General features: G+C 52.0%; 61 protein-coding genes, 1 tRNA gene and 1 pseudogene (2 of these 63 cut by a window edge). 29 read left to right on the forward strand and 34 right to left on the reverse strand.

What is annotated here, in order from left to right; translation table 11 throughout:
* The 26 genes from ACK8NJ_RS08000 to ACK8NJ_RS08125 form a co-directional block, all read right to left on the reverse strand.
* A protein-coding gene (locus tag ACK8NJ_RS08000; protein WP_410778449.1) for a DUF935 domain-containing protein crosses the window boundary here: on the reverse strand, positions 1-322 show its start. It extends 1,250 nt beyond the left edge of the window; 322 of the gene's 1,572 nt are visible here — the first part of the coding sequence; the start codon lies at positions 320-322; its stop codon lies beyond the left edge, outside the window.
* A complete protein-coding gene (locus tag ACK8NJ_RS08005) occupies positions 319-1,854 on the reverse strand; it encodes a terminase large subunit domain-containing protein (RefSeq protein WP_411962328.1) in 1,536 nt (511 codons plus the stop codon). Before ACK8NJ_RS08005 ends, ACK8NJ_RS08000 begins: the two co-directional genes overlap by 4 nt.
* Entirely contained in the window at positions 1,851-2,432 is a 582-nt protein-coding gene (locus ACK8NJ_RS08010) for a DUF3486 family protein (protein ID WP_411962329.1), read from the reverse strand. The genes ACK8NJ_RS08005 and ACK8NJ_RS08010 overlap by 4 nt, the downstream gene beginning before the upstream one ends.
* A complete protein-coding gene (locus ACK8NJ_RS08015; RefSeq protein WP_172819860.1) occupies positions 2,422-2,580 on the reverse strand; it encodes a hypothetical protein in 159 nt (52 codons plus the stop codon). The genes ACK8NJ_RS08010 and ACK8NJ_RS08015 overlap by 11 nt, the downstream gene beginning before the upstream one ends.
* Positions 2,570-2,869 (reverse strand): hypothetical protein, encoded by a 300-nt coding sequence (locus ACK8NJ_RS08020; protein WP_000101558.1) that lies wholly within the window; start codon positions 2,867-2,869, stop codon positions 2,570-2,572. Before ACK8NJ_RS08020 ends, ACK8NJ_RS08015 begins: the two co-directional genes overlap by 11 nt.
* A gap of 2 nt (positions 2,870-2,871) precedes the next feature.
* A complete protein-coding gene (locus ACK8NJ_RS08025) occupies positions 2,872-3,159 on the reverse strand; it encodes a hypothetical protein (protein WP_024168521.1) in 288 nt (95 codons plus the stop codon).
* Between the two features lie 5 nt (positions 3,160-3,164).
* Positions 3,165-3,470: a DUF2730 family protein gene (locus ACK8NJ_RS08030; RefSeq protein ID WP_001372558.1), complete on the reverse strand. Its 306-nt coding sequence runs from the start codon at positions 3,468-3,470 to the stop codon at positions 3,165-3,167.
* Positions 3,455-3,682, reverse strand: coding sequence for a TraR/DksA family transcriptional regulator (locus ACK8NJ_RS08035; RefSeq protein WP_000128966.1), 228 nt, complete (start codon positions 3,680-3,682; stop codon positions 3,455-3,457). Before ACK8NJ_RS08035 ends, ACK8NJ_RS08030 begins: the two co-directional genes overlap by 16 nt.
* Positions 3,679-4,287, reverse strand: coding sequence for a hypothetical protein (locus ACK8NJ_RS08040; protein ID WP_105491529.1), 609 nt, complete (start codon positions 4,285-4,287; stop codon positions 3,679-3,681). Before ACK8NJ_RS08040 ends, ACK8NJ_RS08035 begins: the two co-directional genes overlap by 4 nt.
* The gene (locus tag ACK8NJ_RS08045; protein WP_411962330.1) at positions 4,275-4,685 is read right to left on the reverse strand and encodes a hypothetical protein; all 411 of its coding nucleotides are present in this window, start codon (positions 4,683-4,685) and stop codon (positions 4,275-4,277) included. Before ACK8NJ_RS08045 ends, ACK8NJ_RS08040 begins: the two co-directional genes overlap by 13 nt.
* Complete coding sequence (locus ACK8NJ_RS08050) at positions 4,660-4,911, reverse strand: hypothetical protein (RefSeq protein ID WP_001557440.1); 252 nt, start codon at positions 4,909-4,911, stop codon at positions 4,660-4,662. The genes ACK8NJ_RS08045 and ACK8NJ_RS08050 overlap by 26 nt, the downstream gene beginning before the upstream one ends.
* A 1-nt stretch (position 4,912) precedes the next feature.
* Positions 4,913-5,509 carry a glycoside hydrolase family 108 protein gene (locus ACK8NJ_RS08055; protein ID WP_327621530.1) on the reverse strand — a complete coding sequence of 199 codons (597 nt, stop codon included), beginning with the start codon at positions 5,507-5,509 and terminating at the stop codon, positions 4,913-4,915.
* Positions 5,510-5,609: 100 nt separating this feature from the next.
* A complete protein-coding gene (locus ACK8NJ_RS08060; RefSeq protein WP_000873377.1) occupies positions 5,610-6,089 on the reverse strand; it encodes a hypothetical protein in 480 nt (159 codons plus the stop codon).
* Positions 6,086-6,496, reverse strand: coding sequence for a Mor transcription activator family protein (locus ACK8NJ_RS08065; protein ID WP_000812144.1), 411 nt, complete (start codon positions 6,494-6,496; stop codon positions 6,086-6,088). The genes ACK8NJ_RS08060 and ACK8NJ_RS08065 overlap by 4 nt, the downstream gene beginning before the upstream one ends.
* Positions 6,493-7,044 carry a gp16 family protein gene (locus tag ACK8NJ_RS08070; protein WP_001082365.1) on the reverse strand — a complete coding sequence of 184 codons (552 nt, stop codon included), beginning with the start codon at positions 7,042-7,044 and terminating at the stop codon, positions 6,493-6,495. The genes ACK8NJ_RS08065 and ACK8NJ_RS08070 overlap by 4 nt, the downstream gene beginning before the upstream one ends.
* Positions 7,022-7,357: a hypothetical protein gene (locus ACK8NJ_RS08075; RefSeq protein WP_000701639.1), complete on the reverse strand. Its 336-nt coding sequence runs from the start codon at positions 7,355-7,357 to the stop codon at positions 7,022-7,024. Before ACK8NJ_RS08075 ends, ACK8NJ_RS08070 begins: the two co-directional genes overlap by 23 nt.
* Positions 7,335-7,697, reverse strand: a complete 363-nt coding sequence (locus ACK8NJ_RS08080) for a hypothetical protein (protein ID WP_000033737.1) — start codon at positions 7,695-7,697, stop codon at positions 7,335-7,337. Before ACK8NJ_RS08080 ends, ACK8NJ_RS08075 begins: the two co-directional genes overlap by 23 nt.
* Complete coding sequence (locus ACK8NJ_RS08085) at positions 7,690-7,872, reverse strand: hypothetical protein (RefSeq protein ID WP_000597368.1); 183 nt, start codon at positions 7,870-7,872, stop codon at positions 7,690-7,692. Before ACK8NJ_RS08085 ends, ACK8NJ_RS08080 begins: the two co-directional genes overlap by 8 nt.
* Positions 7,865-8,407 (reverse strand): hypothetical protein, encoded by a 543-nt coding sequence (locus ACK8NJ_RS08090; protein WP_000227266.1) that lies wholly within the window; start codon positions 8,405-8,407, stop codon positions 7,865-7,867. The genes ACK8NJ_RS08085 and ACK8NJ_RS08090 overlap by 8 nt, the downstream gene beginning before the upstream one ends.
* Before the next feature lie 98 nt (positions 8,408-8,505).
* Entirely contained in the window at positions 8,506-9,030 is a 525-nt protein-coding gene (locus tag ACK8NJ_RS08095; protein WP_001107934.1) for a host-nuclease inhibitor Gam family protein, read from the reverse strand.
* 20 nt (positions 9,031-9,050) lie between these two features.
* Positions 9,051-9,338 (reverse strand): hypothetical protein, encoded by a 288-nt coding sequence (locus ACK8NJ_RS08100; RefSeq protein ID WP_000586546.1) that lies wholly within the window; start codon positions 9,336-9,338, stop codon positions 9,051-9,053.
* Positions 9,339-9,357: 19 nt separating this feature from the next.
* A complete protein-coding gene (locus ACK8NJ_RS08105) occupies positions 9,358-9,627 on the reverse strand; it encodes a hypothetical protein (protein ID WP_001151278.1) in 270 nt (89 codons plus the stop codon).
* Between the two features lie 32 nt (positions 9,628-9,659).
* Positions 9,660-9,887, reverse strand: a complete 228-nt coding sequence (locus tag ACK8NJ_RS08110) for a hypothetical protein (RefSeq protein WP_000987801.1) — start codon at positions 9,885-9,887, stop codon at positions 9,660-9,662.
* Positions 9,888-9,900: 13 nt separating this feature from the next.
* A complete protein-coding gene (locus tag ACK8NJ_RS08115) occupies positions 9,901-10,839 on the reverse strand; it encodes an AAA family ATPase (protein WP_001026713.1) in 939 nt (312 codons plus the stop codon).
* Between the two features lie 38 nt (positions 10,840-10,877).
* On the reverse strand, positions 10,878-12,866 hold the full coding sequence (locus ACK8NJ_RS08120) for a transposase domain-containing protein (protein ID WP_001209536.1): 1,989 nt from the start codon (positions 12,864-12,866) through the stop codon (positions 10,878-10,880).
* Complete coding sequence (locus ACK8NJ_RS08125) at positions 12,841-13,077, reverse strand: helix-turn-helix domain-containing protein (protein WP_063119056.1); 237 nt, start codon at positions 13,075-13,077, stop codon at positions 12,841-12,843. The genes ACK8NJ_RS08120 and ACK8NJ_RS08125 overlap by 26 nt, the downstream gene beginning before the upstream one ends.
* A 180-nt stretch (positions 13,078-13,257) precedes the next feature.
* Here ACK8NJ_RS08125 and ACK8NJ_RS08130 point away from each other — a divergent pair, with 180 nt between their 5' ends.
* The 6 genes and pseudogenes from ACK8NJ_RS08130 to ACK8NJ_RS08155 all read left to right on the forward strand — a co-directional run bounded on the left by ACK8NJ_RS08130 (position 13,258) and on the right by ACK8NJ_RS08155 (position 23,302).
* Positions 13,258-13,767 carry a DNA-binding protein gene (locus ACK8NJ_RS08130; RefSeq protein ID WP_000842767.1) on the forward strand — a complete coding sequence of 170 codons (510 nt, stop codon included), beginning with the start codon at positions 13,258-13,260 and terminating at the stop codon, positions 13,765-13,767.
* A 341-nt stretch (positions 13,768-14,108) separates the two neighbouring features.
* A pseudogene (locus ACK8NJ_RS08135) lies at positions 14,109-15,713 on the forward strand (DUF2138 domain-containing protein); the annotation flags it as partial.
* The gene (locus tag ACK8NJ_RS08140; RefSeq protein ID WP_001390092.1) at positions 15,710-16,333 is read left to right on the forward strand and encodes a DUF1175 domain-containing protein; all 624 of its coding nucleotides are present in this window, start codon (positions 15,710-15,712) and stop codon (positions 16,331-16,333) included. The pseudogene ACK8NJ_RS08135 and the gene ACK8NJ_RS08140, both read left to right, overlap by 4 nt.
* Before the next feature lie 23 nt (positions 16,334-16,356).
* Complete coding sequence (locus tag ACK8NJ_RS08145; protein WP_024195896.1) at positions 16,357-20,871, forward strand: alpha-2-macroglobulin family protein; 4,515 nt, start codon at positions 16,357-16,359, stop codon at positions 20,869-20,871.
* Entirely contained in the window at positions 20,872-22,521 is a 1,650-nt protein-coding gene (locus tag ACK8NJ_RS08150; protein ID WP_411962331.1) for a YfaQ family protein, read from the forward strand.
* 4 nt (positions 22,522-22,525) lie between these two features.
* A complete protein-coding gene (locus ACK8NJ_RS08155) occupies positions 22,526-23,302 on the forward strand; it encodes a YfaP family protein (protein ID WP_001559478.1) in 777 nt (258 codons plus the stop codon).
* A gap of 9 nt (positions 23,303-23,311) precedes the next feature.
* Here ACK8NJ_RS08155 and ACK8NJ_RS08160 read toward each other — a convergent pair whose 3' ends face one another.
* Positions 23,312-23,437, reverse strand: a complete 126-nt coding sequence (locus tag ACK8NJ_RS08160; RefSeq protein WP_001559477.1) for a hypothetical protein — start codon at positions 23,435-23,437, stop codon at positions 23,312-23,314.
* 139 nt (positions 23,438-23,576) lie between these two features.
* Between ACK8NJ_RS08160 and rcsC the strand changes: the two genes are divergently transcribed.
* The gene (gene rcsC / locus ACK8NJ_RS08165; protein WP_411962332.1) at positions 23,577-26,426 is read left to right on the forward strand and encodes a two-component system sensor histidine kinase RcsC; all 2,850 of its coding nucleotides are present in this window, start codon (positions 23,577-23,579) and stop codon (positions 26,424-26,426) included.
* 199 nt (positions 26,427-26,625) lie between these two features.
* Here rcsC and rcsB read toward each other — a convergent pair whose 3' ends face one another.
* Positions 26,626-27,276: a response regulator transcription factor RcsB gene (gene rcsB, locus ACK8NJ_RS08170; protein ID WP_001061917.1), complete on the reverse strand. Its 651-nt coding sequence runs from the start codon at positions 27,274-27,276 to the stop codon at positions 26,626-26,628.
* A gap of 16 nt (positions 27,277-27,292) precedes the next feature.
* Entirely contained in the window at positions 27,293-29,965 is a 2,673-nt protein-coding gene (gene rcsD / locus ACK8NJ_RS08175; protein ID WP_001249123.1) for a phosphotransferase RcsD, read from the reverse strand.
* A 738-nt stretch (positions 29,966-30,703) separates the two neighbouring features.
* On the opposite strand from rcsD, the gene ompC reads away from it, so the two are divergent.
* From ompC to mqo, 6 genes are all read left to right on the forward strand, one after another.
* Positions 30,704-31,810, forward strand: coding sequence for a porin OmpC (gene ompC, locus ACK8NJ_RS08180; RefSeq protein WP_000865594.1), 1,107 nt, complete (start codon positions 30,704-30,706; stop codon positions 31,808-31,810).
* A 111-nt stretch (positions 31,811-31,921) separates the two neighbouring features.
* Positions 31,922-32,977, forward strand: coding sequence for an FAD:protein FMN transferase ApbE (gene apbE, locus ACK8NJ_RS08185; RefSeq protein WP_411962333.1), 1,056 nt, complete (start codon positions 31,922-31,924; stop codon positions 32,975-32,977).
* A gap of 73 nt (positions 32,978-33,050) precedes the next feature.
* Entirely contained in the window at positions 33,051-34,115 is a 1,065-nt protein-coding gene (ada, locus tag ACK8NJ_RS08190) for a bifunctional DNA-binding transcriptional regulator/O6-methylguanine-DNA methyltransferase Ada (protein ID WP_411962334.1), read from the forward strand.
* Positions 34,115-34,765 carry a DNA oxidative demethylase AlkB gene (gene alkB / locus ACK8NJ_RS08195; protein ID WP_000884972.1) on the forward strand — a complete coding sequence of 217 codons (651 nt, stop codon included), beginning with the start codon at positions 34,115-34,117 and terminating at the stop codon, positions 34,763-34,765. The genes ada and alkB overlap by 1 nt, the downstream gene beginning before the upstream one ends.
* A gap of 75 nt (positions 34,766-34,840) precedes the next feature.
* Positions 34,841-36,484, forward strand: coding sequence for a microcin J25 efflux ABC transporter YojI (gene yojI / locus ACK8NJ_RS08200; RefSeq protein WP_411962335.1), 1,644 nt, complete (start codon positions 34,841-34,843; stop codon positions 36,482-36,484).
* 217 nt (positions 36,485-36,701) lie between these two features.
* Positions 36,702-38,348, forward strand: a complete 1,647-nt coding sequence (gene mqo / locus ACK8NJ_RS08205) for a malate dehydrogenase (quinone) (protein ID WP_411962336.1) — start codon at positions 36,702-36,704, stop codon at positions 38,346-38,348.
* 149 nt (positions 38,349-38,497) lie between these two features.
* Here mqo and eco read toward each other — a convergent pair whose 3' ends face one another.
* Both eco and yojO read right to left on the reverse strand, forming a co-directional pair.
* The gene (eco, locus tag ACK8NJ_RS08210) at positions 38,498-38,986 is read right to left on the reverse strand and encodes a serine protease inhibitor ecotin (protein WP_000849212.1); all 489 of its coding nucleotides are present in this window, start codon (positions 38,984-38,986) and stop codon (positions 38,498-38,500) included.
* Between the two features lie 132 nt (positions 38,987-39,118).
* Positions 39,119-39,283, reverse strand: coding sequence for a protein YojO (gene yojO / locus ACK8NJ_RS08215; RefSeq protein ID WP_001296837.1), 165 nt, complete (start codon positions 39,281-39,283; stop codon positions 39,119-39,121).
* A 108-nt stretch (positions 39,284-39,391) separates the two neighbouring features.
* Here yojO and napF point away from each other — a divergent pair, with 108 nt between their 5' ends.
* The 15 genes from napF to ccmH are packed head-to-tail and all read left to right on the forward strand — an operon-like array spanning position 39,392 to position 51,531.
* A complete protein-coding gene (napF, locus tag ACK8NJ_RS08220) occupies positions 39,392-39,886 on the forward strand; it encodes a ferredoxin-type protein NapF (RefSeq protein WP_000686723.1) in 495 nt (164 codons plus the stop codon).
* Positions 39,876-40,139, forward strand: a complete 264-nt coding sequence (gene napD / locus ACK8NJ_RS08225) for a chaperone NapD (protein WP_000557378.1) — start codon at positions 39,876-39,878, stop codon at positions 40,137-40,139. The genes napF and napD overlap by 11 nt, the downstream gene beginning before the upstream one ends.
* Positions 40,136-42,622, forward strand: a complete 2,487-nt coding sequence (gene napA / locus ACK8NJ_RS08230; protein WP_000778067.1) for a periplasmic nitrate reductase subunit alpha — start codon at positions 40,136-40,138, stop codon at positions 42,620-42,622. Before napD ends, napA begins: the two co-directional genes overlap by 4 nt.
* 6 nt (positions 42,623-42,628) lie before the next feature.
* Positions 42,629-43,324, forward strand: a complete 696-nt coding sequence (gene napG, locus ACK8NJ_RS08235; RefSeq protein ID WP_000091291.1) for a ferredoxin-type protein NapG — start codon at positions 42,629-42,631, stop codon at positions 43,322-43,324.
* Positions 43,311-44,174 carry a quinol dehydrogenase ferredoxin subunit NapH gene (gene napH, locus ACK8NJ_RS08240; protein ID WP_000013506.1) on the forward strand — a complete coding sequence of 288 codons (864 nt, stop codon included), beginning with the start codon at positions 43,311-43,313 and terminating at the stop codon, positions 44,172-44,174. The genes napG and napH overlap by 14 nt, the downstream gene beginning before the upstream one ends.
* Entirely contained in the window at positions 44,171-44,620 is a 450-nt protein-coding gene (gene napB, locus ACK8NJ_RS08245; protein WP_000835177.1) for a nitrate reductase cytochrome c-type subunit, read from the forward strand. Before napH ends, napB begins: the two co-directional genes overlap by 4 nt.
* Positions 44,621-44,629: 9 nt before the next feature.
* Complete coding sequence (napC, locus tag ACK8NJ_RS08250) at positions 44,630-45,232, forward strand: cytochrome c-type protein NapC (RefSeq protein WP_000528376.1); 603 nt, start codon at positions 44,630-44,632, stop codon at positions 45,230-45,232.
* Positions 45,233-45,244: 12 nt separating this feature from the next.
* Positions 45,245-45,868 (forward strand): cytochrome c biogenesis heme-transporting ATPase CcmA, encoded by a 624-nt coding sequence (ccmA, locus tag ACK8NJ_RS08255; RefSeq protein WP_000525568.1) that lies wholly within the window; start codon positions 45,245-45,247, stop codon positions 45,866-45,868.
* A complete protein-coding gene (gene ccmB / locus ACK8NJ_RS08260; RefSeq protein ID WP_000971741.1) occupies positions 45,865-46,527 on the forward strand; it encodes a heme exporter protein CcmB in 663 nt (220 codons plus the stop codon). Before ccmA ends, ccmB begins: the two co-directional genes overlap by 4 nt.
* A 41-nt stretch (positions 46,528-46,568) precedes the next feature.
* Positions 46,569-47,306 (forward strand): heme exporter protein CcmC, encoded by a 738-nt coding sequence (gene ccmC, locus ACK8NJ_RS08265; RefSeq protein WP_001295447.1) that lies wholly within the window; start codon positions 46,569-46,571, stop codon positions 47,304-47,306.
* Positions 47,303-47,512, forward strand: a complete 210-nt coding sequence (gene ccmD, locus ACK8NJ_RS08270; RefSeq protein WP_105962259.1) for a heme exporter protein CcmD — start codon at positions 47,303-47,305, stop codon at positions 47,510-47,512. The genes ccmC and ccmD overlap by 4 nt, the downstream gene beginning before the upstream one ends.
* A complete protein-coding gene (gene ccmE, locus ACK8NJ_RS08275) occupies positions 47,509-47,988 on the forward strand; it encodes a cytochrome c maturation protein CcmE (RefSeq protein ID WP_001026418.1) in 480 nt (159 codons plus the stop codon). Before ccmD ends, ccmE begins: the two co-directional genes overlap by 4 nt.
* Positions 47,985-49,928, forward strand: coding sequence for a cytochrome c-type biogenesis heme lyase CcmF (gene ccmF / locus ACK8NJ_RS08280; protein ID WP_000982444.1), 1,944 nt, complete (start codon positions 47,985-47,987; stop codon positions 49,926-49,928). Before ccmE ends, ccmF begins: the two co-directional genes overlap by 4 nt.
* Complete coding sequence (dsbE, locus tag ACK8NJ_RS08285; RefSeq protein WP_000824439.1) at positions 49,925-50,482, forward strand: thiol:disulfide interchange protein DsbE; 558 nt, start codon at positions 49,925-49,927, stop codon at positions 50,480-50,482. Before ccmF ends, dsbE begins: the two co-directional genes overlap by 4 nt.
* Positions 50,479-51,531: a cytochrome c-type biogenesis thiol:disulfide oxidoreductase CcmH gene (gene ccmH / locus ACK8NJ_RS08290; RefSeq protein WP_001211564.1), complete on the forward strand. Its 1,053-nt coding sequence runs from the start codon at positions 50,479-50,481 to the stop codon at positions 51,529-51,531. The genes dsbE and ccmH overlap by 4 nt, the downstream gene beginning before the upstream one ends.
* A 34-nt stretch (positions 51,532-51,565) precedes the next feature.
* Here ccmH and narP read toward each other — a convergent pair whose 3' ends face one another.
* Positions 51,566-52,213 carry a nitrate/nitrite response regulator protein NarP gene (narP, locus tag ACK8NJ_RS08295; protein WP_328180730.1) on the reverse strand — a complete coding sequence of 216 codons (648 nt, stop codon included), beginning with the start codon at positions 52,211-52,213 and terminating at the stop codon, positions 51,566-51,568.
* Between the two features lie 319 nt (positions 52,214-52,532).
* On the opposite strand from narP, the gene yejO reads away from it, so the two are divergent.
* The gene (gene yejO, locus ACK8NJ_RS08300; protein ID WP_411962337.1) at positions 52,533-55,124 is read left to right on the forward strand and encodes an autotransporter YejO; all 2,592 of its coding nucleotides are present in this window, start codon (positions 52,533-52,535) and stop codon (positions 55,122-55,124) included.
* A 101-nt stretch (positions 55,125-55,225) separates the two neighbouring features.
* Here the strand turns inward: yejO and ACK8NJ_RS08305 are convergent.
* Together ACK8NJ_RS08305 and yejM are read right to left on the reverse strand one after the other, a co-directional pair.
* Positions 55,226-55,302 (reverse strand) — tRNA-Pro (locus ACK8NJ_RS08305).
* Between the two features lie 74 nt (positions 55,303-55,376).
* Positions 55,377-55,839, reverse strand: the 3' end of a protein-coding gene (yejM, locus tag ACK8NJ_RS08310) for an LPS biosynthesis-modulating metalloenzyme YejM (RefSeq protein ID WP_000256203.1). The gene runs 1,298 nt beyond the window's last position; 463 of the gene's 1,761 nt are visible here — the last part of the coding sequence; the start codon falls outside the window, past its right edge; its stop codon occupies positions 55,377-55,379.

The raw sequence follows: 55,839 nt of genomic DNA on the forward strand, positions 1-55,839 counted from the left end.
CCACCACCACCGGTTCGATACCCGCCACCGTCAGCTTGCGGGTGCGCAGCACCGAGGCGTAATGCAAATCGCGCTCTTCCATCTCTTCAGCAAGGATAAAAAAATCACGCGTGATGCCGTCGGCGGCATTGCGCAGAATGCCTGCCAGCCTGCCGGGGTTCAGCCCGGAGGCGACGCTGATACCCGGCGAGGCCGAACGCACACCGGCATGACGCGGACGGGCCTGTGCTTCGTTGAGCGCCTCTTTTTTCAGCGTGTCTTCCTCACCGGTTGCCGGGTTCAGCAGACGGCGAACGGCCCCGGCCAGTTGTTTCAGGTTCACAGTAAACCTCCCTCATTTTTCAGGCCGCGCGTCAGCTTCATCTGGCGGCGCGCGTTGCGTTCTTCCGGTTTCACCGGGCGGTTCAGGCGGTGCAGCTCGTAACGGTGGCAGTCATCCTTGCTGGCAAGGAAGCCCAGGAAAATGGCCACAGCGGCGTCGCCGTGACGTTTGTGACCGTCGCTGCCTTTGGTTCGTGAATCATCAATGCCGGGAACGCCACGCAGTAACTGAATGGCCCCGAGGTCATTGATCACGTCTTCATGCTTCGGAAGGATCAGCTCATCATCTTCAAACGCCGCACGGAAACGGGGCATGTTTTCGCGGTAAAACGCCACGGACAGCATCACCTGTTCCACTTCATCGCCGTACCGCTCTGCCGCCTGTTCTGCCAGATACTGACCATTCCCCCGCGCATCCATTTTGATGCCGTCACGGCGGGGCAGACGATCGCAAAGCCAGAACAGCACCTGCTCCTGCTGTTTAAACGGCACATTGCCAAGCTCAACCAGGAACGGCACCTCGCGGGTGGTGTCATCGTTCACCGTCACCGGGGCCAGTACGGTCAGGTCACCCGAACGCGCAAAGTCTTCCCCCAGACAGTGGCGCAGGTTCTTCGGGAGTTTTTCCAGTTCAGGGCGCACCACTGTTTCCAGCCATTCCCGGATATCTGCCCGGCGCTGGCTTTCCGTCAGTGCGTTAAATTCCGGTGTGCCGGTAAAGCGCAACACTTTTCCGGTGCCACGGGCCGCACGTTCACGCAGTGAGCGGGGGATATACGTGCCGCCGCCGTTTTTCGGGACACAGTAATATTCCTCCAGTGCGTCTTCGCGGGTGGCGGTATTTCGCAGCAGACCTTCTTTCCATTCCGCCTCGGCTTCCGGTGACCACACCATGCCGCGCACCTGACAGATACGCCGGTACAGCCCGTCATTGCAGGCGTCGTCCAGCGTGATGGTATGAATGCTGTAATCTTTTTTGCCCGCGCGGCTTTCCTGAATCAGCTGGTTAAACAGGTTGTCCACGCCGTCATGGGTGGAAATAAGGCGAATTTTGCCGCCCCATGTTTTCAGCGGCAGCACCGCCTTCAGCAGCTCGTCCAGTTTTTCATGGAACGCGGCCTCGTCGATGGTGACATTCCCCTGCATCCCGCGAATGTTGCTCGGGTTGCTGGACAGTGCCTTGACCTTAAAACCGCTGGCGAAGTACACGACGAACGTCAGAATGTCCTTGTCTTCGTCGGTGATCACTTCCTCGCAGATTTCTTCCGCTGCCGCATTAAACGCCTTCGCCCACATCGCCACGGCGTCGATAAATTCGCGGGCCATCTCCTTGTTCGAACCGATATAAAAGTGATCGCGCCCGCCGTCTTCCTTCTTCAGTGATGCCGTCAGTGCTGCATCTGCCGCTTCTGCCCAGGTTAAACCGGTACGGCGGGATTTCTCGGCAATTTTCAGGTCGGCATCATCCGCCACCCAGCGTTTCTGATACGGCAGCAGAACATCAGATTCACTGAACGTGTCCATCTGTGTCATGCGCTAATCCCCAGAATTTCACGTTTGATGGTGTCAGCCGCACCACCTGACAGACCGCCCGTTCTGACCAGTTCTTCGGTTTTCTCTGCCATCTCCTGCGCAAACGCATCACGGATCGCTTTCTCGCGTTTATGGCTGGTCATGGCTGCCGCTTCCAGACGCTGGGCAACCAGCGCCAGTTGCCCCAGCGCCTTCGGTGCAACAGGCTTGTCGTCTTCTGCCATCGACATGGACGTTTCAAAAGCCAGCGTTTTTACAAACTCCATCAGCAGTTTGCCGACGTCTGACGTCGGCGCGGAACCCAGCTTTGCCGCCCAGACTTCGGCCATTTCGCGGGAGGCACGGATTTTTGCCCCGACTTTTTCCATGCGGATGGCATAGCGGTTTAAGCCCGTCCGGCTTAACTGCATCTCTTCCGGCAGGTTGTGTTCGTCAATCAGGGCGTTGATGGCTTCGCGGATTTCCTCCTGCGTGTGCCGCTTTTCCCGCAGCATCTGATGCAACTGCTCCCGGATGCTGCCCGGGAGTAAATCCACTTTGGAAAGACGGCCACGGGTGGGGCGTTGTTCATTTTCCATGTGTGCGCTCCTGTTGCTCACTACGCTGTAAACTTTCGTATGCAGATTTCAGTGCGCCGTTCTGGATTTCCCGCCATGTCAGGTTGTGCGCCAGACGGCGGAGTTCATCACGGGACGCTTTACTTATCGGATTCTTTTTACGGTTCACGACGGCCCCCGTCTTCAGTTCCCGGTGTTTTCAGACCGGCGTATATTTCTTCGCGAACGGAGCGGATATCCTTACCTAACAGCTTCCACAGCCGCGCACATGCCGGTGATGAACGCAGGGCACGTTTCATGGGGGTATCCGGTGCATCCGGGTTCCAGGGCTTTCCGGTCTGTTGTTCGTATGCACGGACAATGGCGTTTTGCTCAATATCTGCCAGCACAAGGCAGTACGCCAGTTGCCGCACGACGGCCCGTTCTCCGCGACTTAACGGCTTCAGTTTTCGGGCCATGCTCAGTCCCTCGCACGGGGTTTTTTAACGCCCGGAACGCTGGACAGGCCGTTTGCCACATCCTCGCCGCTGCCGGTGATTTCAGCCACGTAACAGCCGCCCACATCAGACAGACGAACCAGCCCCTGCTCGCGCAGCCATGCAAGCTGGGTGCGCACCACATCACGGGATACCTTATGACCGTAGGCCTGAAGGCAGGTCTGCAACACGGATTCATTCGCACTGTCGCCACAATCCAGCAGGGAACGCAGCAACACCAGACGACGGTCTTCAGTGAGGATCTCTTTCATCGCCATTAATTTTTTTCCTTTAACTCGTTCTCTAATAACAAATCGCTGATGCGGGATACCTGGCGGATGGATGGCCCCAGCTCTTTGATTTCTCCCCGCAGGTTGCTGATATCCAGTTGCAGGCGGTGGAACTCATCACGATCAGGTAGCTGATGTACCTGGCTTTCCATCACCGACACGCGGGAACGCAGCAAATCAAACTCTTCGCGCTTGACGTAGGTCTTTGCCAGAATCAACTGAAGCAGGTTTATTCCTGTCATCAGCAATGCCCACAGAATGGGCCAGTTGGCTCTGATCATTTCCCAGGACACGTTTTCCTCCTACGTTCCCGCATCTGCTGACAGTCAATACAGGTCACCACATCCGGCAGCGCCGCAAGGCGCTGTGCCGGAATAACGTTCCCGCAGTCATTGCAGAAGCCCCGGCTGTGGGGCGTTTCTTTTGTCCGTGTCTGCCAGGCTTTAACGACGCTCTGACGTTCGTTCAGAACCACTTCACTGATGCGGTCGATTTCGTCGGTCATTTCAGCCCCGCAGAAATTTTGTCCTTGCTTGACTTGCTGTAACGGGCAAAGCCGTCAAGAGTTCGCACGCCGAGATAGCCCAGCGCCGGGGTAAGTAACATCAGCGTGATATCCCAGTCCGGTGACGGCATATGCAGCGTGATACCTCTGGCACCGGCAATGGCTCCGGCAATCTGGCCGCAGGAAAGCAACAGCACATAGGCCAGACTGCTGTAACAGGAAAGGCGGGCCAGCAGCGGGCGCGTCTGGCGCACATAGCTGTCCGTGGCGTTGTCACCATTGCGGATGGTTTCCTGCTGTTCGTGGTGTGCGGCCTGCTGGTCAGCCAGCACCAGCTTCTGCCGTTCCACCTCCAGCTGTTGCAGCTGAATTTTCAGGGTTTCCAGTTGCACCAGTTGCTCCGGTGACAGCATCACCAGTTTTTGTTCCAGAATGCGTTGCTGTTCAGCAACGGGAAGGCTTTCCCGGACGCTTTCCACCATACCGGCCACCGAGTCAGCGGCGGCAGATGTACTGCCACCAAACCAGCGCCCGACGGAACGAATCAGCCCCGGCCCGGCTTTCAGCAGAACAGAGGCGATGCCTGAAAGGGTTAACGGATCCACGGGAAACCTCCATGCAGATAACGCTGAAGACAGAGCAGACCGCCGCAACTGCCACCACACAGCCAGAACACCGGATGCACCGGTGACATCATCATCAGCGTGCTGAAGACGCAGCAGAAATATCCCAGCGCCCAGACCACCCATGACCACACGATGATGTGGCGACCAAAAGCCCGGTAACGGACCTCAGGCAGCAGGCGAAATGGCACATTCCCGAGGCTTGCGCTGTATGAAAACAACACCACCCCGGCAAAGGACAACAACATCAACACGAACGATCGCCAGCCACATAACATGCTGATGATGAACATGCAGAGTGTCAGTCCGGCCAGCGGCCATGGGGTTCTCATCAGTCGGGAACAAAGCAGCCAGTCACACAGTTTTAAAATTTTGTTCATTACCTTTTTCCACATTGAATTTTTCCCTGTACTTCTGGCACTGCCAGAAAATGTCCCGTGTATCCACGGAGTTCCAGCCACGCATGTAGTAGCTGGCGTGTGTGCCGTCATGGCCGGTATAGTCCAGCGGTTTCGGGGGCGGACCTCCGGCCATGCGGTGCAGAACCTCCTGACGCAGGCGGTCACGCCGCCCGGCTTTCAGTGAGGCATCCCAGCCTTTGCCCATATCACCCCCGCGTGGCGGACATGATGCCCAGAGGGGTATCGATGATTTCCAGACAGGCGTCGGTCAGCTTTTCCATGCGGTTAAACCAGCCGTTCAGGTATTTGCCCTGGGCGGGTTTTGATTTGATGATGTCGGCATAAAAGCGGGAACGACGGACAATACAGCGGGCCAGCAACCAGTCAGGGGTGGACTGGCTCACGGCCTTGCGGGTACGCGGCCCGATGATGCCGTCAGCATCCACATCAGCGGCCTCCTGCAAAAGTTTGATAGCCTTTTTAACGCCATGCTGAACCGCCGCATCAAACACAAAAAGCGCCACGCCATCAGGCCACTGCTCACATCCGGCAGGCAGCCAGTAATCGCGCCAGTAAATCTGCGCAACCTGTTCGCGGGTCAAATCCTTAATGCGGGTATCCGGTTTGCCGTCGCCGTTGACGTCGGTTTTGCCGTCAATCACACCGTCGCGGCGGTCAGAAATGCCGTATTTGGTTTCGCCGCCACGGTCAGTGGGGTCATTGACATAGACGCCTTCGATATCGGGACGCAGAATGAAATTCAGCGCATGTTCAAAGGCCGGGGAGAATTTTTGATTTTCCATAAAAACACCTGTGAAGCAGAGTTAAACGTGGTCTGCTTCATGGTGCCGGAGGCATAAAAAAAGCCGGATTTACCGGCTTCATTGAATTAAGGGAAGATAACTACTCATCTCCTTTGATGGAGCAATCTATTACCATATCGTTACCCATCTTGAGAAATTTGGTTTGCATGAGAAAACCCTGTATCACGTCAGTTAACCCATACCCTTCAACTTTTGTAGCTGAAACTACCATGTCAATAATTCGTTTCTGCTGCTTCTCTGTTAGTTCACCAATTGCTGACTCTGCAACCCGCGAGCATGCTACAAAGGAAGACAACACACCTGAAGGATTGTTTTCAAAATCCTTTACCGTCGTCCTTGAGCTGACGACTTTATTATTGATCGTAAATACCCCGAATTTGCTGTGAGCAGTTTCAGTTCCACCGTTCTTAATAGAATCGCCTCCCTTAAGAGGCTTCCAGCTATTTAGTGCAATGAGATCTTTTTCTGTCAGACGTTTTTTGATGACATCTTCAGCTGGCAACTTTGCCGCATTAGCGCAAAATACGCTCAGTAAAAGTATAAGAGGAAAGTATTTCATGACTCATCCTTAAACAGTTGCATTTGATATTTTCCACGCTCCAGCCTTCGCATTCTTTTGATAGCTTGATATACCGTTTTGTATGTCACTTTGTAACGCTGCACCAGTTCCGCTACGTTTTTCCCATCAAAATCACGCCAGATGCGCATGTCTCTGATAAGATTTTCCAGTATTTTCCCTTTAGGAACATATACCTGAATCCCACCGATATGATTACAAATCGCCACTACCAACTCAAGGGAATGGACCGGGTTAACCCCAAGCCTTATCAGTTCCTGTCGCAACAGAGCATTCAGTTCTGAAAGTAGCGCCGGGTAAACATATTTTTCCTGATAATCGTGAAGATATTCCAGAACGCTGTCGTCCCGGAAGTCTTCGAATAAATCCTGCTCTTTCATCTGTTTCATACAGCAATTCTCCCGCTGTTTCGTGCGCGGGCATACGCACTGGTCAGTGCATCATAGCCGCGCAGCTCCCGCCCGGTTTCGCTCACAGGTAAAGGCACACCATGTCGGGCAAAGGCTTCACGGATGCAGCGCATATGCCACTGTTTGAGCGTTTCAAGCACAACCTGCAACGATTCCCCGTGACACCATGCCAGCGTGGAAACACCCTGTCCGCCATTACGTCTGGCTGTCAGGCGCTCAACGTATTTGTCCAGCGCAGCGTCGCTGATATCGGAGACGAAACCGTCAAGAAACATCTGCTGCCAGATTTTGTAAATCTTCTCGCGTGGTGTGACATGCCCCTTAAAACGACGGCGGGGATATTTTTTCTGTTTCTTAAAACCGCGCTCTTTCATGGCATCGAGCACTTGTTCCAGTTGTGCAACGGACAGCTCGCGACAACTGGTTTTGCCCGTGCACTGCACCAGAAAAGCGCGGTAAGTGTCATCGTCAAGTTGCAACTCCCGACGTGCAACATGAATTAATTTAATCAGGGATGTGCGATTCATTATGTCCCCCGGATTTTAAAATTAATTCAGTGTTGAATAGCTCTTTACTCATTCGCTGTAGCACATCAAGGGCGGCAACTGCCGCCACTTTATCCTGACTGGCAATGATTCCCCGCAACTCTTCGATAATCCATGCAGGGCTTAATGATTCAGCAATCATCGTGCGCTTTTCTGAAATTAAATTTTCTCTGGCCTGCTCATAGTGCTGGTATACGACATTATCCAGGAAATCATTTACCTTTTGTTCTGACATGCCACTGGAAATTAAGGTTGCAGCCATTAAATCAGCATCAGTAATCATCTGTATTTTCATCTCTTAATACCTTTTCAGGATTCAGGAAAACTGCGCCGGTAACCTCCAGCAGATTCACCAGAGCATGGGTCGCAATTGCTGCGGCCAAGCAATCACCGTTGTAGCAGGCATTGTCGATAACGCTTTTTATTATTCTTATCAGCGATGGCAGTGTGGTGTTTTCCAGAATTTCCAGCCTGAACTGCTTCAGCCAGTATTCATATTCAGCTTCATCAAATGGAAGCTCACCCATCAGTTCTGTCAGAGTTGTATCGGCCTGCTCCGGTGTATATCCACTGACAACCAGTTGCGCCCGCATTTCAGCCCGATATTTAGGGTCGTAATAAATATGCTTACTCATTTCGTAATACCTCTTCGCAATAAAAGATTCCACTGGGATAACGTTTTTGTATGCGCTCCATCACCTGCATACATGCCTGCTCTGTGGGCCAGATTTTTTCTGTTGCCGGGATAGCATCACAGGCATCACTCCCGCAGGTGCCAACCAGCAGGACAAAGCCAATTGACTTAATCATGTTCACTGACTTCCTGTGTTGCTGCCGGAGCTGGTGAATAATCAAGAATGAGATAGCGCATGACGTGGTCGGTGATATTCCAGCCACTGGAACCACAAATAAAGCGCCCCAGCCGGATATCGATATACGCCATCACAAAACGGGGCATCCCCTGTTTGCACATCTCGTCATCCACTTCAGCAACGATGTAAACCGACTCGCAGGTCAGTACGCCTGTCGCAAATTCTTTTGCCAATGCCGGAATGGCATTGCCTTCCAGCCAGGGCAAAGAGCGGCGGAACGCGCACCATTGAGCATTATCAACAGCGGGGTGTTCCGTTGTTGCGTTTCGTCTTACTGGCGGCGTTGGACGAGGGCGCGGAACGTCATAAAATCCGTTACATTCAGTGAGAACTCCGGCATCAACCGCATCACGCAGGAAATACACCATTGACGAGGGCAGCATATTCATTTTTTCAGCCAGAACCCCGCAGGTCAGACGCCCGTAAGCCCGTAATAATGTGCTGACACCATTCAGAACTTTTGCATCAACCATTTTTTATTCCTCAGTAATCTGTTTCAGGCGCGAGCAATCCCCTGACGCATCGCGCCATAATTAAAAGAAAGTGAACTAATTAAATATTAATGGTGGTATTAAATACCGGCTTCCTGTTCAAACGGAATAATAGAAAAATCTTCAATGCCTGATTTAACTGTAATTCCGGCGACACCTGCGACTGCTTTCGGTTCCAGTAAAATCGCTTCCTTGTTGATTTCCTGTTTCGTGCGAATAAAGCGTTGCAGGCCAAGACGCTCCAGCGTTTCCATCACCGCATCCACACCGCGAATACTTACCGATGGTGGGCGCTGACGCCATGACACATCGCCGGTTACCAGGTTCGCCGTCTTCACCTTGCCGCCGTTCGTCAGTTCGTCGCGGTTCGCTTCACACCATCCCTGAACGCCTTTTGAAAGGGTTTCAATACTGGTTTTAAGGGGCGCAATCTGTGAGGCGTATTTCTCAGTAATTTCAGCGATAGCGTCATTCATTTCCGTTTCAAGTCGTGCCGCTTCGCGTTGCAGGTCACCAATCCGGCGAATATCACACACCACGGCATCGCGGGATTGCGGAACATAAGCTGCTGCGGCACTCTTGATTCGTTTTGCTGGTTTAGCCATATAAATAAAGCTCCTGTTAATTAATATTCGCTGTATACAATGCTGGATACAGCACGATTGCTTAATTCCATCTTTTGGGCAATGACATGAATAGCCAGCCCTTCTTTATAAAGTTCACGACACAAATATTTGTCGTGCTCACTGACCCGGTATGCACACAACGATATTCCGTGCCTTCTGGCATGTGCCTGTAGGGCGGTTGGGGCAACGTTCAGTTTTTTCGCCATTTCCTCGACGGTCATTTTCCCGACACTGGCTTCGATAAATTCCCGGTCTTCGCGTGACCATCTTTTGCGAGGGATTATCATCATGCCTCCTTCCCTGAAATTAATGTTTGGCTGCATCCGGGTTATACCGGAATAACTCGCCTTCGGCTTCCAGCCCAAGTTCTCTGGCTGACTTCAACAACTCCTGGGTTGCTTTTTCAATAATTTCAGGAGCCATGCTCTTGATAATGCCTGCCATCACGTCATGCGGTCCGGTTTGCTCCTTAGGAGACTGTTCTTCCAGTTGCACACTCATTCCTACAAAGAAACCTCCTTTTTTCTGAAACTCAACATCTTCCATGCGGTTAAATTCAAAGATTACTTTTGCCATTTTGTTATTCCTCACAAATAAATAAGCCGTTATTAACGCCAGATAATCTGGCAACCATTAAGGCGGGCCGTCCATACGGAACGGGCAACCCCTGATTTATGCTCCATAATCCTGACAGCGTTTCTGACCAGCTCCGGTGGCGGGCAGGTAATTTCAAGCACCGGGCGGGCCACGCCCAGCCAGGATTCGTTGACGTGGCTGCCGCGCTCCTGTAACCAGCTCTTTACTTCCGTTGCCATTTTGATATTCCGTGACATCATGATTTCGCTCTCCTTACGTGCGCAGCAGGGTTGAAATATCAACGTCGAGGTCTAATTCACGGAAAGCCTGACGCAGATAATCTTCATTAACACGTTCACCTTTACCGTGGGCGGTCATGGCAGCAAGGCGCAGCGAGTGGTTCAGGATGCGAAGCGCACCTGGCTTTTGTGCAATCTGCTGTAATAATTCCCGCTCGTTTTCGCCGGTAATTTGCCAGGCATCCGCAATGGCTTTTACATCATCAATTTTGGTTTTATTGATTGCCGTCCGTTTGGCAATACGGGAAAACAGGCGGGCAAATTCAACCGTTCTGTTACCACCGGTCATGTTTGAATAAACACGGTGATTCCCCATCAGAACAAGGCCAATACGGGCGGACTCCTGTAACAGGCGGAGTTCTTCCAGAACCTCAGCGCCAAGATGATCAGCTTCGTCGATAATGACCAGCCCCTGCGTACCTTCAAGACGGCGTCTCAAAGCGCGGGAGAGTGGCCCCTTACGGCGTGGTGCGTCATTCATTCCCAGTTCATAAGCCAGTTCAGTCAGGCATTCCAGAACACTGGCACAGGATGGGGTAATGGTGATCATCCAGACATTGTTATTGGTGCGACGAAATTCGCGGGCCGCTTCAGTTTTTCCCACACCTGGATTACCGCAGATAACAGAAATACTTTCAGTCAGGCTGGCAAAACGCATACTCGTCCAGATTTGGCGTGCTGTTCTGGTTTCCACAAAACGTGGTGGTTCTGGCAGCTCTGCGGCACGGTGATAGTTCTCCAGCCAGCGTTCCAGCGTCTGCGCAACACGTTCATTGTCGCCGTTGTACTTGTTATTCACGAATGCGCTTAACGTTCCTGCGGCCACGCCAGACTCGCGTGCAATTTGTGCATAAGTCGCTTTTTCACTTTCTACAAGCGTGCGCAGTCCTGCGCGAATATCGGAAATATTCATCTGAATAACCTCGTAATTAAATTTTGTTTAAACGTTAATTAAATGGCTTTTTTACGTCTGTTCTGTTCCAGAATATCCAGCGAATGATTCAGATATTCATCACGATCAGTTTCATATTCATCATCGGGTTCCTGGTATTTCACCTGCACCGTGTTACCGGAAGGCCGGAAAATACCAACAACCCTTGATTCTGGCGCTGCTGGTTCGGCTATCTGCGGCAGCAGTTCAGCAACTTCCAGTGCGTCCATTTGTTTCTGCGCCTTAATGGCTGCTTTAGTTGCAGATTTCAGTTGTTTCTGGCGGCGGCGATATTCGCGGCCTGCCGCAGCATCATTAAATGCAACAGGTGCCAGACATTCCGCTTCACAGATAAACCGACCGTCCAGGGTGTAACAATAAACCGTGCTGTGTAACTGCTGTGGATCAAACCTGACCACAACTTTTTTCACGCCGGCATTCATTAACGCCATGTTGTAATAAACGTTTTTCGCGCCTTTAAGGGAGCCGCCAACTTTAAGCGTAAACTCGCCTTTGCGTGAAACGTTCACCGCCTCGGCAGGCAGTAACAGCATCCGTTTTTGTTCTTCGGTTGGCTTACGCACAATCGTTCTGGCGTATTCACGCTCGAAAACATCATCAAACGAGAGTTTGCCCCCGCACATTTCTGTTTCACGGCCTGTTCTGGCATTGAACATCGCCACACCTTCGGCAAGGGTTTTCAGAAACAGCTCTGCATCAACAGCGCGGTCGCCATAGTTATCAGGTTTTGCCTGCGGATTTGGCCCCGTATATGCGCCAGCCAGTGCCGGATGCTTATCAACGTATTCCTCAAGCCCACCAACACCGAAAGCACGTTCAACAGGTTTTGCCTGGCCCCAGCCTTTACCGGCAACAACGCTTGTCCAGTGCATTTTCGCGCCCATCAGTAAAAACAGTCCCTTTGGATCGTCCTCTTTTACCTTAAAGCGGTAACGATTGGGCGCGCCTCCCGTCAGCCATTTATTCGCTGCACCACGGGTGTTATCAATGGTGATGTGAAAATCCTCCGGGATACCGTAGCGAGTCACAACATCCATGAACGAGAGGCGAATTGAATCAATGTTCTCGCTCACATCGCAGCGCCAGCCCAGAATTTTTCGGGTTTTCACATCCTGCCAGAACCATGTTTTCGGGCGGATCACATCACCGTTAAACCAGCGTACAAAGACGTTATGCAGATAACCGTCGCCGTTGATCCACTGCATGGCGTCCAGGTGTTCCACAGTTCGTTGCTGTGCCGGTATCAGATGCATCAGTGCATGTTCACCTTCACGGCAGGCAACAACCATTGCCTCGTCCAGTTGCTGAATCCGGCGAAAGGCCGTGGCACGGGAGGGAATATTCCAGTCATGCTCACGTGCTGCCAGTTCCAGACGCTCATAACATTTGCGAAAGGCGGGTTTTTCCGGTCGCAGATAATCTGCAATCAGAAACTGCCAGGCATCCTCGTCAAATTCACTTTTGTGAACGTTGCGACGGGATGCACCACGGCCATCAACAAGCGCAGCCGCCCAGTCAGACTTCGCAAACTTCTGTACCTGGTAATATTTGTCCCGCAAAGTGGATGCGCTGACCTGGTAATGTCCAGCAACGGTCGCAAATGCCGTTTTCGTTGAAATCCCCTGGTTCAGCATTTCGTCTGCAGCCTGAACCGCAGGCAACCATTTTTCAGCAAGTCTGCGCTGGGAATCGCTGGCGTTATCCCATTTGCTCCACAGTGCCTCACGATCATAATCATGGGCTTCCAGCGTGGGGCGGGCGATTTCAAAACGGCCCAGGCTTGTTTCAATTCCCCCTTGTTGGATCAAAAACTCAGCTCGGGCAGAGTTAGGAAGAGAAGATATATGGTATTCATAAGCAACCCCTTTAATTCCTTCTCTTCTTCTCTTGAGCCATCCTTCTCTCTGTGCCCTTTTGTGAATCCCCATTAATGAACCAGGTAAACCAGATAAACCCGCACACTCAATTGCTGATATCCACTCTCTCATTGTGATCCCTTAGATATCTACTAGGCCAAATTTCTTCAGGTTTCATGTTTAAGGCATCAGCAATGATACGTTCACCTTTGGGCCATGGCCTGACTAATGCATTTGCGAGTGTCCCGGTTGAATAACCTGAACGTCTGGACAGTTTTGCCAGAGGGATTCCTGTTTTTTTGAGGGCCGCAATCACGTCAGCCCGATGCCAATCGTTACTCATCTTTCACACATCAACCATATTGCGTATGATAAAGGGTTATCAAAACAGATAATCTGTCTTGATTATCTGTTTTATACATTGTCACATAAACCAAATAAACTCAACTAGTTTATATGAGTTGGTGTGATTTATTTTGTAACACTTTGATTTATATACATATAAATTTGGTAAACTTAGTTTATGAAAAGTTCAAGAGAGATAAACCAGTGGATGACGCCCAAACAAATTACTGAACTGGACGGAATGCCAGGAACAATACAAGGCGTGCACAAACGAGCGAAGAAAGAAGGATGGCCTAAGCGTTCGCAAGAAGGGCGTCGTGGGCCTGGGGTTGAGTATCTCCCGGTAATACCAGCTATGCAGGGAACGTCTATCGAAGAAATGAATGCTGATACATTGAAGATGTTCTCCATATTAATCAATAAATTAGGAGAAAATGAAGTCCGGGAAATAGAGCTGAATATGGCTAAATACGGGCTTTCCGGGTTAATGCATGAACGCCCCCCTATATCTGCTGATACCCTATTGGCAATGTTGGGCATTGATCGCCAAACGCTACAAACAGCTTTGGTGCTACATACATTACCCTCAGAAGCTCGCAAAGAGATTTTGTCAATCTATGGCGTTCATGAACAGGAAGATCTTGTAGCTCCTTCACAGGATCCACAAGATGTAAAAAAATCCGTATAACAACCAGGAACCTAGCTAAAACACATAATTCCCCTCAAATGGCCCGGATGGTAAGATACCGAAATGGCAAAAGGTGTTTTTGATATATATCATTTGCCAAAAGCCTGGTTGTTATCGGGTTTGAAGCATTTTTGAAGCTGCAATTGAAATGATGTGTGAATTAATCGCTTTTCGTATCTTTAATGAAACAAAAGCCATTTCTAACAATCTTTCGCGTTTCAAGGCTTAACGGCTAAAATCTGCTCTACAGGCTTGCAAGCCCCATCAAATCTAATCCCGTCAAATCCCGAATAATCCAATGTCCTCCCGGTTTTTTTCGTACTTCTTGTGAATCAATACACTGGGCGTTGCAATATGCTGGCAGTGGGCCAGAAAAAACGTTGTCGCCGCTGGTGGTGCACAACAATCTGCAAATCGATCTCAATGAGCCGGACCTCTTTCTCGACAGCGACTCTCTGAGCCAGCTTCCCAAAGACCTCCTTACCATTCCGTTTCTCCACGATGTTCTGAGTGAAGATTTCGTTTTCTATTATCAGAATCATGCCGATCGTCTGGGCATTGAAGGCAGCATTCGCCGCATTGTCTATGAACACGATCTCACGCTGAAAGATAAGCTCTTTTCTTCACTCTTAGATCAGCCCGCGCAGGCGGCGCTATGGCACGATAAACAAGGCCATCTTTCACATTACATGGTGCTGATCCAGCGCAGTGGTTTAAGCAAACTGCTGGAGCCATTGTTGTTTGCCGCTACCAGCGACAGCCAGTTAAGCAAAACGGAAATCAGTAGTATTAAGCTAAATAGTGAAACCATCCCGGTTTATCAGTTGCGCTATAACGGCAATAACGCCCTGATGTTCGCGACTTATCAGGACAAGATGCTGGTGTTTTCCAGTACGGATATGCTGTTTAAAGATGACCAGCAGGATACCGAAGCCACGGCGATCGCAAGTGATTTGTTGAGCGGTAAAAAACGCTGGCAAGCCAGCTTTGGCCTGGAAGAGCGTGCTGCTGAAAAAACGCCAGTACGCCAGCGCATCGTGGTCAGCGCCAGGTTGCTGGGGTTTGGCTACCAGCGATTAATGCCTTCTTTTGCTGGTGTACGCTTCGAAATGAGCAACGACGGCTGGCATAGCTTTGTGGCGTTAAATGATGAATCCGCAAGCGTAGATGCCAGTTTCGATTTTACGCCGGTATGGAACAGTATGCCTGCCGGGGCCAGCTTCTGTGTGGCGGTGCCGTATTCGCATGGTATTGCCGAAGAGATGCTTTCGCACATCAGCCAGGAAAACGACAAGCTGAACGGGGCGTTAGATGGTGCAGCCGGGCTGTGCTGGTATGAAGACTCAAAATTACAAACCCCGCTATTTGTTGGTCAATTTGATGGCTCAGCCGAACAGGCACAACTGCCTGGGAAACTGTTTACGCAAAATATTGGTGCGCACGAAAGCAAAGCGCCAGAAGGTGTTTTGCCGGTAAGCCAGACTCAGCAGGGCGAAGCGCAAATCTGGCGTCGCGAAGTGAGTTCCCGATACGGCCAGTATCCGAAAGCACAGGCGGCGCAACCAGATCAATTAATGTCGGATTATTTTTTCCGCGTGTCGCTGGCGATGCAAAACAAAACGCTGCTTTTCTCCCTCGATGACACGCTGGTTAATAACGCGCTGCAAACACTGAATAAAACCCGCCCGGCAATGGTGGATGTAATACCCACTGATGGCATCGTTCCACTCTATATCAATCCACAAGGCGTGGCGAAACTGCTGCGTAACGAAACGCTGACCAGTCTGCCGAAGAATCTCGAACCGGTTTTTTATAACGCTGCACAAACTTTATTAATGCCGAAGCTGGACGCTTTATCTCAACAACCTCGTTATGTCATGAAGCTGGCCCAGATGGAACCCGGTGCCGCCTGGCAGTGGCTACCCATAACCTGGCAGCCGCTATGAGGCACGGGCTGCTGGCGCTGATTTGCTGGCTGTGTTGTGTTGTTGCCCATAGCGAAATGCTGAATGTCGAACAGTCGTGGCTGTTTCGCGCCTGGTTTGTGCGTATTGCACAGGAACAGCTCCGACAGGGGCCAAGTCCGCGCTGGTATCAGCAGGATTGTGCGGGCCTGGTGCGATTTTCGGCGAACGAGGCGCTGAAAGTTCACGACAGCAAATGGCTAAAAAGTAACGGTATAGCAAGTCAGTATTTGCCGCCTGAAATGACGCTAACACCTGAACAGCGTCAACTGGCGCAAAACTGGAATCAGGGGAACGGAAAAACCGGCCCCTATGTGACCGCGATTAATTTGATTCAATATAACAGTCAGTTCATTGGCCAGGACATAAACCAGGCGCTGCCTGGCGATATGATTTTTTTCGATCAGGGCGATGCCCAGCACTTAATGGTCTGGATGGGGCGTTACGTCATCTACCACACCGGAAGCGCCACGAAAACTGACAACGGAATGCGCGCAGTCAGTCTGCAACAACTTATGACATGGAAGGACACCCGATGGATACCCAACGATTCCAATCCCAATTTCATTGGCATTTATCGTTTAAATTTTCTGGCGCGATAGCAGCGTGCTTGTGCCTGTCTCTTGTGGGAACAGGGCTTGCTAATGCTGATGATTCGCTTCCTTCCAGTAACTATGCGCCGCCCGCCGGGGGAACATTCTTTTTGCTCGCTGACAGCAGTTTTAGCAGCAGTGAAGAGGCGAAAGTGCGACTGGAAGCGCCGGGGCGTGATTATCGACGCTATCAGATGGAAGAGTACGGCGGTGTGGACGTTCGTCTGTATCGTATTCCTGACCCGATGGCATTTTTGCGCCAGCAGAAAAATCTGCATCGCATTGTGGTACAACCGCAATATCTGGGCGACGGGCTGAACAATACGCTGACCTGGCTGTGGGATAACTGGTACGGCAAATCTCGCCGCGTGATGCAGCGTACTTTTTCTTCTCAGTCTCGGCAGAATGTGACTCAGGCGTTACCCGAATTACAGCTCGGCAATGCCATTGTTAAACCTTCCCGTTATGTACAGAACAGCCAGTTTTCACCGCTGAAAAAATATCCACTGGTGGAACAGTTCCGTTATCCACTATGGCAGGCTAAACCGGTCGAGCCGCAGCAAGGGGTAAAACTGGAAGGCGCATCCAGCAATTTCATCTCGCCGCAGCCGGGTAACATCTATATTCCTCTCGGCAAACAAGAGCCGGGACTGTACCTCGTCGAGGCGATGGTCGGTGGATATCGGGCGACGACGGTGGTATTTGTCTCTGATACCGTGGCGCTTAGCAAAGTGTCGGGTAACGAGCTCCTGGTGTGGACCGCGGGTAAAAAACAGGGGGAAGCGAAGCCGGGATCAGAGATCTTGTGGACTGACGGTCTTGGCGTGATGACCCGCGGTGTGACCGATGACAGCGGTACCTTGCAGTTACAACATATATCGCCGGAACGTTCATACATTCTGGGTAAAGATGCTGAAGGCGGCGTTTTTGTCTCCGAGAATTTTTTCTACGAAAGCGAAATCTACAACACCCGCTTGTATATCTTTACCGACCGCCCTCTGTATCGTGCAGGCGATCGTGTTGATGTCAAAGTGATGGGCCGCGAGTTCCACGACCCGTTGCATTCATCCCCCATCGTCAGCGCCCCGGCGAAGCTTTCAGTGCTGGACGCCAACGGCAGTCTGTTGCAAACCGTCAATGTCACGCTTGATGCGCGTAATGGCGGGCAGGGGAGTTTCCGCCTGCCAGAAAATGCCGTCGCCGGAGGTTATGAGTTACGCCTGGCTTACCGCAAACAGGTCTATAGCAGCAGTTTTCGCGTGGCAAACTACATCAAGCCACATTTCGAGATTGGTTTAGCTCTCGACAAAAAAGAGTTCAAAACAGGCGAAGCGGTCAGCGGCAAACTGCAACTGCTTTACCCGGATGGAGAGCCGGTAAAAGATGCCCGCGTGCAGTTAAGTTTGCGATCCCAACAACTGTCGATGGTGGGCAACGATTTGCGTTATGCCGGACGTTTTCCCGTGTCGCTGGAAGGCAGTGAAACGGTGTCCGACGATAGCGGTCATGTGGCGTTAAATCTCCCCGCCGCTGATAAACCAAGCCGTTATTTGTTAACCGTCTCCGCCAGTGACGGTGCGGCGTATCGAGTTACCACCACCAAAGAGATCCTCATTGAACGTGGCCTGGCGCATTATTCATTAAGCACCTCCGCACAATACAGTAATAGCGGCGAGTCGGTTGTGTTCCGTTATGCCGCGCTGGAATCTTCAAAACAGGTTCCTGTTACGTATGAATGGTTGCGTCTCGAAGACCGCACGAGCCATAGCGGAGAGCTACCGTCAGGCGGCAAATCCTTTACCGTCAATTTCGATAAACCTGGCAACTACAATCTGACATTACGCGATAAAGACGGCTTAATTCTCGCTGGGTTAAGTCATGCCGTCAGCGGTAAGGGCAGCACGGCGCATACTGGTACGGTAGATATCGTGGCAGATAAAACGCTGTACCAGCTTGGCGAAACCGCGAAGATGCTGATTACCTTCCCGGAGCCAATTGATGAAGCATTATTGACGCTGGAACGCGATCGCGTTGAACAGCAGTCGCTGCTTTCGCATCCGGCAAACTGGCTGACGCTACAACGTTTAAACGATACCCAGTATGAAGCCCGCATACCAGTGAGCAATTCCTTTGCGCCTAACATCACTTTTTCGGTGCTGTATACCCGTAACGGTCAGTACAGTTTTCAGAACGCCGGGATCAAAGTTGCCGTTCCTCAGCTTGATATCCGGGTGAAAACGGACAAAACCCATTACCAGCCTGGTGAACTGGTCAATGTCGAATTAACCTCGTCGCTGAAAGGTAAACCTGTTTCTGCGCAGCTAACGGTAGGCGTGGTCGATGAAATGATCTACGCGCTGCAACCAGAAATCGCGCCGAATATCGGCAAATTTTTCTATCCGCTGGGGCGTAACAATGTACGCACCAGTTCCAGCCTGTCATTTATCAGCTACGATCAGGCGCTCTCCAGCGAGCCGGTTGCGCCTGGCGCGACTAACCGCAGCGAGCGACGAGTAAAAATGCTTGAACGTCCACGGCGTGAAGAGGTGGATACCGCGGCATGGATGCCGTCACTCACAACCGATAAACAAGGCAAAGCGTATTTCACGTTCCTGATGCCTGATTCGTTAACCCGCTGGCGCATTACCGCCAGAGGGATGAACGGCGACGGGCTGGTCGGGCAGGGGCGTGCTTATCTTCGTTCGGAAAAAAATCTCTACATGAAGTGGAGTATGCCAACGGTGTATCGCATGGGCGACAAACCGGCAGCAGGACTGTTTATCTTCAGTCAGCAGGATAACGAACCGGTGGCGCTGGTGACTAAATTTGCAGGCGCTGAGATGCGCCAGACGCTGACGCTGCACAAAGGGGCGAATTATATTTCGCTGACGCAGAACATTCAGCAATCTGGCTTGTTAAGCGCAGAACTGCAACAAAATGGGCAAGTGCAGGACAGCATTAGCACAAAACTGTCTTTTGTGGATAACAGCTGGCCCGTTGAACAGCAGAAAAATGTCATGCTCGCCGGTGGCGATAACGCGCTGATGTTGCCCGAGCAGGCGAGCAATATCCGGCTACAAAGTAGTGAAACGCCGCAGGAGATTTTCCGTAACAATCTTGATGCGTTAGTCGATGAACCGTGGGGTGGCGTGATCAACACCGGTAGCCGTCTGATCCCGCTCAGTCTCGCCTGGCGTTCGCTTGCCGATCATCAAAGTGCCGCCGCTAACGACATTCGTCAGATGATTCAGGATAACCGTCTGCGGCTGATGCAACTGGCGGGGCCCGGAGCGCGCTTTACCTGGTGGGGTGAAGATGGCAATGGTGACGCCTTCCTTACGGCATGGGCATGGTACGCCGACTGGCAGGCCAGCCAGGCGCTCGGCGTAACGCAGCAACCGGAATACTGGCAACATATGCTCGACAGTTATGCCGAGCAGGCGGACAACATGCCGTTATTGCATCGGGCGCTGGTGCTGGCGTGGGCACAGGAGATGAATCTGCCGTGCAAAACGTTGTTGAAAGGGTTGGATGAAGCTATCGCCCGGCGCGGAACTAAAACTGAAGATTTCTCTGAGGAAGACACCCGCGATATCAATGACAGCCTGATCCTCGATACACCGGAATCTCCACTGGCAGATGCGGTGGCAAACGTCTTAACCATGACGTTGCTGAAAAAAGCGCAGTTGAAGTCCACGGTGATGCCACAGGTTCAGCAATATGCGTGGGATAAAGCGGCAAACAGCAATCAGCCGCTGGCGCACACGGTTGTGCTGCTCAATAGCGGGGGCGACGCTACCCAGGCGGCTGCTATTTTAAGTGGTTTGACCGCTGAGCAATCCACTATTGAACGCGCGCTGGCCATGAACTGGCTGGCGAAATATATGGCGACAATGCCTCCGGTTGTGTTGCCTGCGCCTGCGGGCGCATGGGCCAAACATAAGTTAACTGGAGGGGGCGAATACTGGCGTTGGGTTGGTCAGGGCGTGCCGGACATTCTCTCTTTTGGTGACGAATTATCGCCGCAAAATGTGCAGGTCCGCTGGCGTGAACCGGCAAAAACGGCCCAACAAAGTAACATTCCGGTGACCGTTGAACGTCAGTTGTATCGGCTTATCCCTGGTGAAGAAGAGATGAGCTTTACTCTGCAGCCGGTGACCAGCAATGAGATTGACAGCGATGCGCTGTATCTCGATGAAATCACGCTTACCAGCGAGCAGGATGCAGTTCTGCGCTACGGTCAGGTGGAAGTACCGCTCCCGCCGGGGGCTGACGTTGAGAGGACAACGTGGGGCATTTCGGTCAATAAACCCAACGCCGCGAAACAGCAGGGGCAGTTGCTGGAAAAAGCGCGAAATGAAATGGGCGAACTGGCCTATATGGTGCCGGTGAAAGAACTTACGGGAACGGTCACTTTCCGCCATTTGCTGCGCTTCTCGCAAAAAGGGCAATTCGTTCTGCCTCCTGCTCGTTATGTGCGTTCCTATGCACCTGCACAGCAAAGTGTTGCGGCAGGGAGCGAATGGACCGGGATGCAGGTGAAATAAGTGAACTGGCGCAGAATCGTCTGGCTATTAGCGTTGGTTACTCTGCCAACGCTTGCGGAGGAGACGCCGTTACAACTGGCGCTGCGGGGCGCGCAGCACGATCAACTGTATCAGCTGTCGTCATCAGGCGTGACCAAAGTCTCGGCATTACCTGACACACTCACCACGCCGTTAGGAAGTTTGTGGAAACTGTATGTTTACGCCTGGCTGGAGGATACCCATCAACCGGAGCAGCCCTACCAGTGTCGCGGAAACTCCCCGGAAGAGGTTTATTGTTGTCAGGCTGGGGAGAGCATAACGCGCGATACCGCGCTGGTACGTTCCTGTGGGCTCTATTTTGCGCCGCAGCGGTTGCATATTAGCGCAGATGTGTGGGGGCAATACTGGCAACAGCGTCAGGCACCTGCGTGGTTAGCGTCTCTTACTACGCTGAAGCCAGAAACCTCGGTAACGGTTAAATCACTGCTTGATTCATTAGCGACGTTACCCGCGCAAAACAAAGCTCAGGAAGTCTTACTGGATGTGGTGCTGGACGAGGCGAAAATCGGTGTCGCATCTATGCTCGGTAGTCGGGTACGGGGGAAAACCTGGAGCTGGTTTGCTGATGATAAGCAGGAAATCCGTCAGGGTGGTTTTGCTGGCTGGTTAACCGATGGTACACCGCTGTGGGTTACTGGCAGCGGCACCAGCAAAACGGTACTGACCCGTTATGCGACGGTGCTTAATCGGATTTTGCCAGTGCCGACGCAAGTTGCCAGTGGGCAATGTGTAGAGGTGGAGCTGTTTGCCCGCTATCCGCTGAAGAAAATCACAGCGGAAAAGAGTACGACGGCAGTAAAACCCGGCGTACTTAATGGGCGCTATCGTGTGACGTTTACCAATGGTAACCACATTACGTTTGTCAGCCACGGTGAGACGACCTTACTGAGCGAAAAGGGCAAACTGAAATTGCAGTCGCATCTCGATCGTGAAGAGTACGTTGCCAGAGTTCTGGATCGCGAGGCGAAAAGTACGCCCCCTGAGGCAGCGAAAGCCATGACCGTGGCGATTCGCACTTTTTTACAGCAAAACGCCAATCGGGAAGGCGATTGCCTGACCATCCCCGACAGTAGCGCCACGCAGCGTGTTTCTGCTTCGCCAGCGACCACGGGGGCGCGAACGATGACCGCCTGGACGCAGGATCTTATCTATGCTGGCGATCCGGTTCATTATCATGGCAGTCGCGCTACCGAAGGGACGCTTTCCTGGCGGCAAGCCACGGCCCAGGCGGGGCAGGGAGAGCGTTACGACCAGATACTCGCGTTTGCTTATCCCGACAACAGCCTTAGCCGCTGGGGAGCGCCGCGCTCAACCTGCCAGTTATTACCCAAAGCGAAAGCCTGGCTGGCGAAAAAAATGCCGCAGTGGCGGCGTATGTTACAAGGCGAGACGGGGTACAACGAACCAGACGTGTTTGCGGTCTGTCGTTTAGTCTCAGGTTTCCCCTATACCGATCGGCAGCAGAAACGGCTGTTTATTCGTAACTTCTTTACGCTTCAGGAGCGGCTCGATTTAACCCATGAGTATCTGCACCTGGCCTTTGATGGTTATCCCACCGGGCTTGATGAGAACTATATCGAAACGCTGACCCGACAATTATTAATGGACTAATGCTATGCGAAAGATTTTTCTTCCGTTGTTACTGGTGGCGCTTTCGCCTGTCGCTCACAGTGAAGGTGTGCAGGAAGTCGAGATTGATGCACCGCTCTCTGGCTGGCATCCGGCAGAGGGCGAAGATGCCAGTTTTTCACAATCGATCAATTACCCGGCGTCGTCCGTCAACATGGCAGATGATCAAAATATCTCAGCGCAGATCCGCGGCAAAATAAAGAATTATGCTGCGGCGGGTAAAGTTCAGCAGGGCCGGCTGGTGGTCAACGGTGCCAGTATGCCGCAGAGAATTGAATCCGATGGTTCATTTGCACGCCCTTATATTTTCACTGAAGGCAGCAACAGCGTGCAGGTCATCAGCCCGGATGGGCAAAGCCGGCAAAAAATGCAGTTTTACTCAACGCCGGGCGCTGGAGTGATCCGCGCGCGTTTACGGCTGGTTCTCTCCTGGGATACGGACAATACCGACCTCGACCTTCACGTTGTTACACCTGATGGCGAACACGCCTGGTACGGTAACACCGTGCTGAAAAACAGTGGTGCACTGGATATGGATGTCACGACGGGGTACGGCCCCGAGATTTTCGCCATGCCAGCGCCGATTCACGGACGTTATCAGGTGTATATCAACTACTATGGAGGACGCAGCGAAACGGAATTGACGACCGCCCAACTGACGCTGATCACCGATGAAGGATCGGTCAATGAGAAACAGGAAACTTTCATTGTACCGATGCGTAATGCTGGCGAGTTGACGCTGGTGAAAAGTTTTGACTGGTGATCCATTCTTTCACACAATCTGGCTCTCTCTTTTTTCAGATAAGACTGCTGGGCGATCTGCCGACGCCAGGATATAACCATTAACAAGCGTCGGCAGATTGGTCATTTCTTGTTGTTCGTACTGAAAACTGTCCATTTACTCCGGCTTTCCTGATTAAGGCAATGGTTTCTAAGCGATACGCATTATTGCAATGGTGACAGAACATTGCGGTAACACGCTTTTACCGCTACCTTAACCACACTCCATCGGTCACCTGAGGCGGAGCTTCGCCCCTTTGAAATACCTTGCTTCTTTTCGTACAACCCTGAAAGCCTCGCGCTACATGTTCAGAGCATTGGCGTTAGTGCTCTGGCTGTTGATTGCTTTTTCATCCGTTTTTTACATCGTTAATGCGTTACATCAGCGAGAATCGGAAATTCGTCAGGAATTTAATCTGAGTTCCGATCAGGCTCAGCGCTTTATTCAACGCACCTCTGATGTGATGAAAGAGCTGAAGTACATAGCTGAAAATCGCTTATCGGCAGAAAACGGTGTGCTTTCCCCGCGTGGACGAGAAACGCAGACGGATGTGCCTGCGTTTGAACCGCTGTTTGCCGACTCCGATTGTTCCGCAATGAGTAACACTTGGCGAGGTTCTCTGGAGTCATTGGCGTGGTTTATGCGCTACTGGCGCGATAATTTTTCTGCGGCTTACGATCTCAACCGGGTATTTTTAATCGGCAGCGATAACCTTTGCATGGCCAATTTCGGTCTGCGTGATATGCCAGTGGAACGCGATACCGCGTTGAAAGCTTTGCATGAACGCATCAATAAATATCGAAATGCACCACAAGACGATAGCGGCAGTAACCTCTACTGGATCAGCGAAGGTCCGCGCCCTGGCGTCGGGTATTTTTACGCGTTGACGCCAGTTTATCTGGCGAACCGGTTGCAGGCGCTTTTGGGTGTCGAGCAGACTATCCGGATGGAGAATTTTTTCTTACCAGGTACGTTGCCGATGGGGGTTACCATTCTTGATGAAAATGGTCATACCCTGATTTCGCTTACCGGACCAGAAAGTAAAATTAAGGGCGATCCTCGCTGGATGCAGGAACGCTCCTGGTTTGGCTATACGGAAGGGTTCCGGGAGCTGGTGCTGAAGAAAAATCTGCCACCCTCATCGCTAAGCATCGTGTATTCGGTGCCGGTTGATAAGGTGCTGGAACGCATTCGCATGTTGATCCTTAACGCAATTTTGCTGAATGTGCTTGCCGGAGCTGCATTGTTTACTCTCGCGCGGATGTACGAGCGACGTATTTTCATTCCGGCGGAAAGCGACGCCCTGCGACTGGAAGAACATGAGCAGTTTAATCGCAAGATTGTCGCCTCCGCGCCAGTGGGTATCTGCATTTTGCGTACCGCTGATGGCGTCAATATTTTAAGTAACGAACTGGCGCATACCTATCTCAATATGCTTACGCATGAGGATCGCCAACGACTGACGCAAATTATCTGTGGGCAGCAGGTCAATTTTGTTGATGTCCTGACCAGCAACAATACCAATCTGCAAATCAGCTTCGTCCATTCGCGCTATCGTAATGAAAACGTGGCCATTTGTGTGCTGGTGGATGTTTCTTCGCGCGTGAAGATGGAAGAGTCGTTGCAGGAGATGGCACAAGCAGCGGAACAGGCGAGCCAGTCAAAATCGATGTTCCTTGCCACCGTCAGTCATGAGCTGCGAACGCCGCTGTATGGCATTATCGGTAACCTGGATCTGTTGCAAACCAAAGAGTTACCGAAAGGCGTCGATCGTCTGGTGACGGCAATGAACAACTCTTCCAGCCTGTTGTTGAAAATTATCAGCGATATTCTCGATTTCTCGAAGATTGAATCGGAACAGTTGAAGATCGAACCGCGTGAGTTTTCACCGCGTGAAGTGATGAACCACATCACCGCCAACTATTTACCGCTGGTGGTACGCAAGCAGTTAGGCTTGTACTGCTTTATTGAACCGGATGTGCCAGTGGCCTTAAATGGCGACCCGATGCGTTTACAGCAGGTCATCTCCAACCTGTTGAGTAACGCCATAAAATTCACCGATACCGGCTGTATAGTTTTGCATGTTCGCACTGATGGCGATTATCTCTCTATCCGTGTTCGCGATACCGGCGTGGGGATTCCGGCGAAAGAAGTGGTGCGCTTGTTTGATCCCTTCTTCCAGGTCGGAACGGGCGTACAGCGTAACTTCCAGGGGACCGGTCTGGGTCTGGCGATTTGTGAAAAACTGATCAGCATGATGGACGGCGATATCTCGGTAGATTCAGAACCGGGAATGGGTAGCCAGTTTACCGTGCGTATTCCGTTGTACGGCGCTCAGTACCCGCAGAAAAAAGGCGTGGAAGGGTTGAGTGGTAAACGCTGCTGGCTGGCGGTCCGCAATGCGTCGCTCTGTCAGTTCCTGGAAACCAGTTTGCAGCGCAGCGGCATCGTCGTTACAACATACGAAGGGCAGGAACCGACTCCCGAAGATGTGTTAATTACTGACGAGGTAGTGAACAAAAAATGGCAGGGCAGAGCGGTAGTGACCTTCTGTCGTCGCCATATTGGTATTCCGCTGGAGAAAGCGCTAGGGGAGTGGGTACACAGTGTGGCTGCCCCGCATGAGCTACCGGCATTGTTGGCGCGTATTTATTTGATCGAGATGGAGAGCGATGATCCTGCTAACGCTCTGCCGTCGACGGACAAAGCGGTCAGCGATAACGACGATATGATGATTCTGGTCGTGGATGATCATCCGATTAACCGGCGTCTTCTGGCAGATCAGTTGGGATCGTTGGGCTATCAATGTAAAACCGCGAATGATGGCGTCGATGCGCTTAATGTACTTAGCAAGAATCATATTGATATCGTGCTTAGCGACGTCAACATGCCAAATATGGATGGTTACCGCTTAACGCAACGCATTCGTCAGTTGGGACTGACGTTGCCGGTAATCGGAGTAACTGCTAATGCGTTGGCTGAAGAGAAGCAGCGGTGTCTGGAGTCCGGTATGGACAGCTGCCTGTCGAAGCCGGTAACGCTGGATGTGATAAAACAGACGCTGACGGTATATGCCGAGAGGGTCAGGAAATCGCGGGAATCGTAGGCTGTATAAGACGTTTACGCCGCATCTGGCATTCAGTGCAAATGCCAGATGCGACGCTGGTGCGTCTTATCTGGCCTACTTTGCTGTAATCCATTGAAATAATGGGAATCGTAGGCCGGATAAGGCGTTTACGCCGCATCCGGCATTCAGTGCAAATGCCAGATGCGACGCTGACGCGTCTTATCTGGCCTACAGGTGATTAGTCTTTATCTGCCGGACTTAACGTCACTGAAGAGAGATAATTCAGCAGAGCAATATCGTTCTCGACACCCAGCTTCATCATCGCAGATTTCTTCTGGCTACTGATGGTTTTGATACTGCGGTTCAGCTTTTTAGCGATCTCGGTCACCAGGAAACCTTCCGCAAACAGGCGCAGCACTTCACTCTCTTTTGGCGAGAGACGCTTGTCACCGTAACCTCCAGCACTGATTTTTTCCAACAGGCGAGAAACGCTTTCCGGGGTAAATTTCTTCCCTTTCTGCAGCGCGGCGAGAGCTTTCGGCAGATCGGTCGGTGCACCTTGTTTCAGCACGATCCCTTCGATATCCAGATCCAATACCGCACTAAGAATCGCCGGGTTGTTGTTCATAGTCAGAACAATGATCGACAGGCTTGGGAAATGGCGCTTGATGTACTTGATTAAGGTAATGCCATCGCCGTACTTATCGCCAGGCATGGAGAGATCGGTAATCAACACATGCGCATCCAGTTTCGGCAGGTTGTTGATCAGTGCTGTAGAGTCTTCAAATTCGCCGACAACATTCACCCACTCAATTTGCTCAAGTGATTTGCGAATACCGAACAAGACTATCGGATGGTCATCGGCAATAATTACGTTCATATTGTTCATGTAATAGGCTACCTTGCTACAGCAAGCTCTTGACATAACTGTCAATGTCGCTGATGTATTTTTCTATTCCTGGAACATCCTTCTCACGAATCAGATGTTCCAGCGTTTCACATAACTGCTTGCCGGGTACCAGATTTAGCATGGCAAATACGCCTTTAAGACGATGAGCCGTTTGGGCTAACGCAGCAAAGTCACTGGTTGCTGCTTCAGTATACAGCCTCTTAACATCATCCGGTACTGTGTCTACAAAGAGCGCATAATAGCCGCTGGCATGGAGTTGCGCATTTTCATCTCCGCCCAGAGGCGATTCTGTCACCTCTTCCTGCGCCAGTTGCACTTCAATTAATTGTAAGACCGCTTCCTGCATAGCGTTGCTCATATTGAAGTTGACGCACAATTGACCAGGCCCAATTTCCCGTACGCCAGACTCATCATCGCTTAAAAGCAAGCCAGAGGCAGTAAGATTAGACGGATTATCCGTTAAAAAGATATCATAATCTTGACTAATTAATCTTTCATCGGGTGTGATACAGGTTGCACCCCAATTTTCTAACTGGCGAGTGACAATATTCCGAATTTCTGCCGAAGTAACATCCACCATTACGCAGACATCATCCAGTAAACGCTCTTCTTCCTCTTCAACTTCCGGGTCAGCTGCGAGCATTTTGATATGCACAGAGTAGCGTGTACCAAGCCCATCCCGCGTTTTGATGTTTAAATGACCGCCCAGTTTACGCGCCAGTTGATCGCTCAGCCAGAATGCCAGCGGGTCCGCCTTGCCATAGCGATCGTTTTGGGTCTGGTTGATAAACGGGAAGTGCAAATTATCCATTTCATGAATACTTACGCCTTCTCCGGTGTCCAGAATGCGGAACGTCAGGCGGTCTTCGGAGGACTCATCCTGATCAACCTCAAGGGTGATTTTTCCCAATTGTGTTGAGGTCACGGCATATTGCATCAGTAGCAGCAAAATGCGTCGTAAGGCATCGCGATCGCCGCGGCGCATATCGTGTGCTTTCAGATGATTGTTAATCAGCAGTTGCAGACCTTTACGCTTGATGGCAGGCAACACTGAAGGCACAACTTCATCAATCAAATCCTGCACAGAGAACAGCACCGTCTCACTTTTCCAGCTATCGTCCGCAAGCATGTTCGCTAACTGTATTTCATCGACCAGCCGCACCAGCACATCTGCCTGATTCGCCAGTTGTTTGCTTTCCGGGGCGTTGAGTTTAGCTGCGCTCTCCGCCAGGGACTGTGCAGGTTCTTTCAGCGCATCGCCAATGTTTTTCATAAAGGTCATCCGCCCCTGCTGGTTTTTCTCATACAGACGCTGCGCCTGCTTGAGTTTCTTGTTTACCAGCACTTCGCGATCCTGATCGCGAATAATGAAAATTTGTGTGCGCGGCGCGACCTGGCTGCGGAACATGCGGATCTCATACAGCTCGTTATTGATCGTCGCCTGAATAATCCCCTGATGTTGTTCCGCCATGGTGGTGATGTTTTGCAGATTCAAATGCGGCAGCAAATGATCGGCAATTTTGTTACTTATGACAGTGCGGTTCGATTCCTGATCGTGAACCAGCAGGCCGAGCGGCAGCAGTGAGACTATCTCTTCATTGATTGCCCGTAAAATGCGCAATTCGTTATTGACCGCCGTGTTGGGTAGACTTTCTGTACTGCGACTGGAGAAATGGCGGAATGTGGTATAGCCAAATAACGCCAGCGCCAGCAAACCGATGTTCAGCAGCAGTGGCAGCAGAATGTTTTGCAACGTATCCAGCAATAAGGTGCCATAAGGAACCTGCCAGACCAGGCGCATATCGGTAGAGTTGAGTGCTGAGGAGATTTCAATCTTCGTACTGTTAAAGTGGATACTGACGCTATCCGTCCCTTCTTTCTCATTATCATTGTTTCCCGTTGCCGTCGCGTCTGGCTCAAGGCGGAAACTGTCCAGCGGCATACCCGGTGGGATCAAATCATTAATCGGCAGATCAAAAGCCACAACCGTTGCCAGATGTCCCGGCTGGTTAAAGGTGGTACGCAAGGTAAAGTAATGACCGTTCTGCCAGGCCAGGCGGCGCATGTTAGAAAAGCTTTCGCGTTCATCGAGGGCGTTGGCCTGTTGCAACATCTCTGCACGACGTGAATCAACAATGTCGCTGACGGTCGATTCTTTAAATCCGGAGGTGAGATCTTTGAGGGGCAGGGTTGAGATCAGCACCAGACTGTTATCCTGACCATTCAGGTAATACATCGACCACGGTACATTTTCTGCGCCCCACAATGTATCCAGATAAGTGGACATCCGTTGAGTCATCTCAAGCGTTGAGTTGTCGTGAGAGCCAAAGATTAACGCTTCCGTTTTGCGGCGTGGTTTCTCCAGATAGTAGACATCCTGTTTCAGGCGCGTCTCTTGTAAACCTTCGCCGGAGGAGGGGGAGGTCGTCGCGGCAATGTTGTCGTAAATCTGCCAGGTCACGTAACGCCAGGTATCGACGCGCTTTTGGATTGCGTGGGTAATGTCGACAATCTGGTAACTTTTATCTTTCAGCCAGGCGTTAACGGCACTTTGTACCATTACCCCCATCGTCACCAGTAACACAATGATCAACAGTAAAAAGAAGCGGGTAATGCTCCCCGGTAGGAGTGAAAAGCGGGTCGTGGCCGTTGTCTCTTTCTGACGCATTCGTGTTTATGACCTGTTAAAACTTCGCGAAGTGATAGGGCAGTATAAAGGGTACAGTGTGAAATTCCAGACTCTTACCTGATTGATGATTTTCTATTCTCCCGTGATATTTATCATCCTGCATTGGGGGAAATAGATGTACAAGCGCCATTTTGCTGTACAAATAACCTACAAAAAGCCCAACGAAATTAATTGCAAATAAACGAAGATTGCTGGAAATTATGCTGATGTTAATTATTTGTGAAATAGTTAACAGGCGTTATAGTTTTTCTGTGGTAGCACAGAATAATGAAAAGTGTGTAAAGAAGGGTAAAAAAAACCGGATGCGAGGCATCCGGTTGAAATAGGGGTAAACAGACATTCAGAAATGAATGACGGTAATAAATAAAGTTAATGATGATAGCGGGAGTTATTCTAGTTGCGAGTGAAGGTTTTGTTTTGACATTCAGTGCTGTCAAATACTTAAGAATAAGTTATTGATTTTAACCTTGAATTATTATTGCTTGATGTTAGGTGCTTATTTCGCCATTCCACAATAATCTTAAAAAGTTCCTTTGCATTTACATTTTGAAACATCTATAGCGATAAATGAAACATCTTAAAAGTTTTAGTATCATATTCGTGTTGGATTATTCTGCATTTTTGGGGAGAATGGACTTGCCGACTGATTAATGAGGGTTAATCAGTATGCAGTGGCATAAAAAAGCAAATAAAGGCATATAACAGAGGGTTAATAACATGAAAGTTAAAGTACTGTCCCTCCTGGTCCCAGCTCTGCTGGTAGCAGGCGCAGCAAACGCTGCTGAAGTTTACAACAAAGACGGCAACAAATTAGATCTGTACGGTAAAGTAGACGGCCTGCACTATTTCTCTGACAACAAGTCAGAAGACGGCGACCAGACCTATGTACGTCTTGGTTTCAAAGGCGAAACTCAGGTTACTGACCAGCTGACCGGTTACGGCCAGTGGGAATATCAGATCCAGGGCAATACCTCTGAAGACAACAAAGAAAACTCCTGGACCCGTGTGGCATTCGCAGGTCTGAAATTCCAGGATGTTGGTTCTTTCGACTACGGTCGTAACTACGGCGTTGTTTACGACGTAACTTCCTGGACCGACGTACTGCCAGAATTCGGTGGCGACACTTACGGTTCTGACAACTTCATGCAGCAGCGTGGTAACGGCTTCGCGACCTACCGTAACACTGACTTCTTCGGTCTGGTTGACGGCCTGAACTTTGCTGTTCAGTACCAGGGCAAAAACGGTAGCGTAAGCGGCGAAGGCATGACCAACAACGGTCGTGATGCTCTGCGTCAGAACGGCGACGGCGTTGGCGGTTCTATCACTTATGATTACGAAGGCTTCGGTATCGGTGCTGCAGTTTCCAGCTCCAAACGTACTGATGCTCAGAACACCGCTGCTTACATCGGTAACGGCGACCGTGCTGAAACCTACACTGGTGGTCTGAAATACGACGCTAACAACATCTACTTGGCTGCTCAGTACACCCAGACCTACAACGCAACTCGCGTAGGTTCCCTGGGTTGGGCGAACAAAGCACAGAACTTCGAAGCTGTTGCTCAGTACCAGTTCGACTTCGGTCTGCGCCCGTCTGTAGCATACCTGCAGTCTAAAGGTAAAAACCTGGGCACCATCGGTACTCGTAACTACGACGACGAAGATATCCTGAAATATGTTGATGTTGGTGCTACTTACTACTTCAACAAAAACATGTCCACCTATGTTGACTACAAAATCAACCTGCTGGACGACAACCAGTTCACTCGTGACGCTGGCATCAACACTGATAACATCGTAGCTCTGGGTCTGGTTTACCAGTTCTAATCTCGATTGATATCGAACAAAGGGCCTGCGGGCCCTTTTTTCATTGTTTTCAGCGTACAAACACAGTTTTTTGGTGTACTCTTGCGACCGTTCGCATGAGGATAATCACGTATGGAAATAAGCTTTACCCGCGTGGCACTGCTGGCTGCCGCGCTCTTCTTTGTTGGTTGCGATCAAAAACCACAACCCGCCAAAACCCACGCTACTGAAGTTACCGTTCTTGAAGGCAAAACTATGGGTACCTTCTGGCGTGCCAGCATCCCGGGCATTGACGCCAAACGCAGTGCCGAACTTAAAGAAAAGATTCAGACCCAGCTGGACGCCGACGATCAGCTGCTTTCGACCTATAAAAAAGATTCCGCGCTGATGCGCTTTAACGACTCGCAAAGTTTGTCGCCGTGGCCAGTAAGTGAAGCGATGGCCGATATCGTCACCACCTCGCTACGCATTGGCGCGAAGACCGATGGCGCGATGGATATAACCGTCGGGCCGCTGGTGAATCTGTGGGGTTTCGGTCCGGAACAACAGCCGGTTCAAACTCCGAGCCAGGAACAGATCGATGCGATGAAAGCCACAACCGGCTTACAGCACCTGACGGTCATTAATCAGTCTCACCAGCAATATCTGCAAAAAGACCTGCCGGATTTATATGTCGATCTCTCTACCGTCGGTGAAGGTTATGCGGCGGATCACCTGGCACGCTTGATGGAGCAGGAAGGGATTTCCCGCTATCTGGTGTCGGTGGGCGGCGCGCTGAACAGCCGTGGTATGAACGGTGCAGGCCAGCCGTGGCGGGTAGCGATTCAAAAACCAACCGATAAAGAAAACGCGGTTCAGGCCGTGGTGGATATCAACGGTCATGGGATTAGCACCTCTGGCAGCTACCGTAACTATTACGAACTGGACGGTAAACGTCTTTCTCATGTTATCGATCCGCAAACCGGGCGTCCTATCGAACACAATCTGGTATCCGTGACGGTGATTGCCCCGACGGCGCTGGAGGCCGATGCCTGGGATACTGGCTTGATGGTACTGGGGCCGGAGAAAGCCAAAGAGGTTGTTCGCCGGGAAGGGCTGGCGGTTTATATGATCACCAAAGAGGGCGATAATTTTAAAACCTGGATGTCGCCGCAGTTTAAAAGCTTCCTTATCAGCGAAAAAAATTAAAGCGCAAGATTGTTGGTTTTTGCGCGATGGTGACCGGGCAGACTAAAGGCTATCCTTAACCAGGGAGCTGATTATGAAAAACGCCACATGCTTAACTGACGATCAACGCTGGCAATCTGTCTTAGCCCGCGACCCGAATGCCGACGGCGAATTCGTTTTCGCCGTGCGCACCACGGGTATCTTTTGCCGTCCGTCTTGCCGCGCCAGACATGCCTTGCGGGAAAACGTCTCCTTCTACGCAAATGCCAGCGAGGCGCTTGCCGCCGGATTTCGCCCCTGCAAACGTTGTCAGCCAGACAAAGCCAATGCCCAGCAACATCGGTTGGATAAAATCACCCACGCGTGTCGACTGCTGGAACAGGAAACGCCTGTAACGCTGGAAGCCTTAGCCGACCAGGTGGTGATGAGTCCATTTCATCTGCATCGGTTGTTTAAAGCGACTACCGGAATGACGCCTAAAGCCTGGCAACAGGCCTGGCGCGCTCGCCGTTTGCGCGAATCGCTGGCGAAAGGGGAGAGCGTGACGACGTCTATTCTTAACGCCGGATTTCCCGACAGCAGCAGTTACTACCGCAAAGCTGACGAAACGCTGGGCATGACGGCTAAACAATTCAGTCACGGTGGCGAAAATCTGGCGGTGCGTTACGCGCTGGCTGATTGTGAGCTGGGCCGGTGCCTGGTGGCAGAAAGCGAGCGGGGGATTTGCGCGATATTACTGGGCGATGATGACGGGATGTTGATTAACGAACTCCGTCAAATGTTTCCTGCCGCAGACAATGCGCCTGCTGACCTGATGTTTCAGCAACATGTGTGTGACGTGATTGCCAGCCTCAATCAACGCGATACGCCGCTGACGTTACCGCTGGACATTCGCGGCACTGCTTTTCAGCAACAAGTCTGGCAGGCACTGCGCACGATACCTTGCGGTGAAACCGTCAGTTATCAGCAACTGGCGAACGCCATCGGCAAACCGAAAGCGGTACGTGCCGTTGCCAGCGCCTGTGCCGCCAACAAGCTCGCTATCGTTATACCTTGCCATCGGGTGGTCCGTGGTGATGGCACACTTTCCGGTTACCGCTGGGGTGTGTCGCGCAAAGCGCAACTGCTGCGCCGCGAAGCTGAAAATGAGGAGAGGTAATGTTGGATCTGTTTGCCGATGCTGAACCGTGGCAAGAGCCACTGGCGGCTGGTGCGGTAATTTTACGGCGTTTTGCTTTTAACGCTGCGGAGCAACTGATCCGCGATATTAATGACGTTGCCAGCCAGTCGCCGTTTCGCCAGATGGTTACCCCCGGGGGATATACCATGTCGGTGGCGATGACCAACTGTGGGCATCTGGGCTGGACGACCCATCGGCAAGGTTATCTCTATTCGCCCATTGATCCGCAAACAAATAAACCGTGGCCCGCCATGCCGCAGAGTTTTCATAATTTATGTCAACGTGCGGCTACGGCGGCGGGCTATCCAGATTTCCAGCCAGATGCTTGTCTTATCAACCGCTACGCTCCTGGCGCGAAACTGTCGCTGCATCAGGATAAAGACGAACCGGATCTGCGCGCGCCGATTGTTTCTGTTTCTCTGGGCTTACCCGCGATTTTTCAATTTGGCGGCCTGAAACGAAATGATCCGCTAAAACGTTTGTTGTTGGAACATGGCGATGTGGTGGTATGGGGCGGTGAATCGCGGCTGTTTTATCATGGCATTCAACCGTTGAAAGCGGGGTTTCATCCACTCACCACCGACTGCCGCTACAACCTGACATTCCGTCAGGCAGGTAAAAAAGAATAAAAATAAGAATTATTATTGCTGTGCGCGCGAAGATGTTTAAACTGCGGGCTGTAATTCATTGTCCGGGTTTTCTGCATGGAACTTCTTGTACTTGTCTGGCGGCAGTATCGCTGGCCATTTATCAGTGTGATGGCGCTAAGCCTCGCCAGTGCGGCTTTAGGCATTGGCTTAATTGCTTTTATCAATCAGCGCCTTATCGAAACGGCAGATACCAGTCTGCTGGTGTTGCCGGAGTTTCTGGGATTATTGCTGCTGTTGATGGCAGTCACTCTCGGATCGCAACTGGCGCTCACCACTTTAGGACATCACTTCGTTTACCGACTGCGTAGCGAATTTATCAAGCGGATTCTGGATACCCATGTTGAGCGCATTGAACAACTTGGTAGCGCCTCGTTGTTGGCGGGGTTAACCAGCGATGTGCGCAATATCACCATTGCTTTTGTGCGTCTGCCGGAACTGGTGCAGGGGATCATCCTCACTATCGGTTCCGCGGCGTACTTGTGGATGCTGTCGGGCAAAATGTTGCTGGTAACGGCTATCTGGATGGCAGTCACCATCTGGGGCGGTTTTGTGCTGGTGGCGCGGGTTTACAAACATATGGCGACCCTGCGTGAAACCGAAGACAAGCTGTACACGGATTTTCAAACCGTACTCGAAGGGCGCAAAGAGCTGACTCTGAACCGTGAACGCGCCGAGTATGTGTTTAACAACCTCTACATTCCTGATGCGCAAGAGTATCGCCATCATATTATCCGCGCAGACACCTTCCATCTTAGTGCCGTGAACTGGTCAAACATCATGATGCTGGGCGCTATCGGCCTGGTGTTCTGGATGGCGAACAGTCTCGGTTGGGCTGATACCAACGTTGCCGCGACCTATTCGTTGACGCTGTTATTCCTGCGTACGCCGCTGCTTTCGGCGGTTGGCGCATTACCGACGCTGCTGACGGCGCAGGTGGCGTTTAACAAGCTGAACAAATTCGCGCTCGCGCCTTTCAAAGCAGAGTTTCCGCGCCCGCAGGCGTTTCCCAACTGGCAAACGCTGGAGCTGCGTAACGTGACGTTTGCTTATCAGGATAACGCGTTTTCCGTTGGTCCGATTAATCTCACCATCAAACGTGGCGAGCTGCTGTTTCTGATTGGCGGCAACGGTAGCGGAAAATCGACGCTGGCGATGTTGCTGACGGGCTTGTACCAACCACAAAGCGGCGAAATCTTGCTGGATGGCAACCCTGTCAGCGGCGAACAACCGGAAGATTATCGCAAACTGTTTTCGGCAGTGTTTACCGATGTCTGGCTGTTTGATCAACTGCTGGGGCCGGAGGGGCAACCCGCTAACCCGCAACTGGTTGAGAAGTGGCTGGCGCAGCTGAAAATGGCTCATAAGCTTGAGTTAAGTAACGGGCGTATTGTTAACCTGAAGTTATCGAAAGGGCAGAAAAAACGCGTGGCGCTGTTGCTGGCGCTGGCAGAAGAACGCGATATTATGCTGCTGGATGAATGGGCGGCGGATCAGGATCCACACTTCCGTCGTGAGTTTTATCAGGTGTTGCTGCCGCTGATGCAGGAGATGGGTAAAACTATTTTCGCCATCAGTCATGATGATCATTACTTTATCCACGCCGACCGCCTGCTGGAAATGCGCAACGGGCAACTTAGCGAGCTGATAGGCGAAGAGCGCGATGCTGCTTCGCGTGATGCCGTTGCCCGGACGGCATAATATTACGACGCTGACCTGGCGGACTGCTGCCGCCGGGTCAATATTCTAAAAATCCCTTCATTTCTAATAACCCTATAATTAATCAACGAAATTATAATGTTTCTAAAATTAGAATATAATTTATAAACATTATTTAAATGTTGTTACTTAAGTGTTACCGTTGATGCCGCGCAAATCTCACCTGCAATAAAGCGACTAAAAGTAAGGCATTAACAAGATGAAAAAAGTGACTGCCATGCTCTTCTCGATGGCCGTGGGGCTTAATGCCGTTTCGATGGCGGCAAAAGCGAAAGCGTCCGAGGAGCAGGAAACTGATGTACTGTTGATTGGCGGCGGCATTATGAGCGCCACGTTGGGGACCTATTTACGCGAGCTGGAGCCTGAATGGTCGATGACCATGGTGGAGCGCCTGGAGGGTGTCGCGCAGGAGAGTTCGAACGGCTGGAACAACGCCGGAACCGGGCATTCTGCACTGATGGAACTCAATTACACTCCGCAAAACGCCGATGGCAGCATCAGTATTGAAAAAGCAGTCGCCATTAACGAAGCATTTCAGATTTCCCGCCAGTTCTGGGCGCACCAGGTCGAGCGCGGCGTGCTGCGTACTCCGCGTTCATTTATCAATACCGTTCCGCATATGAGCTTTGTCTGGGGCGAGGATAACGTCAATTTCCTGCGCGCCCGTTACGCCGCGTTACAACAAAGCTCGCTGTTTCGTGGTATGCGTTACTCTGAAGATCACGCGCAGATCAAAGAGTGGGCACCGTTAGTGATGGAAGGGCGCGATCCGCAACAGAAAGTGGCAGCCACGCGTACGGAAATCGGTACTGATGTGAACTATGGCGAGATCACCCGCCAGTTAATTGCTTCCTTGCAGAAGAAATCTAATTTTTCGCTGCAACTCAGCAGCGAAGTCCGCGCCCTAAAGCGTAATGACGATAACACCTGGACCGTCACTGTTGCCGATCTGAAAAACGGCACTGCACAGAACATCCGCGCCAAATTTGTCTTTATCGGCGCGGGCGGTGCGGCGCTGAAGTTGTTACAGGAATCGGGGATTCCGGAAGCGAAAGACTACGCCGGTTTCCCGGTGGGCGGTCAGTTCCTTGTTTCGGAAAACCCGGACGTGGTTAATCACCATCTGGCGAAGGTTTACGGTAAAGCATCCGTTGGCGCACCACCGATGTCGGTTCCGCATATCGATACCCGTGTTCTGGACGGTAAACGCGTCGTGCTGTTTGGGCCATTTGCCACCTTCTCAACCAAATTCCTCAAAAACGGTTCATTGTGGGATCTGATGAGTTCCACCACCACCTCTAACGTGATGCCGATGATGCACGTCGGGCTGGATAATTTCGATCTGGTTAAATATCTGGTGAGTCAGGTGATGTTGAGTGAAGAGGATCGTTTTGAAGCGTTGAAAGAGTACTATCCGCAGGCGAAAAAAGAGGACTGGCGTTTGTGGCAAGCGGGGCAGCGCGTACAGATTATCAAGCGTGATGCCGAGAAAGGTGGCGTACTGCGTCTGGGTACCGAAGTGGTCAGCGACCAGCAAGGGACTATTGCCGCGCTGCTGGGGGCATCGCCAGGTGCGTCAACCGCCGCGCCGGTTATGTTGAATCTGCTGGAAAAAGTATTTGGCGATCGCGTTTCCAGCCCGCAATGGCAGGCAACGTTGAAGGCGATCGTTCCGTCTTATGGACGCAAGCTGAACGGTGATGTAGCGGCAACGGAGCGCGAGTTGCAGTACACCAGCGAAGTGCTGGGGCTGAAATACGACAAACCGCAAGCAGCAGATAGTACGCCGAAACCGCAGTTGAAACCGCAACCCGTTCAAAAAGAAGTGGCGGATATTGCGTTGTAATGATGTGCCACATCCGGCATGGTATGCCGGATGTGGCGTATGCTGATAAGACGCGCCAGCGTCGCACCAGGCAACCGGCTTGGGCGTTAGATGTCGGATGCGGCGTGACCGCCTTATCCGACCTACGGGGTGGAGCACTTCACGGCAGTTTAGCGGACTACCGCGTTGTCAATTTTCTCTTCCGCCTTCCAGATGCGGTACTTCACATCCACATTGTCTGGCGTATACACCACGATCGGCAGCTTGCTGTTATAACGCAGCATTCCGGCATCGCCCAGATACGCGGTGACAAATTTCTTCTCTTTCTTGCCATCCGGGCAGGCCATCATCGTCGAAACCGGGGAACTGACTTTATCAAAGACATAATAATCATAGCCCCAGCCTTCCAGCGTTTTGCTTTCCAGCTTCCCGCCGAGACGATGTAAATTGCAGTCGACTTCCAGCGTCTGACCGATTAACAGTTCTACTTTCAGGGTAGATTCATCTTCTTGCGGGGTTAACTGAATCACCTGACGCTTCATGCCTTTTTCAGCTTGTGGATAAGGCGCGATTTTTTCCAGTGGCTGGACGCTCTCTGCCGCCCAGGCGGAGGTGGTGGCGAAAGCGGCAAACAATACTGCAGGTAGAATGGTCTTCATTTTTGCTTTCCTTCTTCATTTATAGGTTTTCACCGATGATGTCGCTGAAGGTTAACATATTCATCAGATTTATTAATTTGCTTTATGAATAACTTAAAGAACATTCAGATAATTTTACCTGCTCTTTTAGTGTTAAATTCTGATGAGAGAGCAAACCAACAGAAATATTTCTGGTGAATTAATCGCTATATAAATATGTTTATAACCATTTGAAATGTGAGCAAAAGCCCGTTTTTGCCACGCTTCCCGCCACTCTTTTGATCCTGCTACAGGTTTTACCCCGATCGGGGTATGCATCTTTGACACATCCTTTAATATCTTAGCGGCTATAAAAATGGCTTATTAATTATGCGGTTTATTTGGTCGCTCTCAATTTTCAGAGCGCGTTAATGATGGAAGGTCAATGTGAAGATTGATGCATCCCGTCGGGGCATACTCACTGGTCGCTGGCGCAAAGCCAGTAACGGTATCCGTCCGCCCTGGTCCGGTGATGAATCTCATTTTCTGACCCATTGCACCCGCTGCGACGCCTGTATTAATGCTTGTGAAAACAACATTCTGCAACGCGGCGCGGGCGGCTATCCGAGCGTTAACTTCAAAAATAACGAGTGCAGCTTCTGTTACGCCTGCGCGCAGGCTTGCCCCGAATCGCTATTTTCTCCGCGCCACACCAGGGCCTGGGATTTGCAGTTCACCATTGGGGACGCGTGCCTGGCGTATCAGTCAGTTGAATGCCGCCGCTGTCAGGATAGCTGTGAGCCAATGGCAATTATCTTTCGCCCGACGCTCTCCGGGATCTACCAGCCGCAACTTAATAGCCAACTTTGCAACGGATGTGGAGCATGTGCAGCCAGCTGTCCGGTATCAGCCATAACTGCGGAGTATCTCCATGCACACTAACTGGCAAGTTTGCAGCCTGGTCGTGCAGGCCAAAAGCGAACGAATTTCAGACATCAGCACCCAACTGAACGCCTTTCCCGGCTGTGAAGTTGCTGTCAGCGACGCGCCGAGCGGTCAGTTGATTGTGGTGGTGGAAGCAGAAGACAGCGAAACGCTGATCCAAACCATTGAGTCAGTACGCAACGTAGAGGGCGTGCTGGCGGTGTCGCTGGTTTATCACCAGCAGGAAGAGCAAGGTGAGGAAACACCATGAAACTCAGTCGTCGTAGCTTTATGAAAGCTAACGCCGTTGCGGCCGCTGCGGCGGCTGCCGGTCTCAGCGTGCCGGGCGTTGCCCGCGCCGTTGTTGGTCAGCAGGAAGCCATTAAATGGGATAAAGCGCCGTGCCGTTTCTGCGGTACTGGTTGCGGCGTTCTGGTCGGAACGCAGCAGGGGCGTGTGGTGGCCTGTCAGGGCGACCCGGACGCACCGGTTAACCGTGGTCTGAACTGCATTAAGGGCTATTTCCTGCCCAAAATCATGTACGGTAAAGACCGTTTGACGCAGCCGCTTCTGCGTATGAAAAACGGTAAATATGACAAAGAAGGCGAATTTACCCCAATCACCTGGGATCAGGCCTTCGATGTGATGGAAGAGAAATTCAAAACCGCCCTGAAAGAAAAAGGGCCGGAGTCGATCGGTATGTTCGGTTCTGGTCAGTGGACTATCTGGGAAGGTTATGCCGCGTCCAAGCTGTTTAAAGCGGGCTTCCGTTCGAACAACATCGACCCGAACGCGCGTCACTGTATGGCGTCGGCAGTAGTTGGCTTTATGCGTACCTTTGGTATGGATGAGCCGATGGGCTGCTATGACGACATCGAGCAGGCTGACGCGTTTGTGCTGTGGGGCGCTAACATGGCGGAGATGCACCCGATCCTCTGGTCACGCATCACTAACCGTCGTCTCTCTAACCAGAACGTCACCGTGGCGGTGCTTTCTACCTACCAGCATCGTAGCTTCGAGCTGGCGGATAACGGCATCATCTTTACGCCGCAATCTGACCTGGTGATCCTGAACTACATCGCCAACTATATCATTCAAAACAATGCGATAAATCAGGACTTCTTCAGCAAGCACGTTAACCTGCGCAAAGGGGCGACGGACATCGGCTACGGTTTACGTCCGACCCATCCGCTGGAAAAAGCAGCGAAGAATCCGGGTTCTGACGCCTCCGAACCGATGAGCTTTGAAGATTACAAAGCCTTCGTTGCCGAGTATACGCTGGAAAAAACCGCCGAAATGACTGGCGTACCAAAAGATCAGCTGGAACAACTGGCGCAGCTGTATGCCGATCCGAACAAGAAAGTCATCTCCTACTGGACGATGGGCTTCAACCAGCATACTCGTGGCGTGTGGGCCAACAACCTGGTCTACAACCTGCACCTGCTGACCGGAAAAATCTCCCAACCAGGTTGCGGTCCGTTCTCCCTGACCGGGCAGCCTTCTGCGTGCGGTACTGCGCGTGAAGTGGGCACCTTTGCTCACCGTCTGCCTGCGGACATGGTGGTGACTAACGAGAAACACCGTGATATTTGCGAGAAGAAGTGGAATATCCCGAGTGGCACCATTCCGGCGAAAATCGGTCTGCATGCGGTAGCACAAGACCGTGCGCTGAAAGACGGCAAGCTGAATGTTTACTGGACCATGTGTACCAACAACATGCAGGCCGGGCCGAACATCAATGAAGAGCGTATGCCGGGCTGGCGCGATCCGCGCAACTTCATCATCGTCTCCGATCCGTATCCGACAGTCAGTGCGCTGGCCGCCGACTTGATCCTGCCGACCGCAATGTGGGTAGAAAAAGAGGGTGCTTACGGTAACGCCGAACGCCGTACTCAGTTCTGGCGTCAGCAGGTACAGGCACCGGGCGAAGCGAAATCGGATCTCTGGCAGTTAGTCCAGTTCTCCCGCCGCTTCAAAACTGAAGAAGTATGGCCGGAAGAGCTGCTGGCGAAGAAACCGGAACTGCGTGGCAAAACGCTGTACGAAGTTCTGTATGCCACCCCGGAAGTGAGCAAATTCCCGGTATCCGAACTGGCGGAAGATCAGCTGAACGATGAATCCCGCGAGCTGGGCTTCTATCTGCAAAAAGGGCTGTTCGAAGAGTACGCATGGTTTGGTCGCGGTCACGGTCACGATCTGGCACCGTTCGATGACTACCACAAAGCGCGCGGTCTGCGCTGGCCGGTGGTGAACGGTAAAGAAACGCAGTGGCGTTACAGCGAAGGTAACGACCCGTACGTGAAAGCGGGCGAAGGCTACAAGTTCTACGGTAAACCGGATGGCAAAGCGGTGATCTTCGCGCTGCCGTTCGAACCGGCGGCGGAAGCACCGGATGAAGAGTACGACCTGTGGCTCTCTACCGGACGCGTCCTGGAGCACTGGCACACCGGCAGTATGACTCGCCGTGTGCCGGAACTGCACCGCGCCTTCCCGGAAGCGGTCCTGTTTATTCACCCGCTGGATGCGAAAGCGCGCGATCTGCGCCGTGGCGACAAAGTGAAAGTGGTTTCTCGCCGTGGCGAAGTGATCTCGATTGTCGAAACGCGCGGTCGTAACCGTCCGCCACAGGGCCTGGTGTACATGCCGTTCTTCGACGCCGCACAGCTGGTTAACAAACTGACGCTGGACGCGACCGATCCGCTCTCGAAAGAGACGGACTTCAAGAAGTGCGCGGTCAAACTGGAGAAGGTGTAAGCCATTATGTCCCGGTCAGCGAAACCTCAAAATGGTCGCCGCCGCTTTCTGCGCGATGTTGTTCGCACAGCAGGCGGGCTGGCTGCCGTGGGTGTGGCGCTGGGGTTACAACAGCAAACCGCACGCGCATCTGGCGTGCGGTTGCGCCCGCCCGGAGCCATAAACGAGAACGCCTTTGCCAGTGCCTGTGTGCGTTGCGGTCAGTGTGTTCAGGCTTGCCCTTATGACACCTTAAAACTGGCGACGCTGGCTTCTGGCCTGTCGGCGGGCACGCCATATTTTGTCGCACGGGATATTCCTTGCGAAATGTGTGAGGACATTCCGTGCGCCAAAGTGTGCCCGAGCGGTGCGCTGGATCGTGAGATCGAATCGATCGACGACGCGCGGATGGGGCTGGCGGTGCTGGTGGACCAGGAAAACTGTCTCAACTTTCAGGGGCTGCGCTGCGATGTTTGTTATCGCGAATGCCCGAAAATTGATGAGGCCATCACCCTGGAGCTGGAGCGCAACACGCGTACCGGTAAGCACGCCCGCTTTCTGCCGACGGTTCACAGCGACGCCTGTACCGGCTGCGGTAAGTGCGAAAAAGTGTGCGTGCTGGAACAACCGGCAATCAAGGTGTTACCGCTGTCACTGGCGAAAGGGGAGTTAGGTCACCATTACCGCTTCGGCTGGCTGGAGGGGAACAATGGCAAATCGTAAACGTGACGCCGGGCGCGAGGCGCTGGAGAAAAAAGGCTGGTGGCGCAGCCACCGTTGGCTGGTGTTACGTCGCCTTTGTCAGTTCTTCGTGCTGGGGATGTTTTTGAGCGGTCCGTGGTTTGGTGTGTGGATCTTGCACGGCAACTACAGCAGTAGCCTGTTATTCGACACCGTTCCGCTGACCGATCCGCTGATGACGCTGCAAAGTCTTGCCAGCGGTCATCTGCCTGCCACGGTGGCGTTGACCGGTGCGGTAATTATCACCGTGCTCTACGCCCTGGCAGGAAAGCGATTATTTTGCAGCTGGGTCTGCCCGCTGAACCCGATTACCGACTTAGCGAACTGGTTACGCAGGCGCTTTGACCTCAATCAGTCTGCGACGATCCCTCGCCACATTCGCTACGTGCTGTTGGTGGTCATTCTGCTGGGATCGGCCTTAACCGGCACACTCATCTGGGAATGGATCAACCCCGTTTCCCTGATGGGGCGCAGTCTGGTAATGGGATTCGGCAGCGGCGCGCTGCTTATTCTCGCGCTGTTTTTATTTGATCTACTGGTCGTTGAACACGGCTGGTGCGGGCACATTTGTCCGGTTGGCGCGCTGTATGGCGTGCTGGGTAGCAAAGGTGTCATTACCGTTGCGGCCACCGATCGGCAGAAATGTAACCGCTGTATGGATTGTTTTCATGTTTGCCCGGAACCGCATGTGCTACGTGCCCCGGTGCTGGATGAACAAAGCCCGGTGCAGGTCACCAGCCGCGATTGCATGACGTGCGGTCGCTGCGTGGATGTCTGTTCTGAGGATGTATTTACAATAACTACACGATGGAGTTCGGGAGCGAAATCATGAAAAGCCATGACCTGAAGAAAGCGCTGTGTCAATGGACGGCGATGCTGGCCCTGGTGGTAAGCGGCGCGGTTTGGGCGGCTAATGGCGTCGATTTTAGCCAGTCGCCGGAAGTATCCGGGACGCAGGAAGGGGCCATTCGGATGCCAAAAGAGCAGGAACGGATGCCGCTGAACTATGTGAATCAGCCGCCAATGATCCCGCATAGCGTTGAAGGTTATCAGGTAACGACCAATACCAACCGCTGCTTGCAGTGCCACGGTGTCGAAAGCTATCGCACCACTGGCGCGCCGCGCATCAGTCCTACTCACTTTATGGACAGCGACGGCAAAGTGGGCGCGGAAGTGGCTCCGCGTCGTTATTTCTGTCTGCAATGTCACGTGCCGCAGGCTGATACCGCGCCAATCGTGGGGAATACCTTTACCCCGTCAAAAGGTTACGGGAAATAAGAGGTTATTATGGGAAATTCTGACCGTAAGCCTGGTCTGATTAAGCGCCTGTGGAAATGGTGGCGTACCCCCAGCCGTCTGGCGCTGGGGACGCTGCTGTTGATCGGTTTTGTCGGTGGCATCGTCTTCTGGGGCGGCTTTAACACCGGGATGGAAAAAGCCAATACCGAAGAGTTCTGCATTAGCTGCCACGAAATGCGTAACACGGTGTATCAGGAATACATGGATTCCGTGCACTACAACAACCGTAGCGGCGTTCGTGCGACCTGTCCGGATTGTCACGTTCCGCACGAGTTTGTGCCGAAGATGATACGCAAGCTCAAAGCAAGTAAAGAGCTGTATGGTAAAATTTTTGGCGTTATTGACACGCCGCAGAAATTTGAAGCTCATCGCCTGACGATGGCACAGAATGAGTGGCGGCGCATGAAGGACAATAACTCGCAGGAGTGCCGTAACTGTCACAACTTCGAGTATATGGATACAACCGCCCAGAAATCGGTTGCCGCGAAGATGCATGACCAGGCGGTGAAAGATGGGCAAACCTGTATTGATTGCCATAAAGGGATAGCGCACAAGCTGCCCGATATGCGCGAAGTCGAGCCAGGTTTTTAACAGGGTTATTGCGTGGGTATGCTTGAAGCCAGAGAGTTACTTTGCGAGCGGGATGAACGAACCTTATTTAGTGGCTTGTCATTTACGCTGAACGCAGGAGAGTGGGTACAAATCACCGGTAGCAACGGCGCGGGGAAGACAACGCTTCTCCGTTTGCTGACGGGGTTGTCTCGCCCTGATGCGGGTGACGTTCTCTGGCAAGGGCAGCCCTTGCATCAGGTACGCGACAGCTACCATCAAAACCTGTTATGGATAGGCCATCAGCCGGGGATCAAAACCCGGCTGACGGCGTTAGAAAATCTGCACTTTTATCATCGCGATGGCGATACCGCACAATGTCTGGAAGCCCTGGCGCAGGCTGGGCTTGCCGGATTTGAAGATATTCCTGTAAATCAACTTTCTGCCGGGCAACAACGCCGCGTCGCTTTAGCGCGTCTGTGGCTGACCCGTGCCACGTTATGGATCCTCGACGAGCCTTTTACCGCGATTGACGTTAACGGCGTCGATCGTCTGACCCAGCGTATGGCGCAGCATACGGAGCAGGGGGGGATTGTGATTCTGACTACCCACCAGCCGCTCAACGTTGCTGAAAGTAAAATTCGCCGCATTTCACTGACGCAAACGAGGGCCGCATGATGTTCTGGCGCATTTTCCGTCTTGAGCTGCGTGTAGCGTTTCGCCACAGCGCCGAAATCGCCAACCCGCTGTGGTTCTTCCTGATTGTCATTACCCTTTTTCCGCTCAGTATCGGTCCGGAGCCGCAACTGCTGGCGCGTATTGCACCGGGCGTTATCTGGGTTGCCGCACTGCTTTCATCCTTGCTGGCACTGGAGCGTCTGTTCCGTGACGATTTGCAGGACGGCAGTCTTGAACAATTGATGTTGTTGCCGTTACCCTTGCCCGCCGTTGTGCTGGCGAAGGTGATGGCGCACTGGATGGTAACCGGTCTGCCGTTACTTATCCTTTCGCCCCTGGTAGCAATGCTACTGGGAATGGATGTTTATGGCTGGCAAGTGATGGCGCTGACGCTGCTGCTGGGAACCCCTACGCTTGGCTTTCTCGGTGCACCGGGCGTGGCGCTGACAGTGGGACTTAAGCGCGGTGGTGTGCTGCTCAGCATTCTCGTATTACCACTGACTATCCCATTACTCATCTTTGCCACCGCCGCGATGGACGCGGCTTCCATGCATTTACCTGTAGATGGGTATCTGGCAATTTTAGGCGCGTTGCTGGCAGGCACCGCGACATTAAGTCCTTTTGCGACGGCGGCAGCGTTACGAATCAGCATTCAATAACGCTGGATTACTGATTTTTGTTCGAGTCTGGTATCGAAACTATGTGGAAAACACTGCATCAACTGGCGATCCCACCACGGCTGTATCAAATCTGTGGCTGGTTTATACCGTGGCTGGCAATTGCCAGTGTGGTCGTGCTTACCGTTGGCTGGATCTGGGGATTCGGCTTTGCTCCGGCTGATTATCAGCAGGGAAATAGCTACCGCATTATCTACCTGCATGTGCCTGCGGCGATCTGGTCGATGGGCATTTATGCATCAATGGCGGTGGCGGCGTTTATTGGCCTTGTCTGGCAGATGAAAATGGCCAACCTGGCGGTGGCGGCGATGGCCCCCATTGGTGCCGTGTTTACCTTTATTGCCCTGGTTACCGGCTCTGCATGGGGAAAACCGATGTGGGGCACCTGGTGGGTATGGGACGCACGCCTGACTTCTGAACTGGTGCTGCTGTTTCTGTATGTTGGTGTAATTGCCCTGTGGCACGCCTTCGACGACCGCCGTCTGGCGGGCCGTGCGGCAGGTATTCTGGTGCTGATTGGCGTGGTGAATCTGCCGATTATTCATTACTCCGTGGAGTGGTGGAACACCCTGCATCAGGGATCAACGCGGATGCAGCAAAGTATCGATCCGGCGATGCGTTCGCCGCTGCGCTGGTCGATTTTTGGCTTCCTGCTGCTGTCTGCCACGCTGACGCTGATGCGGATGCGTAATTTGATTTTGCTGATGGAAAAACGCCGTCCGTGGGTGAGTGAACTGATACTGAAAAGAGGCCGTAAATGACCCCTGCATTTGCTTCCTGGAATGAATTTTTCGCAATGGGCGGTTACGCCTTTTTTATCTGGCTGGCGGTGGTGATGACCGTTATTCCGCTGGTGGTTTTGGTCGTGCACTCGGTGATGCAGCATCGCGCAATTCTGCGTGGTGTGGCGCAACAGCGGGCGCGTGAGGCGCGTTTACGTGCTGCGCAACAGCAGGAGGCTGCATGAATATTCGCCGTAAAAACCGCTTGTGGATTGCCTGTGCCGTTCTGGCGGGGCTGGCGCTGACTATCGGTCTGGTGCTATATGCGCTGCGCTCGAATATCGATCTCTTTTATACGCCGGGGGAAATTCTCTACGGCAAGCGTGAAACTCAGCAAATGCCGGAAGTCGGTCAGCGTCTGCGCGTTGGCGGGATGGTGATGCCGGGTAGTGTGCAGCGCGATCCCAATTCGCTAAAAGTAACTTTCACCATTTACGACGCTGAAGGTTCAGTAGATGTCTCTTACGAAGGCATTTTGCCGGATCTGTTCCGTGAAGGGCAGGGCGTTGTGGTGCAGGGTGAACTGGAAAAAGGCAATCATATCCTCGCGAAAGAAGTGCTGGCGAAACATGATGAAAACTATACGCCGCCAGAAGTTGAGAAAGCGATGGAAGCTAACCACCGTCGCCCGGCGAGTGTTTATAAGGACCCAGCATCATGATGCCGGAAATTGGTAACGGGCTGCTGTGCCTGGCGTTAGGGATTGCGCTGCTGCTGTCCGTGTATCCGCTATGGGGCGTAGCGCGCGGAGATGCGCGCATGATGGCGTCTTCCCGCTTGTTTGCCTGGCTGCTGTTTATGTCTGTGGCTGGCGCATTTCTGGTACTGGTCAATGCCTTCGTGGTCAACGACTTTACCGTCACCTATGTTGCCAGCAACTCCAATACCCAGCTTCCGGTGTGGTATCGCGTGGCGGCTACCTGGGGCGCACATGAAGGCTCACTGCTGCTGTGGGTGCTGCTGATGAGCGGCTGGACCTTTGCGGTAGCGATTTTTAGTCAGCGTATTCCGCTGGATATTGTGGCCCGTGTACTGGCGATAATGGGGATGGTCAGTGTCGGCTTTTTGCTGTTCATTCTCTTTACCTCTAACCCGTTCTCACGCACGCTGCCGAATTTCCCGATTGAAGGGCGCGATCTTAACCCGCTGTTGCAGGATCCGGGGCTGATCTTCCATCCGCCTCTGCTCTATATGGGGTACGTCGGTTTCTCGGTGGCGTTTGCTTTCGCCATTGCTTCTTTGTTGAGCGGGCGTCTGGACAGCACTTATGCGCGTTTTACTCGTCCGTGGACACTGGCAGCGTGGATCTTCCTGACGCTCGGCATCGTGCTCGGTTCCGCATGGGCCTATTACGAACTCGGCTGGGGCGGCTGGTGGTTCTGGGATCCGGTAGAAAACGCCTCGTTTATGCCGTGGCTGGTGGGGACTGCGCTGATGCACTCACTGGCGGTCACTGAACAACGCGCCAGCTTCAAAGCGTGGACATTACTGCTGGCAATCAGTGCCTTCTCGTTGTGTCTGTTGGGGACTTTCCTCGTGCGTTCCGGCGTGCTGGTATCGGTACACGCGTTTGCGTCTGATCCGGCGCGCGGTATGTTTATCCTCGCCTTTATGGTGCTGGTGATTGGTGGTTCGCTGCTGCTGTTTGCCGCGCGTGGACACAAAGTTCGCTCACGCGTAAACAATGCGCTGTGGTCGCGGGAATCTCTGCTGTTAGCGAACAACGTTTTGCTGGTCGCCGCGATGCTGGTGGTATTACTGGGGACGCTGCTGCCGCTGGTGCACAAGCAACTGGGACTGGGCAGTATTTCGATTGGCGAACCGTTCTTCAACACCATGTTTACCTGGCTGATGGTGCCGTTTGCGCTGCTGCTTGGTGTCGGTCCTCTGGTGCGCTGGGGGCGCGATCGCCCACGTAAAATCCGCAATTTATTGATTATCGCCTTCATCTCAACGCTGGTGCTGTCGCTGCTGCTGCCGTGGCTGTTCGAAAGCAAAGTTGTGGCGATGACGGTGCTCGGCCTGGCAATGGCCTGCTGGATTGCGGTGCTGGCAATTGCGGAAGCTGCGCTGCGTATTTCACGTGGCACGAAAACCACCTTCAGTTATTGGGGAATGGTGGCGGCTCACCTGGGGCTGGCAGTGACAATTGTTGGTATTGCCTTTAGCCAGAACTATAGCGTTGAGCGTGATGTGCGCATGAAGTCCGGCGATAGCGTCGATATTCATGAATATCGCTTCACCTTCCGTGATGTCAAAGAGGTGACTGGCCCGAACTGGCGCGGCGGTGTGGCGACTATCGGCGTAACGCGAGATGGCAAGCCGGAAACGGTGCTGTATGCGGAAAAACGTTATTACAACACTGCTGGGTCGATGATGACCGAAGCGGCGATTGACGGTGGCATCATGCGTGACCTGTACGCCGCGCTCGGTGAAGAGCTGGAAAACGGCGCGTGGGCTGTGCGTCTTTACTACAAACCGTTTGTTCGCTGGATTTGGGCGGGCGGGCTGATGATGGCGTTGGGCGGGCTGCTGTGCCTGTTTGATCCTCGCTATCGTAAGCGCGTGAACCCGCAGAAAACTGCGCCGGAGGCTGTATGAAGCGCAAAGTATTGTTAATTCCGTTGATTATCTTCCTGGCGATTGCCGCGGCGCTGCTGTGGCAGCTGGCGCGTAATGCCGAAGGGGATGATCCGACCAATCTGGAATCGGCGCTCATTGGCAAGCCAGTGCCGAAGTTTCGCCTCGAATCACTGGACAATCCGGGGCAGTTTTATCAGGCGGATGTTCTGACTCAGGGCAAACCGGTGCTGCTTAACGTCTGGGCGACTTGGTGTCCGACCTGCCGTGCGGAACATCAATATCTGAATCAGCTTTCTGCGCAGGGCATCCGCGTGGTCGGCATGAACTATAAAGACGATCGCCAGAAGGCAATCAGCTGGCTGAAAGAGCTGGGCAATCCTTACGCACTAAGCCTGTTTGATGGCGACGGCATGTTAGGACTGGATCTCGGTGTCTATGGCGCGCCAGAAACGTTCCTTATTGACGGCAACGGCATCATTCGCTATCGCCATGCGGGCGATCTCAATCCTCGCGTCTGGGAAGAAGAGATCAAGCCGCTGTGGGAGAAATACAGTAAGGAGGCCGCACAATGAGGTTTTTATTGGGCGTGCTGATGCTGATGATCTCCGGCTCAGCGCTGGCGACCATCGACGTGTTGCAGTTTAAGGATGAAGCGCAGGAGCAGCAGTTCCGGCAACTCACTGAAGAACTACGCTGCCCGAAATGCCAGAACAACAGCATTGCCGATTCCAACTCGATGATTGCCACCGACCTGCGCCAGAAAGTGTATGAACTGATGCAGGAAGGTAAAAGTAAGAAAGAGATTGTCGATTATATGGTGGCGCGTTACGGCAACTTCGTCACTTACGATCCGCCGTTAACGCCGCTGACCGTGCTGCTGTGGGTGCTTCCGGTAGTGGCTATTGGCATTGGCGGTTGGGTCATTTACGCCCGCTCGCGGCGTCGGGTACGCGTGGTGCCAGAAGCATTTCCTGAACAAAGCGTGCCGGAAGGTAAGCGTGCCGGATATATTGTTTATCTGCCGGGTATTGTGGTGGCGTTAATTGTAGCTGGCGTCAGCTACTACCAGACTGGCAATTATCAGCAGGTGAAAATCTGGCAGCAAGCCACGGCACAGGCTCCGGCGTTGCTGGACAGGGCGCTGGATCCGAAAGCCGATCCGCTCAACGAAGAAGAGATGTCGCGCCTTGCGCTGGGGATGCGTACTCAACTGCAAAAAAATCCGGGAGATATAGAAGGCTGGATTATGTTGGGCCGCGTTGGCATGGCGCTGGGTAACGCCAGTATCGCCACCGATGCATACGCTACTGCGTATCGCCTCGATCCGAAGAACAGCGATGCTGCACTGGGATACGCTGAAGCGTTGACACGTTCATCTGATCCCAACGACAACCGCCTCGGCGGTGAACTGCTACGTCAGCTGGTGAGAACGGATCATAGTAATATCCGTGTGTTAAGCATGTATGCGTTTAATGCCTTTGAGCAGCAGCGATTTGGCGAAGCCGTTGCCGCGTGGGAGATGATGTTGAAACTCTTACCTGCCAACGATACTCGCCGTGCGGTGATTGAACGTAGTATCGCGCAGGCGATGCAACATTTGTCGCCGCAGGAGAGTAAATAATAAGAGGCCCGATGGTGATGCCATCGGGCTATTTTTATTGTGCCCCGCGTTGTTGCAGGAACAGAATGGTGGCCGCCACGCGTGAGCGGACATTGAGTTTACGCAGCAGATTGCGAATGTGTACTTTTACTGTCTGCTCGGAAATATTCAACACCGAGGCAATCTGTTTATTTGACAGCCCCTGTGCCAGCTCGTGCAGAACATCCAGCTCGCGCTCCGTCAGCACGCTGAAGGGATCTTCTTCCGCGCCAAACATTTCACGTTCACGTAAGTACTGATTGACGCGTTCGCTAAAGACTTTGCTGCCTTTCGCTCCGGCACGAATCGCTTCCAGCAACACTTCCGGGTCGCTGTCTTTCAACAGATAACCGTCTGCGCCTGCGTCTATCAGCGCAAAGACATCGCTGGAGGCATCTGATACGGTCAGGATAATAACTTGCGCGGTAACGCCATCCCTGCGCAAGGCATTGAGGGTATCCAGGCCACTCATACCTTTCATATTGAGATCCAGCAAGATCACGTCGATATCCAGTCTATTCGCCAGATCGATCGCGCTCGCGCCGTCGCCCGCTTCGGCGACCACTTCAAAGCCAGGATCAAGCTCCAGTAACTGACGAACACCGCGTCGCATAAGTGGATGATCATCCACAATCATCACCTGAAAAGGCGTTGCTTCAGGCATAGTAGTCTCCTGAGGTTTTATTAGAATCATTATGTTTGAGCGTAGCGTTGGTAACGCTACCAGGCGCGTGAATGTTACCCCATTTTATGTATGGACATGTAGCGAAAACTACAACCTTGTCGTTCGCTTTGGCATCATTTTCATTATAAAGACGGAATTTTGCATCAGCTTCTCATCAAGAAAAACAACTAAAAAATCAATCACAATACTTGTGCATTTCTTTAAACAGTTTTTAAAAACTGACTCCGGGTATGGAGCTATGGGTATTTTCTCTACCCAATGCTTTTAACAGCAATTAATTTCATAGGATGAAAGCTCAATGCATCAATCTGGTTCTGTTTCTCTTTGTCGTTCCGCAATATCTGTTCTGGTGGCTACAGCGTTATATTCACCCATAGCATTGGCATCAACAGTTGAGTATGGTGAGACAGTTGATGGTGTTGTCCTGGAAAAAGATATCCAGCTGGTTTATGGGACCGCCAATAATACGAAAATCAATCCTGGCGGAGAACAGCATATTAAAGAATTTGGTATAAGTAGTAATACTGAAATTAACGGCGGGTATCAGTACATTGAAATGAATGGCACCGCAGAATACTCAGTATTAAATGATGGTTATCAAATTGTTCAAATGGGTGGCGCAGCAAACCAGACTACCCTCAATAATGGTGTGCTACAGGTTTATGGCGCAGCGAATGATACCACCATTAAAGGCGGGCGCTTAATTATTGAAAAAGATGGGATTACCGTCTTTGCCGCTATCGAAAAGGGAGGATTACTGGAGGTTAAAGAGGGGGGATTAGCATTTGCGGTAGATCAGAAAGCAGGCGGTGCGATTAAAACAACCACGCGGGCCATGGAGGTATTCGGAACAAACCGTCTCGGTCAGTTCGATATCAAGGATGGTATTGCTAATAATATGCTGTTGGAAAACGGCGGAAGTTTGCGAGTTGAAGAAAATGACTTCGCTTATAATACCACTGTGGATAATGGCGGCTTACTGGAGGTTATGGATGGCGGGACTGCAACTGGCGTTGATAAAAAAGCAGGCGGAAAATTAATTGTCTCAACGAATGCGCTGGAAGTGAGTGGTACAAACAGTAAAGGCCAATTTAGTATAAAAGATGGTGTGTCCAAAAATTATGAACTGGATGATGGTTCCGGGCTCATTGTTATGGAGGATACGCAGGCCATTGACACTATCCTTGATGAGCATGCCACTATGCAATCGCTGGGAAAGGATACTGGTACGAGAGTGCAGGCAAATGCGGTATATGATCTCGGTCGATCAGATCAGAATGGAAGTATCACGTATTCCTCTAAAGCCATCTCTGAAAATATGGTTATCAACAATGGCCGCGCTAATGTCTGGGCTGGCACAATGGTTAACGTTTCAGTCAGAGGGAATGATGGCATTCTTGAGGTCATGAAGCCGCAAATAAATTATGCACCCGCTATGTTGGTGGGTAAGGTAGTGGTTTCTGAGGGCGCTTCTTTAAGAACGCATGGTGCCGTGGATACCAGCAAAGCGGATGTTTCGCTCGATGATAGCTCATGGACCATCATTGCCGATAACACTACGACGAACCAAAACACTCGCCTCAACTTAGCCAACCTTGCGATGTCCGGCGCAAATGTGATTATGATGGCTGAACCAGTGACTCGATCATCTGTGACGGCAAGTGCGGAAAATTTCACTACGTTGACTACCAATACCCTGTCGGGAAACGGAAATTTTTATATGCGTACCGATATGGCTAATCATCAGAGCGATCAGCTCAACGTCACCGGTCAGGCAACAGGTGATTTCAAAATATTTGTGACGGACACGGGGGCCAGCCCGGCAGCAGGTGATAGCCTTACACTGGTAACAACGGGCGGCGGTGATGCTGCATTTACGTTGGGCAATGCCGGAGGCGTTGTTGATATCGGTACGTATGAATATACCTTGCTGGATAATGGCAACCATAGCTGGAGTCTGGCAGAGAATCGCGCGCAAATTACCCCTTCAACCACTGATGTGCTGAATATGGCGGCAGCACAACCGCTGGTATTTGATGCAGAACTGGACACCGTGCGTGAGCGTCTTGGTAGCGTAAAAGGCGTTAGTTACGATACGGCGATGTGGAGTTCGGCAATTAACACCCGCAACAACGTGACCACTGATGCGGGAGCTGGCTTTGAGCAAACATTGACGGGCCTGACGCTCGGTATCGATAGCCGTTTCTCCCGTGAAGAAAGCAGTACAATTCGCGGCTTGTTCTTTGGTTACTCTCATTCTGATATTGGTTTTGATCGCGGCGGCAAAGGCAATGTCGATAGCTATACCCTGGGGGCTTATGCCGGTTGGGAGCATCAGAACGGTGCCTATGTTGATGGGGTGGTGAAAGTTGACCGTTTTGCCAACACCATCCATGGCAAGATGAGTAATGGGGCAACAGCGTTTGGCGATTACAATAGTAACGGCGCGGGTGCTCATGTCGAGAGCGGGTTCCGTTGGGTTGACGGATTGTGGAGTGTTAGACCCTATCTGGCCTTTACCGGCTTTACCACTGATGGTCAGGACTACACGTTATCAAACGGCATGCGCGCGGATGTGGGAAATACCCGGATATTACGGGCTGAAGCGGGAACGGCGGTAAGCTATCACATGGACCTGCAAAACGGTACGACGCTGGAACCCTGGCTGAAAGCCGCCGTGCGTCAGGAATACGCCGATTCTAACCAGGTGAAAGTTAATGACGATGGCAAATTTAATAATGATGTGGCTGGAACCAGTGGCGTTTATCAGGCTGGGATAAGGTCATCGTTTACCCCGACGTTAAGCGGTCATTTGTCTGTCAGTTATGGCAATGGCGCAGGGGTAGAATCGCCGTGGAATACTCAGGCGGGTGTGGTCTGGACGTTCTGATAACAGAAAATAAACAGGCCGTGATGTGTCGCGGTCTGTTTATCGAATTAAATGCAGATATAAAAAAACCAACCTTTACGGTTGGTTTTTTTGGGGATTTTTGGTCGGCACGAGAGGATTTGAACCTCCGACCCCCGACACCCCATGACGGTGCGCTACCAGGCTGCGCTACGTGCCGACTCGTGGCTGTTAATACTACCGTTTTCCACACCGATTGCAAGTAAGATATTTCGCTAACTGATTTATAATTAATCAGTTAGCGATAAAACGCTTCTCGTCTGTCAGCACTTGCAATAACAAACTTAACTGTGGTTTTTCATCTTTCACTCTTTCACCACGTAAGTTGTAAGTGCGGTATTTACCGTTATTGTTCAGCACCAGCGTCTTTTTCGGGGTGGTAATTGCCAGCGTATCGTTATCCGCAGCAGTAACCCAGTAATGACGGCGTTGAGGGTTGAACAAATCCTGACCTTGCGAATATTCGCTGGCAGGTGTGCTGACATGTAGCAGGCGTTGCATCAGCGTCGTCATCAGATCGGTATGATCAGTCAGAGCATTAATACGCTGCGCCGGCGTGCCTGGCCAGTGAATAACTAATGGCACCTGCAGATGACCGTGGGACCAGTCAAAGGTTTCTTCCTCTTCGCTCAGCGGAATACCCCGACCGGCAGTGATAATCACCACCGTATTGTCCAGTTTGCCAGAATCACGTAGC

The organism is Escherichia sp. F1 (assembly GCF_046764225.1).
GTDB classification, from domain to species: Bacteria; Pseudomonadota; Gammaproteobacteria; order Enterobacterales; family Enterobacteriaceae; genus Escherichia; species Escherichia coli.

Excerpts from the sequence above, each read along its gene's own strand:
- ACK8NJ_RS08050 (WP_001557440.1), bottom strand. The coding sequence starts at position 4,911 with ATGGGCAAAGGCTGGGATGCCTCACTGAAAGCCGGGCGGCGTGACCGC.
- yojI (WP_411962335.1), top strand. The coding sequence starts at position 34,841 with ATGGAACTTCTTGTACTTGTCTGGCGGCAGTATCGCTGGCCATTTATC.
- narP (WP_328180730.1), bottom strand. The coding sequence starts at position 52,213 with ATGCCTGAAGCAACGCCTTTTCAGGTGATGATTGTGGATGATCATCCA.
- rcsD (WP_001249123.1), bottom strand. The coding sequence starts at position 29,965 with ATGCGTCAGAAAGAGACAACGGCCACGACCCGCTTTTCACTCCTACCG.
- ACK8NJ_RS08125 (WP_063119056.1), bottom strand. The coding sequence starts at position 13,077 with ATGAGTAACGATTGGCATCGGGCTGACGTGATTGCGGCCCTCAAAAAA.
- eco (WP_000849212.1), bottom strand. The coding sequence starts at position 38,986 with ATGAAGACCATTCTACCTGCAGTATTGTTTGCCGCTTTCGCCACCACC.
- rcsB (WP_001061917.1), bottom strand. The coding sequence starts at position 27,276 with ATGAACAATATGAACGTAATTATTGCCGATGACCATCCGATAGTCTTG.
- ccmC (WP_001295447.1), top strand. The coding sequence starts at position 46,569 with ATGTGGAAAACACTGCATCAACTGGCGATCCCACCACGGCTGTATCAA.
- ACK8NJ_RS08160 (WP_001559477.1), bottom strand. The coding sequence starts at position 23,437 with ATGGACAGTTTTCAGTACGAACAACAAGAAATGACCAATCTGCCGACG.
- ccmB (WP_000971741.1), top strand. The coding sequence starts at position 45,865 with ATGATGTTCTGGCGCATTTTCCGTCTTGAGCTGCGTGTAGCGTTTCGC.
- ACK8NJ_RS08065 (WP_000812144.1), bottom strand. The coding sequence starts at position 6,496 with ATGAAACAGATGAAAGAGCAGGATTTATTCGAAGACTTCCGGGACGAC.
- ACK8NJ_RS08110 (WP_000987801.1), bottom strand. The coding sequence starts at position 9,887 with ATGATGTCACGGAATATCAAAATGGCAACGGAAGTAAAGAGCTGGTTA.
- napC (WP_000528376.1), top strand. The coding sequence starts at position 44,630 with ATGGGAAATTCTGACCGTAAGCCTGGTCTGATTAAGCGCCTGTGGAAA.
- ACK8NJ_RS08140 (WP_001390092.1), top strand. The coding sequence starts at position 15,710 with ATGAGGCACGGGCTGCTGGCGCTGATTTGCTGGCTGTGTTGTGTTGTT.
- napB (WP_000835177.1), top strand. The coding sequence starts at position 44,171 with ATGAAAAGCCATGACCTGAAGAAAGCGCTGTGTCAATGGACGGCGATG.
- apbE (WP_411962333.1), top strand. The coding sequence starts at position 31,922 with ATGGAAATAAGCTTTACCCGCGTGGCACTGCTGGCTGCCGCGCTCTTC.
- dsbE (WP_000824439.1), top strand. The coding sequence starts at position 49,925 with ATGAAGCGCAAAGTATTGTTAATTCCGTTGATTATCTTCCTGGCGATT.
- ACK8NJ_RS08080 (WP_000033737.1), bottom strand. The coding sequence starts at position 7,697 with ATGAGTAAGCATATTTATTACGACCCTAAATATCGGGCTGAAATGCGG.
- ACK8NJ_RS08120 (WP_001209536.1), bottom strand. The coding sequence starts at position 12,866 with ATGAGAGAGTGGATATCAGCAATTGAGTGTGCGGGTTTATCTGGTTTA.
- alkB (WP_000884972.1), top strand. The coding sequence starts at position 34,115 with ATGTTGGATCTGTTTGCCGATGCTGAACCGTGGCAAGAGCCACTGGCG.
- napD (WP_000557378.1), top strand. The coding sequence starts at position 39,876 with ATGCACACTAACTGGCAAGTTTGCAGCCTGGTCGTGCAGGCCAAAAGC.
- ACK8NJ_RS08155 (WP_001559478.1), top strand. The coding sequence starts at position 22,526 with ATGCGAAAGATTTTTCTTCCGTTGTTACTGGTGGCGCTTTCGCCTGTC.
- ACK8NJ_RS08090 (WP_000227266.1), bottom strand. The coding sequence starts at position 8,407 with ATGGTTGATGCAAAAGTTCTGAATGGTGTCAGCACATTATTACGGGCT.
- ACK8NJ_RS08025 (WP_024168521.1), bottom strand. The coding sequence starts at position 3,159 with ATGAAAGAGATCCTCACTGAAGACCGTCGTCTGGTGTTGCTGCGTTCC.
- ACK8NJ_RS08130 (WP_000842767.1), top strand. The coding sequence starts at position 13,258 with ATGAAAAGTTCAAGAGAGATAAACCAGTGGATGACGCCCAAACAAATT.
- ACK8NJ_RS08060 (WP_000873377.1), bottom strand. The coding sequence starts at position 6,089 with ATGAAATACTTTCCTCTTATACTTTTACTGAGCGTATTTTGCGCTAAT.
- ACK8NJ_RS08095 (WP_001107934.1), bottom strand. The coding sequence starts at position 9,030 with ATGGCTAAACCAGCAAAACGAATCAAGAGTGCCGCAGCAGCTTATGTT.
- ACK8NJ_RS08005 (WP_411962328.1), bottom strand. The coding sequence starts at position 1,854 with ATGACACAGATGGACACGTTCAGTGAATCTGATGTTCTGCTGCCGTAT.
- ACK8NJ_RS08105 (WP_001151278.1), bottom strand. The coding sequence starts at position 9,627 with ATGGCAAAAGTAATCTTTGAATTTAACCGCATGGAAGATGTTGAGTTT.
- napH (WP_000013506.1), top strand. The coding sequence starts at position 43,311 with ATGGCAAATCGTAAACGTGACGCCGGGCGCGAGGCGCTGGAGAAAAAA.
- ccmE (WP_001026418.1), top strand. The coding sequence starts at position 47,509 with ATGAATATTCGCCGTAAAAACCGCTTGTGGATTGCCTGTGCCGTTCTG.
- ACK8NJ_RS08035 (WP_000128966.1), bottom strand. The coding sequence starts at position 3,682 with ATGACCGACGAAATCGACCGCATCAGTGAAGTGGTTCTGAACGAACGT.
- napG (WP_000091291.1), top strand. The coding sequence starts at position 42,629 with ATGTCCCGGTCAGCGAAACCTCAAAATGGTCGCCGCCGCTTTCTGCGC.
- ompC (WP_000865594.1), top strand. The coding sequence starts at position 30,704 with ATGAAAGTTAAAGTACTGTCCCTCCTGGTCCCAGCTCTGCTGGTAGCA.
- ccmD (WP_105962259.1), top strand. The coding sequence starts at position 47,303 with ATGACCCCTGCATTTGCTTCCTGGAATGAATTTTTCGCAATGGGCGGT.
- ACK8NJ_RS08115 (WP_001026713.1), bottom strand. The coding sequence starts at position 10,839 with ATGAATATTTCCGATATTCGCGCAGGACTGCGCACGCTTGTAGAAAGT.
- ACK8NJ_RS08085 (WP_000597368.1), bottom strand. The coding sequence starts at position 7,872 with ATGATTAAGTCAATTGGCTTTGTCCTGCTGGTTGGCACCTGCGGGAGT.
- ACK8NJ_RS08045 (WP_411962330.1), bottom strand. The coding sequence starts at position 4,685 with ATGAACAAAATTTTAAAACTGTGTGACTGGCTGCTTTGTTCCCGACTG.
- ada (WP_411962334.1), top strand. The coding sequence starts at position 33,051 with ATGAAAAACGCCACATGCTTAACTGACGATCAACGCTGGCAATCTGTC.
- ACK8NJ_RS08100 (WP_000586546.1), bottom strand. The coding sequence starts at position 9,338 with ATGATAATCCCTCGCAAAAGATGGTCACGCGAAGACCGGGAATTTATC.
- ccmH (WP_001211564.1), top strand. The coding sequence starts at position 50,479 with ATGAGGTTTTTATTGGGCGTGCTGATGCTGATGATCTCCGGCTCAGCG.
- ccmF (WP_000982444.1), top strand. The coding sequence starts at position 47,985 with ATGATGCCGGAAATTGGTAACGGGCTGCTGTGCCTGGCGTTAGGGATT.
- ACK8NJ_RS08010 (WP_411962329.1), bottom strand. The coding sequence starts at position 2,432 with ATGGAAAATGAACAACGCCCCACCCGTGGCCGTCTTTCCAAAGTGGAT.
- mqo (WP_411962336.1), top strand. The coding sequence starts at position 36,702 with ATGAAAAAAGTGACTGCCATGCTCTTCTCGATGGCCGTGGGGCTTAAT.
- yojO (WP_001296837.1), bottom strand. The coding sequence starts at position 39,283 with ATGCATACCCCGATCGGGGTAAAACCTGTAGCAGGATCAAAAGAGTGG.
- ACK8NJ_RS08020 (WP_000101558.1), bottom strand. The coding sequence starts at position 2,869 with ATGGCCCGAAAACTGAAGCCGTTAAGTCGCGGAGAACGGGCCGTCGTG.
- yejO (WP_411962337.1), top strand. The coding sequence starts at position 52,533 with ATGCATCAATCTGGTTCTGTTTCTCTTTGTCGTTCCGCAATATCTGTT.
- ACK8NJ_RS08055 (WP_327621530.1), bottom strand. The coding sequence starts at position 5,509 with ATGGAAAATCAAAAATTCTCCCCGGCCTTTGAACATGCGCTGAATTTC.
- napA (WP_000778067.1), top strand. The coding sequence starts at position 40,136 with ATGAAACTCAGTCGTCGTAGCTTTATGAAAGCTAACGCCGTTGCGGCC.
- ACK8NJ_RS08075 (WP_000701639.1), bottom strand. The coding sequence starts at position 7,357 with ATGAAAATACAGATGATTACTGATGCTGATTTAATGGCTGCAACCTTA.
- ACK8NJ_RS08070 (WP_001082365.1), bottom strand. The coding sequence starts at position 7,044 with ATGAATCGCACATCCCTGATTAAATTAATTCATGTTGCACGTCGGGAG.